Annotated in this window: 54 protein-coding genes, 1 tRNA gene and 10 pseudogenes (2 of these 65 only partly in view); 18 read left to right on the plus strand and 47 right to left on the minus strand. The window is 35.2% G+C overall.

The window, feature by feature from the left end; all coding sequences use genetic code 11:
- The 16 genes from ileS to EGX70_RS05200 all read right to left on the minus strand — a co-directional run.
- Positions 1 to 2,245: the 5' portion of an isoleucine--tRNA ligase gene (ileS, locus tag EGX70_RS05125; protein WP_000768155.1), read on the minus strand. Its footprint begins 548 nt before the window's first position; 2,245 of the gene's 2,793 nt are visible here — the first part of the coding sequence; its start codon is at positions 2,243 to 2,245; the stop codon falls past the left edge of the window.
- A gap of 283 nt (positions 2,246 to 2,528) precedes the next feature.
- Positions 2,529 to 3,299, minus strand: a complete 771-nt coding sequence (locus EGX70_RS05130) for a DivIVA domain-containing protein (RefSeq protein ID WP_001131467.1) — start codon at positions 3,297 to 3,299, stop codon at positions 2,529 to 2,531.
- 9 nt (positions 3,300 to 3,308) lie between these two features.
- A complete protein-coding gene (locus tag EGX70_RS05135; RefSeq protein WP_000171110.1) occupies positions 3,309 to 4,097 on the minus strand; it encodes an RNA-binding protein in 789 nt (262 codons plus the stop codon).
- A 1-nt stretch (position 4,098) separates the two neighbouring features.
- A complete protein-coding gene (locus EGX70_RS05140; RefSeq protein WP_000604717.1) occupies positions 4,099 to 4,353 on the minus strand; it encodes a YggT family protein in 255 nt (84 codons plus the stop codon).
- 2 nt (positions 4,354 to 4,355) lie between these two features.
- Positions 4,356 to 4,961 carry a cell division protein SepF gene (locus tag EGX70_RS05145; protein ID WP_001185360.1) on the minus strand — a complete coding sequence of 202 codons (606 nt, stop codon included), beginning with the start codon at positions 4,959 to 4,961 and terminating at the stop codon, positions 4,356 to 4,358.
- Positions 4,962 to 4,972: 11 nt separating this feature from the next.
- Positions 4,973 to 5,647, minus strand: coding sequence for a YggS family pyridoxal phosphate-dependent enzyme (locus EGX70_RS05150; RefSeq protein WP_000981487.1), 675 nt, complete (start codon positions 5,645 to 5,647; stop codon positions 4,973 to 4,975).
- A gap of 5 nt (positions 5,648 to 5,652) precedes the next feature.
- Positions 5,653 to 6,933 (minus strand): cell division protein FtsZ, encoded by a 1,281-nt coding sequence (gene ftsZ, locus EGX70_RS05155; protein ID WP_000232007.1) that lies wholly within the window; start codon positions 6,931 to 6,933, stop codon positions 5,653 to 5,655.
- Between the two features lie 21 nt (positions 6,934 to 6,954).
- On the minus strand, positions 6,955 to 8,328 hold the full coding sequence (ftsA, locus tag EGX70_RS05160) for a cell division protein FtsA (protein WP_000113465.1): 1,374 nt from the start codon (positions 8,326 to 8,328) through the stop codon (positions 6,955 to 6,957).
- 270 nt (positions 8,329 to 8,598) lie between these two features.
- The gene (locus EGX70_RS05165) at positions 8,599 to 9,735 is read right to left on the minus strand and encodes a cell division protein FtsQ/DivIB (protein ID WP_001124859.1); all 1,137 of its coding nucleotides are present in this window, start codon (positions 9,733 to 9,735) and stop codon (positions 8,599 to 8,601) included.
- 3 nt (positions 9,736 to 9,738) lie between these two features.
- Complete coding sequence (locus EGX70_RS05170) at positions 9,739 to 10,815, minus strand: UDP-N-acetylglucosamine--N-acetylmuramyl-(pentapeptide) pyrophosphoryl-undecaprenol N-acetylglucosamine transferase (protein WP_123947976.1); 1,077 nt, start codon at positions 10,813 to 10,815, stop codon at positions 9,739 to 9,741.
- Between the two features lie 2 nt (positions 10,816 to 10,817).
- Positions 10,818 to 12,173 carry a UDP-N-acetylmuramoyl-L-alanine--D-glutamate ligase gene (murD, locus tag EGX70_RS05175; RefSeq protein ID WP_123947978.1) on the minus strand — a complete coding sequence of 452 codons (1,356 nt, stop codon included), beginning with the start codon at positions 12,171 to 12,173 and terminating at the stop codon, positions 10,818 to 10,820.
- Positions 12,174 to 12,302: 129 nt separating this feature from the next.
- Complete coding sequence (locus tag EGX70_RS05180; RefSeq protein WP_000499533.1) at positions 12,303 to 12,548, minus strand: DUF3165 family protein; 246 nt, start codon at positions 12,546 to 12,548, stop codon at positions 12,303 to 12,305.
- 44 nt (positions 12,549 to 12,592) lie between these two features.
- Positions 12,593 to 14,434 carry a translational GTPase TypA gene (gene typA, locus EGX70_RS05185; RefSeq protein ID WP_123947980.1) on the minus strand — a complete coding sequence of 614 codons (1,842 nt, stop codon included), beginning with the start codon at positions 14,432 to 14,434 and terminating at the stop codon, positions 12,593 to 12,595.
- A gap of 231 nt (positions 14,435 to 14,665) precedes the next feature.
- The gene (locus tag EGX70_RS05190; RefSeq protein WP_000367664.1) at positions 14,666 to 15,046 is read right to left on the minus strand and encodes a rhodanese-like domain-containing protein; all 381 of its coding nucleotides are present in this window, start codon (positions 15,044 to 15,046) and stop codon (positions 14,666 to 14,668) included.
- Between the two features lie 11 nt (positions 15,047 to 15,057).
- A complete protein-coding gene (locus EGX70_RS05195; RefSeq protein WP_000038547.1) occupies positions 15,058 to 16,026 on the minus strand; it encodes an ROK family glucokinase in 969 nt (322 codons plus the stop codon).
- Complete coding sequence (locus EGX70_RS05200) at positions 16,023 to 16,232, minus strand: YqgQ family protein (RefSeq protein ID WP_123947982.1); 210 nt, start codon at positions 16,230 to 16,232, stop codon at positions 16,023 to 16,025. The genes EGX70_RS05195 and EGX70_RS05200 overlap by 4 nt, the downstream gene beginning before the upstream one ends.
- 154 nt (positions 16,233 to 16,386) lie before the next feature.
- Here EGX70_RS05200 and EGX70_RS05205 point away from each other — a divergent pair, with 154 nt between their 5' ends.
- Complete coding sequence (locus EGX70_RS05205) at positions 16,387 to 16,782, plus strand: prepilin peptidase (protein ID WP_000606045.1); 396 nt, start codon at positions 16,387 to 16,389, stop codon at positions 16,780 to 16,782.
- Here the strand turns inward: EGX70_RS05205 and nth are convergent, their stop codons facing one another.
- From nth to EGX70_RS05225, 4 genes are all read right to left on the minus strand, one after another.
- Positions 16,783 to 17,415: an endonuclease III gene (nth, locus tag EGX70_RS05210; RefSeq protein ID WP_000949176.1), complete on the minus strand. Its 633-nt coding sequence runs from the start codon at positions 17,413 to 17,415 to the stop codon at positions 16,783 to 16,785.
- A 112-nt stretch (positions 17,416 to 17,527) separates the two neighbouring features.
- Positions 17,528 to 18,757 carry an AMP-binding protein gene (locus EGX70_RS05215; RefSeq protein ID WP_123947984.1) on the minus strand — a complete coding sequence of 410 codons (1,230 nt, stop codon included), beginning with the start codon at positions 18,755 to 18,757 and terminating at the stop codon, positions 17,528 to 17,530.
- Positions 18,750 to 19,865 carry a thiolase family protein gene (locus EGX70_RS05220; protein WP_000796105.1) on the minus strand — a complete coding sequence of 372 codons (1,116 nt, stop codon included), beginning with the start codon at positions 19,863 to 19,865 and terminating at the stop codon, positions 18,750 to 18,752. The genes EGX70_RS05215 and EGX70_RS05220 overlap by 8 nt, the downstream gene beginning before the upstream one ends.
- Positions 19,855 to 20,370, minus strand: a complete 516-nt coding sequence (locus EGX70_RS05225) for a hypothetical protein (RefSeq protein ID WP_000732604.1) — start codon at positions 20,368 to 20,370, stop codon at positions 19,855 to 19,857. Before EGX70_RS05225 ends, EGX70_RS05220 begins: the two co-directional genes overlap by 11 nt.
- Positions 20,371 to 20,493: 123 nt before the next feature.
- Between EGX70_RS05225 and bioB the strand changes: the two genes are divergently transcribed.
- Both bioB and EGX70_RS05235 read left to right on the plus strand, forming a co-directional pair.
- Complete coding sequence (bioB, locus tag EGX70_RS05230; RefSeq protein WP_000009965.1) at positions 20,494 to 21,486, plus strand: biotin synthase BioB; 993 nt, start codon at positions 20,494 to 20,496, stop codon at positions 21,484 to 21,486.
- On the plus strand, positions 21,487 to 22,026 hold the full coding sequence (locus tag EGX70_RS05235; RefSeq protein WP_001097572.1) for a biotin transporter BioY: 540 nt from the start codon (positions 21,487 to 21,489) through the stop codon (positions 22,024 to 22,026).
- A gap of 66 nt (positions 22,027 to 22,092) precedes the next feature.
- Here the strand turns inward: EGX70_RS05235 and EGX70_RS05240 are convergent, their stop codons facing one another.
- From EGX70_RS05240 to rsmD, 11 genes are all read right to left on the minus strand, one after another.
- Positions 22,093 to 22,659: an aminodeoxychorismate/anthranilate synthase component II gene (locus EGX70_RS05240; protein ID WP_000925632.1), complete on the minus strand. Its 567-nt coding sequence runs from the start codon at positions 22,657 to 22,659 to the stop codon at positions 22,093 to 22,095.
- 127 nt (positions 22,660 to 22,786) lie between these two features.
- The gene (locus EGX70_RS05245; RefSeq protein ID WP_000841526.1) at positions 22,787 to 24,526 is read right to left on the minus strand and encodes an ABC transporter ATP-binding protein; all 1,740 of its coding nucleotides are present in this window, start codon (positions 24,524 to 24,526) and stop codon (positions 22,787 to 22,789) included.
- Positions 24,516 to 26,261 carry an ABC transporter ATP-binding protein gene (locus EGX70_RS05250; RefSeq protein ID WP_000022471.1) on the minus strand — a complete coding sequence of 582 codons (1,746 nt, stop codon included), beginning with the start codon at positions 26,259 to 26,261 and terminating at the stop codon, positions 24,516 to 24,518. The genes EGX70_RS05245 and EGX70_RS05250 overlap by 11 nt, the downstream gene beginning before the upstream one ends.
- 195 nt (positions 26,262 to 26,456) lie before the next feature.
- A complete protein-coding gene (locus tag EGX70_RS05255; protein ID WP_000919803.1) occupies positions 26,457 to 26,972 on the minus strand; it encodes a VanZ family protein in 516 nt (171 codons plus the stop codon).
- On the minus strand, positions 26,972 to 28,078 hold the full coding sequence (rlmN, locus tag EGX70_RS05260) for a 23S rRNA (adenine(2503)-C(2))-methyltransferase RlmN (RefSeq protein ID WP_000039434.1): 1,107 nt from the start codon (positions 28,076 to 28,078) through the stop codon (positions 26,972 to 26,974). Before rlmN ends, EGX70_RS05255 begins: the two co-directional genes overlap by 1 nt.
- Before the next feature lie 50 nt (positions 28,079 to 28,128).
- A complete protein-coding gene (locus EGX70_RS05265; protein ID WP_001224500.1) occupies positions 28,129 to 28,707 on the minus strand; it encodes a YutD-like domain-containing protein in 579 nt (192 codons plus the stop codon).
- A gap of 68 nt (positions 28,708 to 28,775) precedes the next feature.
- Entirely contained in the window at positions 28,776 to 30,110 is a 1,335-nt protein-coding gene (locus EGX70_RS05270; RefSeq protein WP_000137518.1) for a bifunctional UDP-sugar hydrolase/5'-nucleotidase, read from the minus strand.
- Positions 30,111 to 30,184: 74 nt separating this feature from the next.
- On the minus strand, positions 30,185 to 31,258 hold the full coding sequence (locus EGX70_RS05275) for a SepM family pheromone-processing serine protease (protein ID WP_123947986.1): 1,074 nt from the start codon (positions 31,256 to 31,258) through the stop codon (positions 30,185 to 30,187).
- On the minus strand, positions 31,248 to 31,733 hold the full coding sequence (gene coaD / locus EGX70_RS05280; protein ID WP_000161894.1) for a pantetheine-phosphate adenylyltransferase: 486 nt from the start codon (positions 31,731 to 31,733) through the stop codon (positions 31,248 to 31,250). The genes EGX70_RS05275 and coaD overlap by 11 nt, the downstream gene beginning before the upstream one ends.
- Complete coding sequence (locus EGX70_RS05285) at positions 31,730 to 32,020, minus strand: hypothetical protein (RefSeq protein WP_000384889.1); 291 nt, start codon at positions 32,018 to 32,020, stop codon at positions 31,730 to 31,732. Before EGX70_RS05285 ends, coaD begins: the two co-directional genes overlap by 4 nt.
- Before the next feature lie 11 nt (positions 32,021 to 32,031).
- Positions 32,032 to 32,571, minus strand: a complete 540-nt coding sequence (rsmD, locus tag EGX70_RS05290) for a 16S rRNA (guanine(966)-N(2))-methyltransferase RsmD (RefSeq protein ID WP_001266830.1) — start codon at positions 32,569 to 32,571, stop codon at positions 32,032 to 32,034.
- Positions 32,572 to 32,701: 130 nt separating this feature from the next.
- Here rsmD and EGX70_RS05300 point away from each other — a divergent pair, with 130 nt between their 5' ends.
- Entirely contained in the window at positions 32,702 to 33,151 is a 450-nt protein-coding gene (locus EGX70_RS05300; protein WP_000592261.1) for a hypothetical protein, read from the plus strand.
- Between the two features lie 44 nt (positions 33,152 to 33,195).
- On the opposite strand, the gene asnA is transcribed toward EGX70_RS05300, so the two are convergent.
- The 4 genes from asnA to EGX70_RS05320 form a co-directional block, all read right to left on the minus strand.
- Entirely contained in the window at positions 33,196 to 34,188 is a 993-nt protein-coding gene (gene asnA, locus EGX70_RS05305; RefSeq protein WP_000748015.1) for an aspartate--ammonia ligase, read from the minus strand.
- A gap of 114 nt (positions 34,189 to 34,302) precedes the next feature.
- Positions 34,303 to 35,367 (minus strand): MmcQ/YjbR family DNA-binding protein, encoded by a 1,065-nt coding sequence (locus EGX70_RS05310; RefSeq protein ID WP_000021293.1) that lies wholly within the window; start codon positions 35,365 to 35,367, stop codon positions 34,303 to 34,305.
- A 159-nt stretch (positions 35,368 to 35,526) separates the two neighbouring features.
- Entirely contained in the window at positions 35,527 to 36,429 is a 903-nt protein-coding gene (locus EGX70_RS05315; RefSeq protein ID WP_000492950.1) for a magnesium transporter CorA family protein, read from the minus strand.
- Positions 36,430 to 36,589: 160 nt separating this feature from the next.
- Complete coding sequence (locus tag EGX70_RS05320) at positions 36,590 to 37,549, minus strand: Gfo/Idh/MocA family protein (protein ID WP_000049317.1); 960 nt, start codon at positions 37,547 to 37,549, stop codon at positions 36,590 to 36,592.
- Between the two features lie 416 nt (positions 37,550 to 37,965).
- On the opposite strand from EGX70_RS05320, the gene EGX70_RS05325 reads away from it, so the two are divergent.
- On the plus strand, positions 37,966 to 38,895 hold the full coding sequence (locus EGX70_RS05325; protein ID WP_000064105.1) for a hypothetical protein: 930 nt from the start codon (positions 37,966 to 37,968) through the stop codon (positions 38,893 to 38,895).
- A 235-nt stretch (positions 38,896 to 39,130) separates the two neighbouring features.
- Here EGX70_RS05325 and EGX70_RS05330 read toward each other — a convergent pair whose 3' ends face one another.
- The 6 genes and pseudogenes from EGX70_RS05330 to EGX70_RS05355 all read right to left on the minus strand — a co-directional run bounded on the left by EGX70_RS05330 (position 39,131) and on the right by EGX70_RS05355 (position 44,541).
- The gene (locus EGX70_RS05330) at positions 39,131 to 41,785 is read right to left on the minus strand and encodes a valine--tRNA ligase (protein ID WP_000032210.1); all 2,655 of its coding nucleotides are present in this window, start codon (positions 41,783 to 41,785) and stop codon (positions 39,131 to 39,133) included.
- The gene (locus tag EGX70_RS05335; protein WP_001021309.1) at positions 41,785 to 42,351 is read right to left on the minus strand and encodes an AAA family ATPase; all 567 of its coding nucleotides are present in this window, start codon (positions 42,349 to 42,351) and stop codon (positions 41,785 to 41,787) included. Before EGX70_RS05335 ends, EGX70_RS05330 begins: the two co-directional genes overlap by 1 nt.
- Positions 42,348 to 42,932, minus strand: coding sequence for a GNAT family N-acetyltransferase (locus tag EGX70_RS05340; RefSeq protein ID WP_000590591.1), 585 nt, complete (start codon positions 42,930 to 42,932; stop codon positions 42,348 to 42,350). Before EGX70_RS05340 ends, EGX70_RS05335 begins: the two co-directional genes overlap by 4 nt.
- Positions 42,933 to 43,029: 97 nt before the next feature.
- Positions 43,030 to 43,598: pseudogene (locus EGX70_RS05345) on the minus strand (GNAT family N-acetyltransferase).
- A gap of 268 nt (positions 43,599 to 43,866) precedes the next feature.
- A complete protein-coding gene (locus EGX70_RS05350; protein ID WP_001119101.1) occupies positions 43,867 to 44,178 on the minus strand; it encodes a hypothetical protein in 312 nt (103 codons plus the stop codon).
- 108 nt (positions 44,179 to 44,286) lie between these two features.
- Positions 44,287 to 44,541 (minus strand): DUF1912 family protein, encoded by a 255-nt coding sequence (locus EGX70_RS05355; RefSeq protein WP_000119699.1) that lies wholly within the window; start codon positions 44,539 to 44,541, stop codon positions 44,287 to 44,289.
- Positions 44,542 to 44,851: 310 nt separating this feature from the next.
- On the opposite strand from EGX70_RS05355, the pseudogene EGX70_RS05360 reads away from it, so the two are divergent.
- From EGX70_RS05360 to EGX70_RS05365, 3 genes and pseudogenes are all read left to right on the plus strand, one after another.
- Positions 44,852 to 45,509 (plus strand): annotated as a pseudogene (locus EGX70_RS05360) (class I SAM-dependent methyltransferase); the annotation flags it as partial.
- Positions 45,492 to 45,686, plus strand: coding sequence for a methyltransferase (locus tag EGX70_RS11205; protein WP_223297776.1), 195 nt, complete (start codon positions 45,492 to 45,494; stop codon positions 45,684 to 45,686). The pseudogene EGX70_RS05360 and the gene EGX70_RS11205, both read left to right, overlap by 18 nt.
- A 70-nt stretch (positions 45,687 to 45,756) precedes the next feature.
- Positions 45,757 to 45,827, plus strand: a tRNA-Thr gene (locus tag EGX70_RS05365).
- 75 nt (positions 45,828 to 45,902) lie between these two features.
- On the opposite strand, the gene EGX70_RS05370 is transcribed toward EGX70_RS05365, so the two are convergent.
- Entirely contained in the window at positions 45,903 to 46,433 is a 531-nt protein-coding gene (locus EGX70_RS05370; protein WP_079255217.1) for a tyrosine-type recombinase/integrase, read from the minus strand.
- Here EGX70_RS05370 and EGX70_RS11295 point away from each other — a divergent pair.
- Positions 46,358 to 46,600, plus strand: a pseudogene (locus EGX70_RS11295) (hypothetical protein); the annotation flags it as partial. The gene EGX70_RS05370 and the pseudogene EGX70_RS11295 overlap by 76 nt on opposite strands.
- Positions 46,601 to 46,912: 312 nt before the next feature.
- Here the strand turns inward: EGX70_RS11295 and EGX70_RS05380 are convergent.
- From EGX70_RS05380 to EGX70_RS05390, 3 genes and pseudogenes are all read right to left on the minus strand, one after another.
- Positions 46,913 to 47,284, minus strand: a complete 372-nt coding sequence (locus EGX70_RS05380; protein WP_000727987.1) for a hypothetical protein — start codon at positions 47,282 to 47,284, stop codon at positions 46,913 to 46,915.
- A 2-nt stretch (positions 47,285 to 47,286) separates the two neighbouring features.
- Positions 47,287 to 47,625 (minus strand): annotated as a pseudogene (locus tag EGX70_RS11300) (hypothetical protein).
- Positions 47,622 to 47,915 (minus strand): type II toxin-antitoxin system RelB/DinJ family antitoxin, encoded by a 294-nt coding sequence (locus EGX70_RS05390; protein ID WP_000108711.1) that lies wholly within the window; start codon positions 47,913 to 47,915, stop codon positions 47,622 to 47,624. Before EGX70_RS05390 ends, EGX70_RS11300 begins: the two are co-directional and overlap by 4 nt.
- Positions 47,916 to 47,971: 56 nt before the next feature.
- On the opposite strand from EGX70_RS05390, the pseudogene EGX70_RS05395 reads away from it, so the two are divergent.
- Positions 47,972 to 48,121, plus strand: a pseudogene (locus tag EGX70_RS05395) (IS256 family transposase); the annotation flags it as partial.
- A 505-nt stretch (positions 48,122 to 48,626) separates the two neighbouring features.
- On the opposite strand, the pseudogene EGX70_RS05400 reads toward EGX70_RS05395, so the two are convergent.
- Positions 48,627 to 50,986 (minus strand): annotated as a pseudogene (locus EGX70_RS05400) (alpha-like surface protein).
- Between the two features lie 239 nt (positions 50,987 to 51,225).
- On the opposite strand from EGX70_RS05400, the gene EGX70_RS05405 reads away from it, so the two are divergent.
- Positions 51,226 to 52,419, plus strand: a complete 1,194-nt coding sequence (locus tag EGX70_RS05405; protein WP_000567306.1) for a YSIRK-targeted surface antigen transcriptional regulator — start codon at positions 51,226 to 51,228, stop codon at positions 52,417 to 52,419.
- Positions 52,420 to 52,613: 194 nt separating this feature from the next.
- On the opposite strand, the gene EGX70_RS05410 is transcribed toward EGX70_RS05405, so the two are convergent.
- Positions 52,614 to 53,138: a TetR/AcrR family transcriptional regulator gene (locus tag EGX70_RS05410; protein WP_000237802.1), complete on the minus strand. Its 525-nt coding sequence runs from the start codon at positions 53,136 to 53,138 to the stop codon at positions 52,614 to 52,616.
- A gap of 131 nt (positions 53,139 to 53,269) precedes the next feature.
- Here EGX70_RS05410 and EGX70_RS05415 point away from each other — a divergent pair, with 131 nt between their 5' ends.
- From EGX70_RS05415 to EGX70_RS11220, 7 genes and pseudogenes are all read left to right on the plus strand, one after another.
- Positions 53,270 to 54,133: a cation diffusion facilitator family transporter gene (locus EGX70_RS05415; protein ID WP_000203282.1), complete on the plus strand. Its 864-nt coding sequence runs from the start codon at positions 53,270 to 53,272 to the stop codon at positions 54,131 to 54,133.
- Positions 54,134 to 54,217: 84 nt separating this feature from the next.
- Entirely contained in the window at positions 54,218 to 55,072 is an 855-nt protein-coding gene (locus tag EGX70_RS05420; RefSeq protein ID WP_000132675.1) for an aldo/keto reductase, read from the plus strand.
- A gap of 109 nt (positions 55,073 to 55,181) precedes the next feature.
- Positions 55,182 to 56,209: pseudogene (locus EGX70_RS05425) on the plus strand (zinc-dependent alcohol dehydrogenase family protein).
- Positions 56,210 to 56,224: 15 nt separating this feature from the next.
- Entirely contained in the window at positions 56,225 to 56,614 is a 390-nt protein-coding gene (gene nmlR / locus EGX70_RS05430; protein ID WP_001873959.1) for a stress response transcriptional regulator NmlR, read from the plus strand.
- Between the two features lie 9 nt (positions 56,615 to 56,623).
- Positions 56,624 to 57,020 (plus strand): annotated as a pseudogene (locus tag EGX70_RS11215) (cupin domain-containing protein).
- 27 nt (positions 57,021 to 57,047) lie between these two features.
- Positions 57,048 to 57,365 (plus strand): annotated as a pseudogene (locus EGX70_RS05445) (carboxymuconolactone decarboxylase family protein).
- Positions 57,366 to 57,451: 86 nt separating this feature from the next.
- Positions 57,452 to 57,671: pseudogene (locus tag EGX70_RS11220) on the plus strand (DUF2316 family protein) (it continues 65 nt past the right edge of the window).

Here is a 57,671-nt window from a genome sequence, read left to right on the forward strand (position 1 = left end):
AAATATCATAGAAAACAGTTTGCATACGACGTCGTTCTGGACTGTTAGCCGCTTCAATGTAAACCACATCTTTTGCAAAATCAAGGTAAAATGCTGATAGATCAACTGTTACGAAGTTAACGACAGCTTTATAAATTGCCATAAAATCATAAGCAGCATAAGCTTTGTTGATTGTATCCACAACTTGATTAAATTTAATAGTCATATAACGATCAACGGCACCTAAATTTTCATAGGCTACTGCATCTTGTTTAGGATTAAAATCGGAAGTATTTGCAATCAAGAAACGCAATGTATTCCTGATCTTACGATAAGTTTCTGATGTTTGTTTTAAGATATCCATTGAAATACGAACATCATTACTTGAGTCAACAGAAGTTACCCACAGACGCAAGATTTCCGCACCAAATTGTTTTTCAACATCACTAGGAAGAATTGTATTTCCTAGAGATTTAGACATTTTCTCACCTTTACCATCAAGTACAAAACCTTGAGATAAGACTGCTTTGTATGGAGCGTGACCATTAACAGCAACTGATGTAATTAGTGATGAGTTGAACCAACCACGGTATTGATCAGAACCTTCAAGATAAAGATCTGCTGGATAGGAAAGGTTTTCACGAGCATTCATTACCCCATTCCATGATGAACCAGAATCAAACCAAACATCCATGATGTCTGTTTCTTTCTCAAAGAGACCATTAGGTGAACCTGGATGAGTATAACCTGCTGGTAGAAGGTCCTTAGCATCACGTTGCCACCAAACGATTGAGCCGTATTCAGCAAATAAATCTGCAACGTGATCAGTCACTTCTTTTGTCATGATAGCTGTACCATCTTCTGCATAAAAAATTGGAAGTGGAACACCCCAAGCACGTTGACGTGAGATTACCCAGTCGCCACGGTCACGGATCATGTTATAAAGACGTTTTTTACCCCACTCAGGTTGGAAATTTGTCTTTTCAATTTCATCGAGGATTTCTTGACGGAATTTCGAAACAGAGGCAAACCATTGTGGAACCGCACGCCAAATGATTGGCTTTTTCGTACGCCAGTCAAATGGATATGAGTGGTTGATAACTTCGCTGGCTAAAAGAAGATCTCCCAATTTTTCTTTTACAAGTGGTGTCACTTTGTCATAGAATTGACCTTCAAAATCAGGACCAGCATTTTCCATCATCAAACCACGACTATCTACGGTAACTACAACATCAAGTCCATTAGCAATACCAACGTTATAGTCGTCTTCACCAAAACCAGGAGCCGTGTGGACAATACCTGTACCAGAATCTGTTGTAACATGGTCTCCAAGGATAACCAACTCTTCTACTTCTGTATCCCATGGATGTTCTGTAACAATGTGATTAAGTTCTTTACCAGTGTGATGAGTCACAATTTCAAAGTTTTCCCAGCCAAACTTAGCAGCGAGACTATCTACAAGAACCTCTGCAAGAAGGTATTTACGCTCACTACCTACTGGTGCAACTACAACATACTCCATATCTGGTCCTACTGTTAAACCGCGTGAAGCTGTTACAGTAAATGGTGTTGTCGTCCAAACAACGATATAGGTATCTGTATCAAGAATTCCCTTACCATCTTTAACTTTATTGGCATAGTAGAGTGATGTCGAATCAATATCATGATATTCGATTTCAGCCTCAGCAAGGGCAGACTCTGATGACCATGACCAATACACTGGTTTAGCACCACGATAGATATATCCTTTATCTGCCATAGCACCGAAAACACGTACTTGATCTGCTTCATAATCTGGTGTTAGTGTAATATAAGGATTTTCCCAATCGGCAGAAACGCCCAGACGTTTAAAATCATCACGTTGTTTGTCAACTTGGCTGAGAGCATAATCACGACACATTTCAAGGTATTCAGCCAAGTCCATTTCTTTACGTTTAACCCCTTTTTTAGCTAATACTTGCTCAATTGGGAGTCCATGAGTATCCCAACCAGGCACATAAGGAGCTCGAAAACCTGACATTGATTTTGAACGTACAATAATGTCTTTCGAAATTTTATTTAGTGCATGTCCTACATGAATATTTCCATTAGCATAGGGAGGTCCGTCATGAAGGTGAAAGGCTGGTTTTCCTTCATTCAATGCTTGACGTTTTTTATAAATGTCAGCTTGATCCCATGCTTCTTGCCATTGAGGTTCCTTATTTGGAAGTCCTGCACGCATTGGAAAAGCTGTTTGTCCTAAATTCAAGGTTTCTTTTAATTTCATACTAACTCCTTATCACATAGTAATAGTTATCACAATTTTTAAAATTGCTAAATAAAAAAGCTTTCATCACATAAAGGACGAAAGCTCGTGGTACCACCTTAATTCAGAGCAGAAATAGCTATTTCTTACTCCCTCAACAACCCGTAAGGTGGGTTAAGCCTTCTACCTTACTTAAATAATAGTTCAGGTAGAATGATTGAAAATGATAATTTCAATATTAGGGATTGTAGGGCTCTCACCATCTCCTACTCGCTGATAATATAATATTAAAACCTTGTTTTTCTTAATCTTCAATATTTAATTTAAAAGTTTGAGTTTCACCTAAATTGATCGGTTCTTCCATTTGGAAATTATTAGTATCTAATAAACCTGACTCTTCAAGTTGTTTGTTACTTTCTTCAACACGACGCTGTAATTCTTCCATTTCATCTGGTGAGAATTGACGAGTAGCATCAAATGACTCAGTGTCATCCACCACTGGTAAAGCATCATCTTCATCAAGAACTTTTTCAACAACTTCTTTGAAAGAAGCATCAGAATTTTGAAGATAAATAGCTGTTGGTTTCAACAATTCTTCCCAAGCAGATGAGTTAGCTAATTTTAACTGACCTTCTAATTCAGAAAGTAAGCGTTGGTGGAAAACACGTGATTGACGTTTCAAATCTTCTGTTTCTATAGCAACACGCTTAGCATCATCTGTCGCATCACGAAGGATTTGATTTGCTTTTAATTTAGCCTCATCAATTAAATGTTGAGCATCAAATGTAGCTTTCCCCATTAGGTTAGATGCTTCATCCTGTGCTGAAATTTTCACACGTTCAGCAGTTTCTTGAGCTAAAATAACTGATTGACTTAACGATTCCTTCATTTCGTTGAAGTAAGCGATTTTCTCTTCTAAATCTTTAATGTATTGCTCTTGCTCACGATTACGTCTAATCAAGTCCTCGTAATCGTCAACAACAATCTCTAAAAATTCATTAACTTCTTCTTCGCTATAACCGCGAAATTTTGATGAAAATGTTTTATCTTTAATTTCAAGTGCTGTAAGTGGCATGTTTTCTCCTTAGTTATGTATCATTTTGTCTACTTCTAACTTATATTTTTGATTTTTGGTTAACCCTAGGTTATGGCTCAACGTAAATCGACCATATCCTCTAACACTAATCAAATCCCCCTCTACTAATTGTTCAGAAACTCGATTGACGATTGCATAATTGACCTTGACTTTATCTGCCTCAATCAATTTTGTCGACTGTTTTCGTGAAATCTTTAAAATCGTTGCTAAAATTTTATCAAGACGTAAACTAGAAGCAATGACAGTTAGTTTTTGAATATCTTGTTTGGGAGTTAGAAGTTTGGACAAGGGAACTTCAGCTAATTGTACACTAGCAGTTCCAATTTTTGTAACTGAATGAATAAGGTGATTTGTCATTTGACTATCGACCAAAACCTGGGCATAGCCTTCTTCAACTAGGATATCCCCTAAAATTGATCGCTTTACACCTAAGTAATTCAGTAAAGTTCCCATAATTTTAGCATGGGTAAGGTGATTAAATTTAGCATTATACTTTATTTCAATTAGGCTAAGGTTAAAATCAACCATATCTAACTGATAGTATTCCGGTGCTATTATTACTTTAACATATTCTGTTTGAAAATACTGACCAGAAGTGTAATAATGACTACCTCGCCTCTCTAGAACACTTTCGAGTATTTTAAATTCCCTAGGATTTAGAAATTCAGTGGTAATAAACGAATAGGTGTTTTCGACATATTGAGCTAAATGGTCTATTTTATGGATAAACGCATACTCTTCTGGTCGAAAATGCTGATAAATATCATCTAACGTCATCTTATGTAAAAAGCAAGATTAAAAATCTACTCAACATATTTAGTAAAAAGAATGCTACTATTACTGTAAAATCTAGACCTAAAAATTGTAGATTAAATCTTCTGAGTGGGCGAATAATCGGATCAACAATCTGTACCACTAGTCTACCAATCCATGAATCGTATGCTCCCGGAAACCAAGATAACAAGGCATAGGCTAGTAAGATATAAGAATAGACCCTAATTGTTTTTAATAATATTAATAGTACTAATATCATATTTATCGTCTCTTCATATCAAAATCAAAACTCGTCTCTTGACCAGTCTTTGGAATATTCATCTCCTCAATATCGACCATAACATTGGCTGGTGTTAATAGAAACATTGAACTCCCAACCTTTTGTAATGAACCATATAATACTCTACTTGCACCATCAATATAATCCAAGCAACGTCGTGCTTGCGCATCAAGCATATATTGAAAATCAATCAAGACACATTCATTAACGATAAGTAAATCAACAATTTCTTGTGCATCCTCATACTTACGGGGATACTTCAGAGCAATTGTTACTTGTTCTCTCTGTTGTCGAACTGAGTCTTTATTTTGAATCCTAGGAGTAGTTTGCTGATAAGCATTGTCTCTCTGTACCCTTTGTCTCTCCTGACGATTAGGATCATAGGTAGAAGTTCTCGGACGACTACCAATCATCTCTTCCTCTGCGGAGTTAGTCATATGACTACGCTGAGAAGCTTCCTGTGCTGTAGCTGCTCTGGAATCTCTTTGCACTGAAGTTCTCTCTTGTACTTCGTGTACTTCATTTTCACTTACATCGTCAGTGTCAAAATAAGAAATAATTTTGTCAAATCTATCTTTTAATGCCATATTCCCCTCCATTATTTAAAGAATGAAGTTCCTATCCTTACAAATGTTGATCCATTTTGAATAGCAATATCATAATCTCTACTCATGCCCATGCTTAATTCTGTAAACGGCATTCGTTCTATGTTCCTAGCTTGAAGCCTTTTCCTAAGACTCTCAGTCTCTTCAAAAATTGATGATATTTCCTCTTTAGTTGCTTTTAAAGGAGCCATAGTCATGATGCCGATAAGTTCAATTTTATCGTACCGAGAAATTAAGTTCAGTGCATCATCTATTTGCTCAATAGTAAAACCATGCTTACTGTCTTCTCGTGATATATTAACTTGTAGAAAACATTTAATTGGTTTTTGAGCACGTTTTTGAATCTCAGCTGCTAACTTAACAGAATCTAAAGCATGAAAATAATCAACATAATTAATGACATCTTTAACTTTTCGACGTTGTAAACTACCAATGAGATGCCATGTAAGCTTTTCATCTTTTAATGCTTGATATTTTTCAAGAAATTTATCAACACGATTTTCACCGATATGATTAACACCTGTTCTAATAAGCGCTTCTGTTGTTTGACAGTTAACATATTTTGTTACAGCTACGATATGAACTGATTCAGGAGCGCGACCTGCTTTTAGTGCTAATTTACTAACATTGTCAAAAATCGCTGTTTTATTTTCTTGTAAATTCATCATTTTAATTAACGGTTTTTAAAGAATGGAGGTGTTTCAAGTTCATCATCCATATCATCATTTTCTGAAAACGTTGACATAGACAACTTGCTATCAAGTTCACCTTCTGTCGGACGTGAAATATTATCACGACGAAGGTCCCAATTACCAAAAGCAGAACTTTGTTGCTGATTTTGTGCATGAGGCTGATTTTGTTGAGTTGGCATTTCGCGAGACTCTGTCATATCAAAGTTGCCACGACGATCAAAGTTTGAATTTGAAGTACTTTGACGTTCTGAAGGTGCTTGATTAGTTGGAGCTGATGTTGTAAAACCAGATACTTGATTAGTTTTATCTTTACGTACACCTGTTGCAACAACTGTTACGCGGATTTCGTCTTTCATATCCATGTCAATTGAAGTACCTAACCAAATATTGACACCTTTACCTGCTGCTTGGCTAACAATCTCTGATGCTTCCTCTGCTTCAGTAAGTGTCATATCCATACCGCCGGTAACATTGACAATAACGTCTTCTGCTCCATCAATCGTTGTTTCAAGAAGTGGTGAATAAATTGCTTTTCGAGCAGCTTCAGTAATACGTTCCTCACCAGAACCGATACCAATTCCCATCAGTGCATTACCTTTATTTGCCATAACTGTTTTAACATCTGCAAAGTCAAGGTTAATTAAACCTGGGTTAGTAATCAAATCCGTAATACCTTGAACACCTTGACGTAAAACATTATCTGCTTCACTAAGAGCTTCAAGCAATGGTGTCTTCTTATCTACAATTTCAAGAAGATTATTATTTGAAATGATAAGCAGTGTATCAACTTGTTCTCTTAATTCTTGAATACCTTCGATAGCGAAGTTAGAACGTTTATTACCCTCAAAGCCAAAAGGACGTGTGATGACCGCTACTGTAAGTGCTCCTAAACTCTTTGCAATACGTGCAATAACTGGAGCCGCACCTGTACCAGATCCGCCCCCCATACCTGCTGTGATAAATACCATATCAGCGCCAGTAAGTGCTTCTGTTAAAACTTCTTCACTTTCTTCAGCTGCTTTACGACCAACTTCAGGTTGTCCTCCTGCACCAAGTCCGCGAGTTAATTTTGGACCAAGTTGAATGACAGTTTCAGCTTTTGAGCTACTTAAGGCTTGAATATCAGTATTTGCTGCAATAAACTCAACGCCAGCGACACCTTCGTCAATCATGCGGTTAATAGCGTTACCGCCACCGCCTCCAACACCAATAACTTTAATAACTGCACCTTGTACTGATGCTGTATCAAATGAAAATACCATTTTTATTCCTCACTTATTGTTTTAGTCAAACATACTTCCAAAAATTCCTCTGATGCGCTCACCAATATTAGCTTTAGGCTCAGTAGGCTCTTGAGCGTTTTCTCTTGCTCGGATTGGTTCTAAATTAGAATCTTCCATAGAAGAGGTTAACGGCTCAGAATAAGGCATTGTCGACATTGTATTTGTTTTTTCTTTATAATCAAAGTCGACTGGTTTATGTCTTAGCATTTCGTCGCCAGTTACAGCATGTTGTGCGATAATGTCAACTTCTGACATCATTCCTACATAATCAACGATACTAATAACATTAGCAAACATTGGATTGCGAATACCTACTTGGTTTGGAACGTGCAATTTAACTCTAGTTCCAAAAATTTGTTGAGCAACCTCGACAACTCCTGGCATAATTGCACCACCTCCAACAAGAATAATACCACCAGGTAAATCAAGTAAACGACCTCTACCCAAGTCTTGTTTGACATGTTCTAAAATTTGACGAATACGTCCTGAAATAATTTGCGAAAGATAGCTTTCTGTAATTTCAACAGGTTCCTCGTTACCAACAACATTAACTTGAACTGTATCAGAAGTACTTGCTTCTTCAACATTAGCTTGTCCAAAGTTGAATTTCAATGCTTCGGCGATTTCTACTGTTGTACGTAGCACTTTAGAAATATCTTTGGTAACATAATCGCTACCTTCAGAATAAATATTAGTATATTGCAATTCTTGATTACGCATAGAAGCGACTGTTGTTTGTCCGCCTCCCATATCAATCACAGTTGCACCAAACTCACGTTCACCTTCGTTTAGAACTGATTTTGCTAAGGCTAGAGGGGCGATCACAACATGCTCTACTTTTATACCTGCTCGTTCAACAGTTTTACGAAGATTATGAAGGATAGTTGTTGGTCCAGTATAGATAAGACCACGCATCTCAAGGCGAATCCCCATCATCCCTCTAGGGTCTCTAATCCCTTGGAAACCATCTACAATGAATTCAAGCGGAATCAATGAAATAACTTCTCTTTCAGGAGTAATGCTTTTAGTCAATGCTGATTTAACAACACTTTCGACATCTTCATCCTTAATTTCTTTTGATTCATTAGGAACAGGAATCATTCCTTGAGTTGGTTCAATTTGGAGAAGATTTGCTGGTAATCCAACATTGATTTTGTCAATGGTGATGCCTGCTTTCTCCTCAGCTTGTTTTACCGCCTCTTTGATTGCAGTTGCTGCTGCCTCAATATCAATAATTATACCATCTTTTACACCGGAACTAGGGACGTTGCTAACCCCAATTACATTCATTTCATTTGCAATAAATTCTGCAACTAAAACTTTAATCGAGCTTGTTCCTATATCCAAACCAGTAAAAAAGCCATTTCTAGCCATTCACTCGACCTCGCTATCTTTCCATTCTTTTCTATTCTACATCTGCCAAAAACAGAATTATTCAGAAAATATTATACCATAAAAAAAGCAGAATTGTTACCAAATTACGTTTTTTTATTAAGCAACATCAAATTGAAATATTTCTAACTTATTTAAACCATTCGGAACTTATAACAAACTTAAATTTTTTCAAGAAATCAATTTTTACTAGCAATCTATGACTGACTTGATATATATAAAAAAGACTGATAAATCCAGTCTTTTTTATTGCTAATTAACATTTTGAGGGTTAGGTGCCTGCTCTGTTGCTATCTGTTGTCCTTGTTGATTAGTATTTGAGTTATTTGTTTGTCCTTGACTATTTTCCGCAACCTGACCATTTTGTGTTTGTGTTTTATCAGTTGATTTATTTTTTGTATCTTCTGCTTTAACAGGGGTTGATTCAATGGTATTTGTTGTTGTGTAAACTCCCACTTCCATATCAACAATAGAAGGTTCCTTAAGGTTCTTCTTAATTTGTTTGTAAAAAGGAAGTCTTTCTTTAAATTTAGATAATGGTATTCTAATACTATTTCCATCGTGCATATCTAACAGCAGGAGGTCAGGTGTCGTTTTAGAATCAGCTAAACTTATCACCTGAATCTCACTTATTAAATCAGGGTCTAAAGCCTTTAAATCTTTAATTAATAGCTTAATACTATCTTCCTTATCAAGGTTAATTGTTAAGAAGTGCTTTGGTAGCTCTGAACTATTTACAGGATCAGCCTTTTTTCCAGTTTCCAAGACAGGTTGATATCCTTGCTTTGTATGTGCATATGCAATAATCTTATTTTCTTGAACTTGAATATGAAACTTATTGGGAAATTGATAAGTCATCTGAGCTGTTTTTACCCATACATCTTCTGCAGCTAAACGTTGTTCAATAGCTTTATGTTTAAAAATTAAAGAAAAGAAATAATCGTTTTTTTGAATATTCGTTTTCTCTATCAAAATATCATCAGGTGTATGCTGATTTCCACTAACTGTTATTGTTTTTTGCTTACTAAAAGGAGTTAGTAGGAAAACGGAAACTAAAATGACTAGGAATGCTACTACAAATATAGGTGCAGTTCTAATGCGATTAGTTTTGGCTAAGCTGTTGACTATTTTTTCCTTTTTCTGTTTCTTTTCAATCTTAGGTCTTGAAATCTTTGGAAAATGAAGCTTCTTAATTTTAGTAGTATTTTGAGGTTCTTCAGGAGAAGAAATATTTAATTTACTTCTTTTATCTAAGCGTAATTTTTCGTTAATACGTTTTTGTTCTTCTTCATCTTCTTTGCGTTTTTTTAAAAATTCAAGGTTACGCTTTTGCCATTCCGTTAAGACAACTTCTTCTTTTTCTGGGGTATCTGATTTCTTCTTAGGCATGTTTTATCCTTTTGTTACTTTTGCCATATCATCAATTAATAATTGATAAAATTCATCTTGAGATTTTATTTCAGATGATTGTGACATGTTTTTTTCGTAACTCTCACTGTTAGAAATTAATAAATTTATCTGTTTCTCAAGTGTATTTATGTTTAATTCAGATTCTGGTAACTGCAATGCGTAGCCCTTTTCTTCAAAATAAGCAGCATTCTCTAATTGGTCACCTCGGCTCGCTTCACGTCCAAGAGGGATAATAAGATGAAGTTTTTTCATAGCTACTAATTCAAAAATAGTATTAGAGCCACCTCGTGTAACAACCACATCTGCTAAATTCATTAAAGGCTGATAAAGGTCTGTAACATAATCCACGCGATAAAGGTTCTTCTTCAATCGATTGAGAGAAGAATCGCCTGAAATATTGATAACATTATATTTTTCTTCCAGCTCAGGTGTTTGAGTAATAAAATCATTGAATACTTTTGCACCTGCTGATCCTCCAATAAATAGTAAGGTCTTTAGGTTTGGATCGAAGGCTTCTTTTATACTAGTTAAGTCAGTATTTTCAAACGACTTTTTACAATCCATGACTTTTGTTACAGCACCAATATGCTTAGTTTTGATTAAATCTTTAGATTGTTCAAAAGTCGTATACATAATAGTCGCAAATTTATAAGCAATCTTATTTGCTAACCCCATTGATAAATCTGATTCATGAACAAAAACAGGAACTTTTAATAGGCGTGCAGCTACTACAGGAGGTACTGAAACAAATCCCCCTTTTGGAAATAAGGCTTGGGGTCTAAGTTTAGCAATAATAGCAATCGATTGAAGAACGCCAACCCCTACTTTAAAGACATCTAACATATTTTGCCATGAAAAATAGCGACGTAGTTTCCCAGTAGCTATAGAGTGAAATGTGATATCAAGTCCAGACTGATTAATTTGTTCATGTTCTATGCCATTTTTATCACCAATATAATGTACTTCCCAACCATCTTTGATAAATTTGGGGATTAATATTAGGTTTAGTGTTACATGACCTACCGTACCACCACCTGTAAAAACAATTTTTTTCCCCATAGTTACTCTCCTCTAAGACTTTCGAAAGTATCAATGAATTCATCACCACGGACTTCGAAATTCTTATACATGTCCCATGATGCATTTGCAGGACTTAGCAAGATAACATCGCCCTGTTGTGCCACCTCATAAGCTTTATGTACCGCATCTCTAACATCTAAAGCATCGCTATAAGTTACTCCTGCTTTTTGTGCAGCACGTTTTACTCGAGATGCCGATTCCCCTAAAACAACCATATGTTTAAGTCCAGTGATATCTGGTATCAATTCATCAAACTCATTACCGCGATCAAGACCTCCTGCAATTAGGATAACTTTAGTATTATCAAAGCCAGATAATGCTTTTTGAGTTGCCAATATATTAGTTGACTTGCTGTCGTTATAGAAACTAATACCATGAACCTTACCGAGTGATTGCAAGCGGTGTTTAACACCTCCAAAATTGCTTAAAGTTTCTCTAATAACTTGATTACTGATACCAGCCAGTTTAGCAACCGCAATAGTTGCTAGAGCATTCTCTACGTTATGGCTTCCTGGGACACCAATGTCATCTACTGACATAATATTCTCCCCTTTATAGAAAAGTTGCTTGTCTTGTACGTAAGCACCATCAACTTTTTCCGTAGTAGAGAAAGGAACGATTGTTGCTTTAGTAGTTTTAGCTAACTCTTTAGAAATACCTTGATTAAAATTAAGTACCAAAAAATCAGATGAAGACATTTGATTTTGGATATTCCATTTTGCAGCAACATAATCTTCAAAAGACCCATGATAATCTAAATGAGTTGGCATTAAATTAGTAATTACTGCAATATGAGGACGAAATTCCTTAACTCCCATTAGCTGAAAACTTGATAATTCCATAACTAGAGTATCTTTATCATTCGCAGCCTGAACAACTTCACTAGCAGGAAAGCCGATATTCCCAGCTAACAAACCTCTCTGACCTCCAGCATTTAAGACTTCTGCAATCATCGTTGTCGTTGTCGTTTTCCCGTTAGAGCCTGTAATACCTATTAGCTGAGATTCTGAAACTAAGTATGCTAATTCCACTTCAGTCAAAACAGGGATTTGTTTTTCTAATGCTTTTTTGACCATAGGATTGTTATAAGGTATTCCTGGATTTTTAATCATGTAACAAAAATCCTCATCTAACAATTCTAAAGGATGACTACCACAAACCACTTTAATACCCTCTTCCAACAAAGACTGTGCTGTTGGATTTTCATCAAATGGTTTGCCATCATTAACTGTCACTATTGCTCCTAACTTAGCTAACAAACGTGCAGCAGCTTCTCCAGATCGTGCTAAACCAAGGACTAAAACTTTTTTAATTTCAAATGTTGTTATTGTTTTCATTACTCGTCCCATTCTATCATTATTATCCCTATTATTTTACCTTTAATCAGTGGCTTTTTCAAGGTAAAGGATATGTCTCTAATTTCTCAAAACCAAAGAACTTAGGAGACAAAATCCTAAGTTCATAAGCTATTTCTTCTTTTCTGACAAATTCAATGTTTCTTTAAATGCTGTATATCCTAGAGGAATCATTATAAGCCCAATATACAATTCACCTGGCAATTGAAGGATTTTAATAAAACTCATAACTGCCAAGACAAGTAATAAGGCTACCAAACCTACTAAACCAATAGCGTTCAAAGTATTACGTACTGTTTTTGGTGCCATAAAAAAGTAATACAAGGCAATCAAAAGGGCAACAATTAAGTAAAACATAGAACTCCTTTCTTATTAATCATAAATAAGAAATACTTTGGATATTATTCAGCTGATTTTTTCCTTTTATTAGCTTTGTCACGTGCTGCTTTATTTAAAATTTGTTTACGAAGACGAATAGACTCAGGAGTTACTTCCATGTACTCATCATCTGCTAAAAATTCAAGTGACTCTTCTAAAGTAAGGATACGAGGCGTCTTGATGACTGCAGTTTGATCTTTAGTTGCTGAACGGACATTTGTCATTTGTTTAGCAGTTGTAATATTGACTCCGAGGTCATTATCACGAGAATTCTCACCAACAATCATTCCTTCATAAACTTCTGTACCTGGATTTACAAAGATAGTCCCACGTTCTTCAATACGCATAATTGAATATGTAGTTGCTTTACCATTTTCAATAGAAACCAAGGCACCACGATGACGACCACCAATTTCTCCTTGAACAACCGGTAGATACTGGTCAAAAGTATGATTCATGATACCATATCCACGTGTCATTGAAAGAAACTCTGTTGAATAACCAATCAAACCACGTGCAGGAATCAAGAAAATCAAACGCGTTTGACCATTACCAACCATCTGCATATCAAGCATATCACCTTTACGCTCTGACAAACTTTGGATAATAGCACCCTGATATTCTTCTGGAGTATCAATTTGAACACGCTCAAACGGCTCGCATTGAACACCATCAATTTCTTTGATGATAACTTCTGGACGTGATACTTGAAGTTCATATCCCTCACGACGCATTGTTTCAATAAGGATAGATAAATGTAATTCTCCACGCCCTGAAACCGTCCATTTATCTGGCGAATCTGTTGGGTCAACACGTAAAGAAACGTCTGTTTGTAATTCTGCTAAAAGACGTTCTTCAACCTTACGTGACGTAATCCATTTACCTTCGCGACCTGCAAATGGTGAATTATTCACCAAGAAAGTCATTTGAAGTGTTGGCTCGTCAATACGTAAAACTGGTAGTGGTTCAATAGCATCTGTCGGAGTTACTGTCTCACCAACGAAGATATCTTCCATACCAGAAACAGCGATTAAATCACCCGCTTTAGCCTCTTGGATTTCTTTACGTTCAAGTCCAAAGAAACCAAAAAGTTTTGTTACGCGGAAGTTTTTAGTTGTACCATCAAGTTTTGAAAGAGTAACTTGATCTCCAACTTTGACAGTCCCGCGGAAAACACGTCCAATACCAATACGTCCTACAAAATCATTGTAATCAAGAAGAGAAACTTGGAATTGAAGTGGTTCTTCCGAGTTGTCAACTGGGGCTGGAATGTGATCAATGATAGTATCAAAAATCGGTGCCATTGTTTTTTCTTGATCTGAAGGATCATCTGACATTGAAGATGTTCCATTGATAGCTGAAGCATAAACAACAGGGAAATCTAGTTGATCATCATCAGCACCGAGCTCAATAAATAGTTCAAGAACTTCATCAACAACCTCTGATGGACGAGCTGACGGCTTATCAATTTTATTTACAACAACGATTGGAATTAAGTTTTGTTCAAGAGCTTTCTTCAAAACAAAACGTGTTTGTGGCATTGTTCCTTCGTAGGCATCAACGACTAAAACAACACCATCAACCATTTTCATAATACGCTCAACTTCACCACCAAAGTCCGCGTGACCAGGTGTGTCCATAATATTGATACGAACATCGTTGTATGCTACGGCTGTATTTTTTGCAAGAATGGTGATACCACGTTCTTTTTCGATATCATTTGAATCCATTGCACGTTCTTCAAGCTCTTTACGCTCATCAAGAGTATGTGATTGTTTTAATAATTCATCAACGAGAGTTGTTTTACCGTGGTCAACGTGGGCAATGATCGCAACGTTACGGATATCTGTTCTTAAATTTGTCATGTTTTCCTCTATTTTATAATGTAATTCTGTTAACTTATGAATTATAACACAATTTTTCTTAAAAAACAGAATTTACACAAGTGTAAATGTTTTCATATTAACTGCCTATTTGTGATAAGAAAACCTTTCATCATTTCATTATTTATGCCATTTATTTTCTACTTTTTTCAATTTAATTCATTTCTACAAAAAGTGAAGAGAGTTATTAATAGTAACTCTCTCCTTAGTATATTACTTAACTCTACCCGTCCAGTAATTGAAACCGTCCTTTAACACGTAAAGTTGATTAAAACCTTCTTTTCTGAGTAACAAAACAATCCTTGGAATAGATTGACCACGGCTTGCGTCATATAAGAGGACAGGTTTATCTTTGCGCAAAGCCGATAAGGCAACTTTAAATTGACTTGCTGGAATGTTACGTGCTCCGAGAATATGCTTTCTATGAAAAGCACCAGCTTCTCGGATATCAATTAACTGTCCTCGTGACATTTCTTTTTGAAAAGACTCGTTATCTAAAAATTTAGCTGCCCTACGAACCCTCCAATAATTCCAAGATGCCCAAGCAACAAAAGCCAGAAGAATAACAATAATTAAAATAACAGACATATCCATACCTTATCTCCTTAACTTGCTTGTTGATTGGCTAAGCTTGCTGCACCAATAATACCAGCATCATTACCTAGTTCAGCAATCTTAATTTTAGTTGACTTTTTAACTTGTGGGAAAGCAAATGTGACAAAGTATTTCTCAACGCGACTACGTAAAAATTCACCTGCTGCTGAGACACCGCCACCAATAACCACAGAATCAGGGTTTAAAATATTTGAAATATTAGCTGCTGCCAGTCCAAGGTAACGTGATACACGTTCAACAACAGAATTAGCAAATTTATCCCCATCTTCTGCTGCTATAAAAATATCTTTACTTGTAACAGTATCACCGTTGTCAATCGCTGCTTTAATGGCAGACGAACCCTCATATTGTTCTGCGAGTTGACGTGCTACTCTAACAACACCTGTCGCTGATGCAACTGTCTCAAGGCAGCCTTTGTTACCACATGTGCACGTAAATCCATTTTCTGGATCAACAATCATATGCCCAATTTCTCCACCTGCTCCTGCAACACCATGGATGAGGTTACCATCTGCGATAACACCTCCACCTACTCCTGTTCCGAGGGTTACGAAAACAACGTCGGGATTATTGGCACCAGCACCTACCCAGCGTTCACCAAGTGCTGCAACATTAGCATCGTTATCAATAAAAAATGGAATTCCAACTTCTTTTTCAATAACTGAACCTACTTCTTGAGTATCAGCCCAATTTAGATTAAAAGCACCTGTTACTGTTTTACTAGTTCTATCAACAGCTCCTGGAGAACCCATACCGATACCGAGAAAGTCATCTTTTGTTAATCCATAGAGGCTCAAACGATGTTTGAGAGATTCAACGATATCAGAAACGATATGTCTTCCGTTTTCTAAAGTATTGGTCTCAATTGCCCATTTTTCTTGTACTTCTCCCTCAAGCGTCAAGATACCAAATTTAATGGTCGTTCCTCCGAGGTCAATTCCCAATAATTTCTTACTCATTTTTTAATTTCCTTCTCCAATTCTAGTCTGTGCTCTCTTCTTAAAATCAGTTCTGCTTTTAAATAATCATCTCTACTTATCAGACCATTATCGTAGAGACGTTGCAATTCAATCTTCATAACTTCGATATCATAAAGACGTTTACCAATATAAACATAAATACCAAATTTTTTCCAAAGATTCTGCACATCGAATAAAACTTTCATATATGAATTTTAACAGAAAACCATTCAATTTTCAAGAAAATCCGCAACCGCTTGCTAATTGTCATTATGACGTTAGACTGACTATCTATAATAGAAATCGTAATCTCTTTTCTACCATTTTTCGAATATAAATATAAACTATAAAAAGGATTTTATGATTATGTCTACCATCTATTTTATTTCTTTATGCATGAGTTTTATCTTAAGTTATTATGATATAAAATACCAAGAGTATCCTATTTTTCTATGGATATTATTCACCATTTCAACGATAATTCTCACACCGATTACAAAAGTTTCTATTGTTTTGTGTTTATTTGGGATTTTAGCTGAAGTGGTTGATATTAATATCGGAAGTGGAGATTTCCTTTATTTAGCCACAATTGGCTTATCTTTACCTCTTCATCAAATGCTTTTTATTATTCAAATAGGTGCTTGGTTAGGAATTATTTATTGTTTAGTTATGAGAAAAATGAAAAAAACGATAGCTTTTCTACCGTTTTTAAGTATCGCTTATATAATCGTCACCAGTTACTCTCTTTTATTCTAATCACTTTAAATTATCAGGAAAGTGATAAAGTTGTGGGTACTGGTCGCATTTTGGATTTTTAGGATGACAAATTGCACGACCAAAATAAATCATGGATTGATGAGCAGCTAGCCACTCTTCTGGTGGTAAAACCTCCATGACTCGTTTCTCAATTTCCAGTGGAGAAGCCGACTGTTTGCAAATCTGGTGGTGTTTACAAATCCGAGTGACATGAGTATCTACGGCAAAAGCCGGAATACCAAATCCAACACTCATGACCACATTAGCCGTTTTCCTTCCAACGCCAGCCAAACTTTCTAGCTCTTGACGAGTTCGGGGGACTTTTCCATCAAAATGCTCTATCAATTGTTTAGCGCATTGATTTAAGAATCGAGCTTTATTACGGTAAAGCCCAATTTTAGAAATATAGGGTTCAATCTCTTTGGGATCAGCTTGTGCCAAAACTAAAGGATTTGGAAAGCGTTCAAAAAGGGCGGGTGTAACTTTATTAACAGCCGCATCAGTTGTTTGAGCTGATAGCATTACAGCTACCAAAAGCTCAAAGACATTAGTAAAGTCTAAGCTAGGTTTAGCATCTGGAAATAACTTAATAATCTCACGGATAATATATCGTGATTTTGCTTTTGATAACATTTTATTCCTTATCTTTCTTTTTTATCATTATATCACGATATCTTTCAAAATAAAGAATATCAGAACTGAGGTTTGCAATCCATTAACCCTATTTTATTTTTTTAGTAAAAGCTCATGCTAACTGTCTTTTGAGTTGTTGATAATCAATTTTTCCAGATGGCATCAAAGGAATTTTAGATACAATATGATAATGCTTAAACCCATACTTCTTTTCAAAATGTTCCGATAACCACTTCAAACACTCTTGTTGCATCTGATTTTCAATTAAAACAATACAGCAATGTGACTCTTGTCCATGACTTTGACTCTCTTTTGTAAATGCTACTGCATCCTTGATATAAGGGCATGTTTTTAATTTTTCGATTAATCTAGGTAAATAGAGCTTAATGCCCGATTGATTGCACCAATCACCACCACGGCCAAATAGATATAATTTGCCATCTATCAGTTCACCATAATCACCAGCACAATATTCACTTGAAAGGCCACAGATACTATACGGTGTTTTTACAAAAATTCTTCCCTCTTTAATCCTAACAGCTACATTTGGAACGATTTCTCCAACATACTGTGGCTTATCTCGGATATCACGACCATCGTACCATGACACATAATTGAGCTCACTAGCACCATAGAAGATTTTCACTGACACTTTAGGATGCTTTCTATATAAACCTTCCAGTAATGAGTCAGAGACATATTGCGAAGAGGTAATAATAGTTTTATTGTCTAACGCAGTCTCCTTGCTATATTGTTCCACTAACTTGAGATAACTAGGGAGCAGATATAGATGCGTTACACCAGTTTTTTCCCATAAAGTCTGCCAGTATTTTACAGAATTTTTCTGTGTGACAACAAGTGTTCCCCCCAGTAATAAAAGGGATAGCGCTAAATTTAAGTTACCAGTAAATGAAAAATCACCTTGAATAAACAGTTTGCTATTGGAAGTGACCGAAAAATAAGCATTCTGAATGCTAAAAAAATCAGACCACGAAGTGAAGCTCCTCCACAATAGTTTAGCATCAGCTGTAGTCCCAGAAGAAAGAACACCAAAATCAGCTAGTTGAGGAGCATACTGCACTTCTTTTTCTAATCGACTTATTTCATTATGAGTAAGGTTAGGTTTACAAATAATAGGAAGAGCTTTTTTACATAACTTTGAAACAAATCTTACTAATTGGTTAAGCAGAGAGTGTGTGCTAATCACATGTTTCCTATTGTCTTGTGACGCCATATCTTGTCTTACTAAGTTATAAAATTCTCCATAACTGACCTGTAAATCACCATCAAATAACTTTTTATCGCTATTGGTTTTAACTATCGTTTTCAATGATTCAAGCATTCTTAACTCCTAAGTACTCTATTGATATGGCCATTCCGACTCCTCCTGCCCCTGCAATGGCAGTTAGACCCATAGGTTTATTTTTATATTTTAATGCCTGCATAAGATGAAGGATATTAATAATTCCTGAGCAGGCATAAGGGTGTCCGTAAGCTAATGCCCCTCCAAAAATATTGAATTTTTCTCTCTCTTCAGGATAATAATGATTAAATAGAGCATCAATCGCTGCAAATGGTTCATTCCATTCAATTGCATCATAATCCGATATTTTAGTATGAGTTTCTGTTAATAGTTTTTCCGTAGCCGTGTGAACCAATTCTGGACTAAGCTTGGGATCTCCTGCTACTTCTACAATGTGAACAATCCGGAATTCTGTTTTCTGACTCTGAAGCGTTAGAAATGCAGCAGCATCGTGCATTAAACAAACATTTCCAATAGTGAGCAAAGGTGAATTTTCCATCAATCTTGGTAATTTTTGAAAAAATGTTTCTTTTAGTTTTCTAACGCCTTGATCTCGCATCCCTTCCATTGGTAAGATTACCTCTTCTAAATAGCCACCTTGTTTAGCTGTTAAGGCGCGTTTATGGCTCAAGAATGCCAATTTATCTAACATTTCTCTTCTAAAACCATATTTTTGACAGACTCTCTGGGCCCCTTCTAACATTACAGTTTCAGCATAAGAGTCAGGAGAAAACTGAGCAACTGTATATTCTCCGTTACGATTATCTTCTTTAGCATAACGTCTCATAGGTTGAAGAGAACTACTTTCAATCCCCCCAACAAGAACTTTTTCATTAATACCGGTACTGATTTTTAGATAACCAAAAAACAAGGCAGAACTTGATGAAGCACACTGCATATCAATCGTTTGTACTGGAATATAGGATTCATAATCAGAAAAAAGAGTCATCAAACGACCAATATTGCCCCCAGTACCAACTGTGTTCCCACAAATAATACTATCAATGTTAGATTCTGATTCTATTTTTTTTATTTGATTTAAAAGGTGTGCTCCTAAAAGTTCTGGACGGTAATGTTTAAATTGCTTCCCTTTTATACCGATAGGTGTTCGTAGCCCAAAACCAATATAAACATCTCTATTCTTCATATGTTCCCCTCACACATAATATTTGATGCTGAAAAATAATCACTGTGTTATCCACTACTTGCACTGAGAATTCTTGATTCACCCTTACTGGAGATAAAAAAGTCAAATGAATCTCCTTTATTTTTCCTTTTCTAACTTCCATTATTTTTTCCAATAATAGAGCCGCAGGCACAATAGCTGCTTCCCCTTGGTGAAAAGGATTTTTATCTCGCACTAAGCTAGTGAATTTTTGACACTCTTCTATTGAAATAAGACTAACCTTCTCTTCCCTTGCAGGACAGTCACTGGATGCTAGTGACATTGGCTTAAGTTTTGGTAAATTAAGCATCCTCAAATGGTAAATCCATTGCTGATCAGTTACCGTTACCTCAAGGATTCGCTTAGAAATCCATTTAATATTATCAGATGAGCCATCCTCTCTTTGATACAAACTAAGTTCAACAATTACAAAATTAAGCGGCAAATCTCGGCACATAGCTATCGCTTTTTTAAATAGTTTTTTCATCTTATCTCCCGTCAAAATATAAGACCAGTATATCATAATTTTTATATTGTTAACTTATTATATAGACTAAGTTTACAATATAGTTTTTTTATGCTATTATTAATTTCGTTAAAGGAGATTATCATGTCATTTCAAACAAATTATATCCATTTGGCTGACGAAATATTATCTGGAAAGACTAGCATTTCTTATGAACAAGCGCTGGAAATTCTAAATAGCGATGAGAACTGGTGGGAAATCTACGCTGCTGCCTTATACCTTAAGAATCAAGTTAGCCGAAATAATATTCGCCTTAACGTTTTATTAAGTGCTAAGCAAGGACTTTGTGCAGAAAATTGTGGTTACTGTTCTCAATCTAAAGAAAGCACTGCTGACATTGATAAATTTGGTCTGCTTCCTCAAAATGTCATTCTAAAACAGGCTATTGTCGCTCATCAAAATGGTGCTAGCGTCTTTTGTATTGCGATGAGTGGAACTAAGCCTAGCAAGAGAGAAATTGAGCAGTTATGTCAAGTCATCCCTGAAATCAAAAAAAGCCTCCCTCTAGAAATATGCCTTACCGCTGGTTTTTTGGATAGAGAACAACTTCATCAGCTAAAACAAGCAGGAATTGACCGTATCAATCATAATCTCAACACCCCCGAAGAAAACTACCCCAACATTGCAACGACGCATAGCTTCAAAGATCGTTGTGATACTTTAGAAAGAATTCACAATGAAGACATTGATGTTTGTTCTGGATTCATTTGTGGTATGGGAGAGAGTGATGAGGGGCTCATCACATTAGCTTTCAGACTAAAAGAGCTGAACCCCTATTCTATCCCTGTCAATTTTTTACTTGCTGTTGAAGGAACACCTCTTGGAAAATATAACTATTTGACTCCCATTAAATGCTTAAAAATTATGGCCATGTTGCGTTTTGTTTTTCCTTTCAAGGAATTAAGATTAAGCGCTGGACGAGAGGTCCATTTTGAGAATTTTGAATCATTAGTCACCTTACTTGTTGACTCAACTTTTTTGGGAAATTACCTAACAGAGGGCGGTCGCAATCAACATACCGATATTGAATTCTTGGAAAAATTACAACTAAATCATACTAAAAAGGAATTAATTTAAATGAATACAAGAACAACTACCTATATTGCACTCATGGTTGCACTACTCATTGTTTTAGGTTTTATCCCAGGGATCCCATTAGGTTTCATTCCAGTCCCAATTGTCTTACAAAATCTTGGTGTTATGCTGGCAGGTGCTCTGCTTGGTAGTAGGAAAGGTTTCCTAGCTGTGGCTATTTTCTTGCTCTTAGTTGCTATTGGTGCACCATTTTTACCAGGAGGACGGTCAGGTCTCGTAACGCTGTTTGGGCCAACAGCAGGCTATCTGCTGACTTATCCATTTGCAGCTTTTTTTATCGGCCTAGGGCTTGAGAAAGTGAAAACAACAAAACTCTGGGTTCAATTCCTTATTATTTGGATATTTGGCGTACTATTGATTGATATTTGTGGTAGCATCGTTCTTTCCTTTCAAACTTCTCTCCCCTTAACTAAATCACTATTTTCTAACCTTATTTTTATTCCTGGGGATACCTTAAAAGCATCCATTTGCTTGATTATTTATCGTAAATTTGCAAACAGATTAACTCATCTATACAACTAAATAAAAGACAGTACCTTAGGTACTGTCTTTTATTTATAGAGAGTCATTATCCTACACTAACACATTTTAGTCATTAATTAACGTCAAAAAGTTTTCAATCATTTTCATTCCATCAATACTCCCGATTGACTCAGGATGAAACTGCATCGCATATACCTTTAAGCTGGGGCAATGGAATGCCATGATTTCATTATCCTCATTTGATCGTGCAATAACAGCAATATTCTCTGGTAAATCAGTCACTACCAATGAGTGATAACGCATAACTTGGGTTGGACTATCAATTCCCTTAAACAAACTAGTATGGTCGTTTATTGTTACCCAACTTTGTTTACCATGCATAACGTGATTTGCTAAATTTAATCGCCCACCCAAGCACTCAGCAAGCGCTTGATGCCCCAAACAGATACCTAGAATAGGTTTCTTTCCTATAAACTGATTGATTAATTCTAACATTTTCCCAGCATCCTTTGGGTGTCCTGGTCCAGGTGATAAGACGATGGCTTCTGCGCTCTCAGCTAATAAAAAAAGGTTAGGATCATCATTTTTTATGACGAATATCTCTTTATAGACACTTAAATATTGCTTTAAATTATAGGTAAAAGAATCGTAATTATCTACCAATAGTAACATTTTATAGACCTTTCCTTGTACTTTGACCTCATTATACACTAATTGTAAAATATAAAAAAGGCTTAGAGGAATAACTATTCCAACCTCTAAGCCTCACAGATTATGCCTTTTGAATAGCCTAAATTTTCTAGACCTCCATCATGCCGGCTTGTAATTGGTACATACGATAATAAGTCCCTTTTTGGTCTAATAAAGACTCGTGATTCCCACTTTCAATTATCTTTCCTCTATCAAGAACATAGATACAATTAGCATCTTGAATGGTTGATAAGCGGTGAGCAATGGCAATTGTTGTTCGACCTTGACGCATTTTTGCTAACGAATCTTGTACAATCTGCTCTGTTTCCGAATCAATATTTGCTGTCGCCTCATCTAAGATTAAAATTTTAGGTTTACTAGCCACAGTTCTGGCAAACGCTAATAGTTGGCGTTGTCCAGTTGAAAAACTTGACCCACGTTCTGAAACAGCTGAATCGTACTTATCTGGCAACTTCTGAATAAATTGATCAGCATCAACAAACTCTGCTGCGTCCTGTACCTCTTGATCGGTGATGTCTTGGTACATTTTGATATTAGATTTAATAGTGCCATGATATAAAAAGGGGTCTTGTAAGACGAGTCCAATATTCTTTCGCAATTGTTCTTGTGAGTAATCCCTAATATCCTTCCCATCTAATAAAACTTGTCCAGATTGAAATTCGTAAAACCTCATAAAGACATTAATAATAGATGATTTTCCAGAACCTGTCGCTCCTACAAAAGCAATAGTTTCACCTTTTTTAACACTAAAAGAAACATTATCAAGGATTTGTTTTTTTCCATCATATGAGAATGATACATTTTTAAATTCGATATTTCCTTCTCTCACAAAAGCTTCTGTATTTTTTTGGCTTGGTTCAAAACCTGTTTCATCAATCAGATCAAACACACGCCCTGCTGATACCATTGATGTTTGTAAGGTTGAAAAATTTTGCGTTACTTCAATTAAAGGGTCAAAGAGACGATTAACGTACTGAATAAAAGCATACATTAATCCTGCCGTAAGACCTCCTTTAACTCCTGTAAATCCAAAATAAGACATAAGAACAGCATATGCTAGGAGTTTTAAAAGAGACATCGCCGGTCTTAAGAAGAGACTATCAAGAGCCATAGAACGATTGGCATACACAACATGCTCTTTGTTAATTTCCTCAAATTCAGTCTTCAAGCGCTCTTCTTGACCAAAAGCCTGTACAATGCGAATTCCTTCAATACTTTCTGATAATTTACTATTGATATCACTAAGTAAACTTCTCGTTTTAGCAATGACAGTGACTGATTTTTTCCGATAGACATTCACTAATATAAAGATAACAGGTAACAAAAGAGCGACGAGTCCTGTTAGTTTAATGTCTAGCATCAACATAGTGTACAGAGTAACTGTAAAAATAAATATCGCCGAGATAAAACTTGATAAAATACCCGAAAACATATCAGATATTGCTTCAGTATCATTAGTAATACGTGACACAATAGATCCTGCCGGTGTCCTATCAAAATAAGACATGCCTAGCCTTTCCATATTAGCAAAAGCATCTCTACGAATATCTCTAACAATACTATAAGAAACACGCGCAAAAAAGAGATTCCCAAAATATTGAATTAAGGTCTGCAAGACATACATTGAATAATATCCCACTAAAATAAGAACTGCTGTTTGATTAACATTTGTCAGATAGTGATCAATAAAATGTGAAGCAATTAAAGGAATAATATTTTTAACAACAGTCGTCAACAATAAGAGAGATAGAGCTAATACTGTAAACCATTTATAAGGGCGTAAATAGGAGATTAATCTCTTAAAGACTTGCCATTGATTAGACTTCATCAAATGCTTCCTCCATTTCTAATTGCTGTGAGGCATACGTTTCAGCATACCAACCACCTTTATTTAGCAACTCTTGATGCTGACCTCGCTCGATGACTCTGCCGTCTTGCATAACTAAGATAAGGTCTGCGTGCACAACAGCTGATAAACGATGTGCTGAAATAATAGTCGATTTCCCTTGACGATTCGTTTTAAGATTCTCAATAATGGCATGTTCCGTTTTAGCGTCCACTGCTGATAGAGAATCATCCAAAATAAGAATATCTGGATCTAAAATCATGGCACGACTCATCGCAATCCTTTGTTTTTGTCCACCAGATAATGAGACTCCTTTTTCTCCAATTAGAGTCTCAAATCCTGCTGGCATCTGTTCAATGTCATCGTAAACATGAGCCAATTTAGTTGCTTTTTTGACAGCATTGATAGATAGAGTTGGATTTCCAAAGCGAACATTTTCTAAAATACTGGTAGCAAATAAAAACTGATCTTGAGGAACATAACCGATTAGTTGACGTAAGTCAGACAATCGATAGTCACGTATATCATGTTTATTTAAAGTAATTTTCCCCTGAGTCACATCATGTTCACGTAGCAATAACTTAATAAGACTTGTCTTCCCTGATCCCGTTTGACCTACCAAACCTAAGGTTTGACCTTTTTCTAAGGTGAAATGAATATCGGCTAAGGTTTCTTCATTGTCGTATCTAAAGAAATCAATATCATATCTTAATGTTCCATTGACAACAGGTTTGATAGGATTTAAAGGATCAGTTATATCCGATTCTTGCTCAAGTAGACTATTAATACGGTTATAAGAAACACTACCACGCTGTACCATATTGAACAAGAAACCAATCGCCATCAAGGGCCATACCAACATATCTAAATACGTCACAAATGTTACCAAGTCACCAACAGTAACTTGACCTTTTGAAATCATAAAAGCTCCCATAGCCAATGTTAATACGTAGGAGGCACCTATAAAAAGAAGAACTAAAGGATCAAACATGACATCATAAGTCATGGTCCGCATGTTCTTCACGAAAGTCATCTGATTAACCTCTTGAAAAGAAGCAATTTCTTGTTCTTGATAACCAAATGATTTAGTCACTTTGACGCCAGAGACACTTTCTTGCACTTTATTATTTAATTCTGAAAAGGCTGCCTGAGATTCTTTGAAGGTTTCATGGGTTTTTCGCCCCAATTTACTAGTTGCTAAGGCCATTAAGGGCAAAGGGATAACCGCAATTAATGTCATTTGCCACGAAATAGTAAAGAACATGGTGATAAGCGTTACTAATGCTGTGATAGAGGCATCCACTGCTGACATAACTCCTCCTCCTGCAAGACGTGTTAGAGAATTGATGTCGTTGGTCGCGTGCGCCATTAAATCACCTGTACGATATTTCTGATAAAAAGAAGGAGACATTTTTGTAAAATGTTCAAATAAACGGTATCTGACAACTTGACCCAATTTGTAAGAAGTCCCTAAAATATACATACGCCAAATATAACGCAGCCCATACATAGCTAAAGCTGACAAAACCAAACCTAATAAATTCCAGAGTAATTGTGGTCTTGTTAATTTTCCAGTTGTAATAGCATCAATAACTGATCCCATGATTTTAGGAGGGATAAGATTTAACACCGCAACCAAACTTAATGACAAAATCCCAATAAGATAGCGCTTCTTTTCTTCCTTAAAAAACCACCACAAATTTTTTATAATAGACATATTTTTCCTTTCTCAAAGATTGAAAAACATCATAATTAAGTCAGAAGACCAAATCAATCAGAAGACATGAAAAGTGTTTTAAAATTCTCATTTAACAACTCTCTATTATGCCTCTATAAGCTTACTTTCGTCAACTAAAGTGATTCTTTTTAAATAGTAAAAGGCTTGAACAATGTCATAGCCTTTACATTATTTTCATTTTCTAATAGTTAGAAGCCAACCTTTTATATTTCGATAAGTCCATAGGGCGAAAGGGCCGCCTAAGGTATTTGTCCATAGATCGTCGATTTCAAAAACCCGATTAGCATCTATTAAAATATCTAAAACAACTTGAGTACACTCTATGAAAAGAGACATCAAGAAAGCAAGTAATATAACGCTTTTATATTTCCGTAAACTTGGCTTTAGGGATAGTAACCCTATAATGAGAGGAAACAGCAGTAAAATATTCACTACATTTTGACCAATAACCCAAAAAATCTCTTTAAAGCTAGTTAGCTGATCTAAACTACGAAAAGAATTAAATGGTACTAAAAGAGCTACAATTCTTCCGAAGCGCTGAACATTCGGAGTTGATACCCCCTCAATCATAATTTGAGGCCCAAAACACATCCTGACAATAATAAGACAATAGATAATCACTAACATCCAAACGAAACGACGACTAATCTTTGTCAATTCCCCATCTTCAGTAAGTAATCTTTTAAGCATTACTGCCCTACCTTCGCTTTTTGACGATCGCGTTTCATTGTGTTTGAACGTAATTGTCCGCAAGCTGCATCAATGTCCGTACCATGTTCTTGACGAACAACACAATTAACTCCATTTTTCTTCAAAACGTCATAGAATGCTTCCACACGCTCTTTAGGACTACGACTATACTGGTCATGTTCTGAGACAGGATTGTAAGGAATTAAATTGACATAAGATAATTTGCGAATCTTTTTCGTTAAATCTGCTAACTCTTGAGCATTTTCTGGGGTATCGTTGACACCATTTAACATAATATACTCAAATGTTACACGACGGTTAGTCGTCTCAATATAATATTCAATAGCCGCAAACAACTTTTCAAGAGGGAAAGAACGATTAATACGCATGATACTTGATCGTAATTCATTATTTGGAGCATGAAGAGATACTGCTAAGTTAACTTGTACACCTTCATTTGCAAATTCACGAATTTTATGTGCTAAACCTGAAGTAGACACTGTAATGTGACGTGCACCAATAGCTAATCCATTATCATCGTTAACTGTACGCAAGAATTTTAATACATTGGTATAGTTATCAAAGGGTTCACCTATTCCCATGACCACAATGTGACTAACGCGCTCACCTTGTCCACGTTCATCAAAATATTTTTGAACAAGCATAATTTGAGCAGTGATTTCGCCATTGTTAAGATCACGTTGTTTCTTTATTAAACCACTTGCACAGAAAGTGCAACCAATGTTACAACCAACTTGAGTCGTTACACATACTGATAAACCATAATGTTGACGCATCAAAACCGTCTCAATCAGCATGCCATCAGGTAATTCAAAAAGGTATTTAACAGTTCCATCAGCAGATTCTTGAACAATACGTTGTTTTAGAGGATTGACAACAAAATTCTCATTCAAAAGTGCAATAAAATCTTTGGAAATGTTAGTCATTTCATCGAAGCTTTGCACACGCTTTTTATAGAGCCAGTCCCAGATTTGTGAAGCACGGAATTTCTTTTCTCCATGTTCAATAGCCCAAGCTATTAGTTCATCGCGAGTTAAGCTATAAATAGAGGGTTTATAGTCGGGTGTATCAGTTTTTTTAGACATAATATTTTCTTTCTTCATGGTGGAATAAACGATTACAGTTTATCCTTTTCTTATTTTTTCTTACGAATAACAAAATGCTGCTTTGCAGAGGTCATTTCCTTATCTTGCTCTTCTTTAATATGACGTTCTTGACGGCGTTTTGTGTCTTTACGCTTTTTACTTGTAAAATGAGCATTGGCATTTGACTGGGAACGATTATTTCTAGTTTGTGACTTTGATGATTGTGATTTGGATCTTGACTTACGACGCTTATGAGGTCTTTCATCATCAAATTTAATATCTCTAGGATTTGGATTCTCCAACACAAAATAAGCACAACCAAAGTTACAATACTCTTTAATATAATCTTCTAAACGTGAAATCCGGCTATTTTTTCTAATCGTACTAGCATCTTTGTAAAAGCCTCTTAGCCTCAACTGCTCGTTACCCCAATCGCCAACGATAAAATCATATTTTAATAAAATCTCAGAAAAACGTTGTCCAAAGACAGTCACATCAAAAGCTGATTTTTCATTAATAACAAGTTGAAATTCAATATCATCACTTTTAACGATATTTTCAAAGTGAATAAACTGTGGGCCAGGATACTTATTATAGTTAAGCATCTCTGGTGTCACTTCTTTTCGCATAATACTCCTTTCTCTAAAATCATTGAGAGAAACGACTAGCTTCTACTCTTTATTTATCTATTTTTCATTTATAGTGTCATATTTATTAAATAATCTGCTACCACATCTCTGAGTAATTCAGGAAAAAGCAAGTCTACTTTTTTTGTTTTTAAACACTCAAAATACGATGCAAAATAATACTGATCAACGATTACAAGAATCACTTCTTCTTTGGCATCAATATCTTTCTCATTATACACTATTTTTCCATTTTTGTAATCAAATCCCGAATGTAAAACTTCTCCAAAGTACTTGCCACGAAAGCCCATACCATGAATCTTTTGTTGCGCTAAAAATTGACCTTGTTGATAAATAGTTTCATAAATCTCTAAAAGTTCTTGACTACTCACTGTCAATTTAGCGAGACGCATTTTATGAGGTAATGATTCATGCAGATTTTTCCTCGAAAAGTCTTTTTCAAATGGCTGAACAATTAAGCCAGAATTGATAATAGCAACATCTGCACCTGCGTAAAACAGCATCGCATCCATGACTAGTTGACACGATTCTTCTAATGATAATGGTGCTGGAAAGGATATTAAACTTTCTTTTCTAAGCTGTTCTTTACCTTCTGACTCAATCTCCTTAGCCCAGTCACTGTCCGAAGGATAACCAGTTAGTTGTTTTGTATCATATGTTGAGATTAAAATATCTTTTAGTGTATGATTATCAAAAGTTATATCAATACTCCCAACAAAGCGACCATATTTACCAGCTGCTGCAAGATATGTACCGGTAATTAGCTCCCCTTCCTCAAATAAATGGTGTGTATGTGCACCTATAATAAGGTCAATTTCTGAAAATTCTTGAGCAATCCTTGTATCAAAACGAATACCTAAATGACTCATCAAAATACGACAATTTGCCTCTTTTATCTCATTTATTTGTAAATGGCATTTAAGACAGTCAATTGGATCTTCTATCGTCCACCCATTAGGTTCATAGGTTTTATAATAAGGAAAAGTATAAGCTAAAAAAGCAAGCTTAGTTCCTTGCTGTGTCTCATAAATAATGTAAGGTTTTGCCCAACTCGGTTCGATTATGTTATCTTTTAGATTACCAACAATAACCGTAAAATCTGAATCTTTGTAGACTTGGTCCAAGTCTTTTTTGGATAAACCAACTCCTTCATTATTACCAATAGTAGCAAGCTCAATACCCAGTTCATTCATCAATTGGACATTAGCCTTGCCCGAGCTTGCTTCTGTCAAAGGATGGCTTTTATCAATATTATCCCCCAAGTCAAGTGAAATCGTCTCTATTGGCTGCGCTTGATTGTCATGAAAAAATCGTTTTACCTTAGGAAAATTCTCAAAATGAGAGTGCAGATCATTTAAATGTAGTATTCTTATAAGCTCTGTCATACTATCATTTTAGCACTTTGATAGTTAAATGTCGCAAAACAAAAAAGCCGAGCAGACGCCCGAACTCTTTGAGTTTATTTTGTTTTTTTCAAATAATCAATAGCTTGCTGAACATTTTGAACTGGTACAATTTTCATCTTCGTACCTAATCGCTTAGCTGCTGCTTTTGCCTCTTGATAATTCGTCTGAACCTTTGTTTTGCCTTTTTTAGCATTTTTATCGATCGGATTATTAGGAACAAAGAAAATATCCATTCCTTTTTTAGCCGCTGAAACAACTTTCAAACCTGCTCCACCAATATCGCCAACATGCCCATTTTGCTCAATAGTACCAGTACCTGCAATCTTACGTCCTTTACGTAAATCTTCTTTAACCAATTGGTCGTAAATCGCTAAAGTAAACATTAAACCTGCACTTGGTCCTCCAACACCTTCAGTATTAAAGTCCACAGGAACATCAGATGATACTTCTGTATGGTCTGTCAAACCGATACCAATACCATTTTTACCGTTTGATAGTTTAATAACTTTACCAACCGATTCTTTCTTTTTACCTTGACTTGTGTATTGTACCTTTACTTTATCACCTAGATGAAGAGCTGCAACATATTTGATAAGTTGAGAAGAATTTTTGAAACTTTTGCCATTAACTCCTGTGACTGTATCAGCTAAATGTAATCTATCTTTAAATGTCGAATTTTTAGCTAAGTTAAGCACATAAACTCCTTTATAAGTAAGAGATACTTGCTTATTAGCTAACTTTAAAGCTTGATAGACGGACTCATTTTGAGAAGTCTCCATGTAGAATTGATTAATTCTGAGATAATCGTCATTACTAAAGCCACCTGTTGTCTCCTCTTTACTAGATAATTCTGTAAAAGGAGTTAACCAAGCATAAAGAACCTGAGCTGGCGTTGCTTGACTGACAGAAACCGCTACAAAATTGTACGAACCCTTAGCTTTATCAGCCTTTTTATTCACTTTCAATACCGAACGGATATCATAAGCTCCACCTGGCATTTCCAAATAATAAGGTAGCCTCACCACAAGGCTTGCTAATACTAACAATAAAAAAGCAAAACCTATAATCCACCATTTAAGCAGACCTAGTAAACTTTTATGTTTTCCTTTTGGATCTTTATTCTTCACTCATTTTCTCCACTTCTCTAACAACACTCTTTGGAACAAAAGGCTTCACAGAAGCCTTAAAATATATCAATTCACGGATGCGACTAGATGATATCGGACTCAAAGATGGCGACGTTGATAAATAAACTGTCTCAATATCATCTGCCAACTGTTTATTAAAAAACTCCAAATTGGCTTCATAATCAAAATCCTGGCTATTACGCAGACCTCGAACAAAATATTTTGCTCCCACTTCCCTTGCTAAGTCAACAGCTAGTCTATCTTGCGCCACTAAAACTGAAACATTCTTAAACTGACGGATAGCTTCTTCTAACATTTTTTTACGGCACTCAATCGAAAAGTAACCTTGCTTCTCAAGGTTATAAAATAACCCAATGTAAACATGATCAAATAGATAGCTGGCGCGCTCAATAATATCTAAATGTCCATTAGTAACAGGATCAAATGAACCTGTAAATAAAGCTTTCTTTGTCATTCGTCGTCATCTCCACAATAATACAACCATAAAAAGACTACCACAGGAATCAGGCGAACAATGTCTATTGCCTCAAAACCGTTAGCTATCCAATTGATAAGGTTTGGCAAAAAAGTAATCATTGCCATTAATAGATACAATGGATTTTTTGTTCTTGATAATGAACAAACTCCTTCATCATTTTTGAAGTGATAATGTTTTAGCAACTCTTCTAAATAGTGAAGGCGCAACAACAAATAAATCAATATGACTAAGATGAGAATAATCATCACTAACTTGTAATCCATACCAAAGCCTCCTAACGAACGTAGACCGTTACTTTAGAAATGCCATAAATTTTCTGTTTCCATATCCCAAAAGAAGCAATTTCTTCAGGTAAATCAACTGATTTGTCCGTTTCACAAACAATCATGATATCATCGCCTAATAAACCCTTGCTATCCATGATTTGGATTTGCTTTACAATTTCTTCCTTAGCATATGGCGGGTCCAACAAGACCAAATCAAATTGTCCCGTTAATTGTTCTAAAGCACGGTTGGCTTCCATTTTTAATAATTGAAATTGCTCCGGACTCTTAGTCATTGCAATATTTTCTTGAATAACGACCTGCGCACGCCTGTCTTTTTCAACTAGGACAGCTTGGTCCATTCCCCTTGAGATCGCCTCAATAGCTAAGCTACCACTGCCAGAAAAAAGGTCTAAAACACGACCACCTTCAAAAAAAGGACCAATCATATTAAAAATAGCGCCTTTAACCTTGTCAGTTGTTGGACGAGTTGTTTTTCCATCAAGCGTTTTTAAAGGACGCCCTCCAAATGTTCCTGCTACTACTCTCATAACCACTATTATAACAAAAAATAAGGTAGAGTTATCAAAAAAATTGCTTATAACAAACAGAGAAGATAGTACCTCTTTTCCTTCTTTTTTGATATGATAAGCTAGCAGTAAGAGAAACGAGGTTCCCATAATGATTAAAAAATTATTATTAAGTTTAATAGCCATATTATGCCTTACAACGCTAAAATCAAACTTAAGTAGCGCTGACACCATGACTATTTCTCAACAACAATACCAACACATGATAACAAATAGTGACTTAATCGCCATCACAGATAAGGCGTTAGTAAGCAAAAGTCAACAATCTGAAGCGACTATTTTTATAGGACGTCAAACTTGCCAATATTGTAGAGCTTTCTTACCAAAATTATTAAAATCTAAAGCCACACTTCATTCAAAAATTTACTACCTTGATAGTCAAAAATACAAAGGGAAACGATTGAAGAGTTTTTTCAAAAAGCATCATATTACCACTGTTCCAAATTTAGCACATTATCAACGAGGAAAAATGACTAAATATCTTGTTCAAGGAAGCCAAGCTACACCTCAACAAATCCAAACTTTCTTAAGCCAAAAATAAACTTATTGTTAAAATCAGCCAAACAAAACTGCTTGGCTGATTTTTTATAATATATTTTCAAAGGTGTCTCTGACTTCTTTTGGCCAGACACTTGACTGTACTTCTCCAATATGTTTTTTACGAAGCAAGAACATAGCTAATCGTGATTGACCAATTCCCCCACCAATAGTCAAAGGGAAGAAACCACGTAATAGCGTCTTATGCCACTCAAACTCTAAACGACCTTCATCACCGGTGAGAACAACTTGACGTTTAAGAGCATCTTCATCAACTCGAATTCCCATTGATGATAGTTCAAAGGCAGTTCCAAGCTGTTCGTTCCATACTAAAATATCACCATTGAGACCTTTAAAACCATTTTCTGATGGTGTTGTCCAGTCATCATAGTCCGGTGCACGACCATCATGTGGTTTACCATCTGCTAACTCTCCACCAATACCAATCAAAAAGACTGCGCCATACTCCTTAGCGATGGCATTTTCACGCTCTTTAGGGCTTAAGTCTGGGTATTTTTCTACCAATTCTTCTGTATGAATAAAGGTAATACGCTTTGGTAAAATGGATTCAATATCAAAACGAGCTTCCACGGCAAGCTCTGTTAGGCGGATAGCTTTGTAGATTTTTTCCACAGTTTCTTTTAGGTAGTCCAAATTACGTCTACCATCAGGAATGACCTTCTCCCAGTCCCACTGATCTACGTAAACTGAGTGTGTTGGATCAAGAGAATCTTCATCTGGACGAAGAGCTTTCATATGAACGAAAAGACCTTCTCCCTCATTAAACCCAAATCTTGCCAAAGTATGACGTTTCCATTTAGCCAATGAGTGAACGACTTCAAATTCAGCTTCAGGTATATTAAGGACTTTCACCGATACAGGATGTTCAATACCAGATAAATTATCTTGCATACCATCCCCGACCTGACTAAGAATAGGTCCTTGCACTTCGACGATTTCTAACTTATCAATCAAATATTGTGTAAAAGTATTTTTGACAAAAGAAATCTCCTGTTGCTGATGAATAAAGCTTTTCTTCATATGTTCCTCCTTAAATTATAAAATGTTAGAGCTATTATACTCCTTCAAGTAACAAAATGGAAGAGGAATTGTAGAATTATTCTGACTTTTTTACAAGTTTTTTTCTGAAAGTCATTACTCTAGAATTGTTTTTGCCATGACTTGTCGCAATTCCTTGGTCATTCGCCGTGGTCCTCTCACAGTCTTAACGCCGTGTTCTGCTAAAAATGCCACAGGATAGGTAGAATCTTCAAATTGCCTTATCAGTTTGAGTCGCATATAAGCTTTGACATCTCTTGCTCCTAAGTAAGTACTTGTTTTAAGGTCACGTTCTATTACTTGACAGACATAGCGCAAAGCACGAATAGGTGCTGTAATATAAATAAACACATAATCTCCCACCGCAATCTTTCCTTTTTGAGTCCAATCAATCAATTGATGCTCTGCAAACTCCTTATCAATATCGTAAAATTTAGGATTAGCAGGAATAATCCAAAACTCTGGCTCAGAATTTGATTTTTTATTGGGAGAAACAAGCTTACGACTATCTGATACCAATTTAAAAATTTCTATATCAGACAAAGTATTGTCTAAAACGATAGATACCCAAGTCTTTTTAGACATATGATAAGAAGGATAAACACCTTCTTTTTGTAAGAGTATTTCCATATCTTGAGGATTGACTTTAATATTCAAAACTTCAACCTCTTCTTCTGACAGTTGAGCTGGAACATTTTCTAGTTTTCCCATCTTCAATGGAAAAAGCAGAGCATACCATTTACCTGATACACGATAGGAAGCATATTGTGGGTGCTTCGCAAATGGATAATCAACTGAATCTTCAAAAGTTTTAGCTATCTTCTCCGCTAAACGATTACTTTGATCTTTGGTAAATAATAAGTCCTTACAACAAGAATCTGAAATATCACCTAATATAGCCATATAAGCCGATCGTACTTCGCCAACAAACGAACCATTATAATTTGCTGCTCGAAGCGGTAAATATTCTTCTTCAAGTGCCAAATCAATAACCTTACCAGCTATCTTTCCATCCAATGAAATCGTGATAATAGCTTTAAAGTCATTATCCATAAATGTTTGACAATAGATATACTCTTGGTCAGATTTGATAAATCCAAACTCCTCAAGCGATGAAAAAATAAAACGTTTTTTCCGGAAAAAATCTGATTCTATTGACATAGTAACCTCTCTATTCACTGTACATTATCCTCTATTATGTCGTTTTAAGAGCTAGAAATCAAGCTCAAAGTCAAAGATGAATTCTAGTTTCTTTGTACAAAAAAAGCATGTTGCCATGCTTAAAACTAAACTAATTGATAGTACCCTCTTATTAATTCTCTATTTATGTTTGGGATGATTATCCTCTTTATGGACATAAATGTACATAACAATAGAGAGCATAATAGTAATGATAGTCGTAATTAAAATAATCAATACCCAGACAGCATCAACACTATCAAAAGGCAACTTAACATTCATTCCATAAAAACTGGTAACCATAGCAATAATGGAAATACCAATGGAAATAATTGTTAAAGTAGTTACATTGTCGTTAAGGTTATTGCTGAGGACATTATTATAAGAAGAAGAAAGTTCTTGGAAAACCTGTGAATTTAAGGAACACATGTTAGATAATTGTCTTGCTTCAATAATAGCATCTTGAAGTTGCATCTTTTCATTTCTAGTGTTCTCTTTATCTTGCTCAATGTTTTGTAAATCGGTCAGCATTTCAAAATTTTGCTTAGTTCCCATCATTAAGTGTACTGTTCCACTTTGTAAATTTGCCAGCCTTGCCAAGTTCGATTTGTTTGGTCTTTTACGCAAATCATTGATTAGTTTATCTCTTTCTTCAGAAATAGTATCTAAAACATCAAAATATTGCTTTGAGAAAGCAGTCACTAATGATAATAAGAGGTGTTTCGGAGAATCTACCTTTTCAACACGATTAAGTGCTTTTTTTACAAGGTTAATATTTTTATGATTAGCTAATACAAACAAGCCATCTTCTTTCAAAAATAGAGTCACTGGTATCACTCTCGGCACATGACGAACATCATCAACGTGACCTTGCGTATCCAGAAGCTGGTAAACAAGTGTCAAATGCTCCTCAATATCACGTACGAAAGAAGACTCATTTTCATCACGTGCATAAGCCAGCAATTCTGAAGGTAAAAATTTCTCCTCTTGTAAGGATAGATCGTCAACATTAATTATCTCAAATCCAAAATCGCTCGAAAACATAGAAGCACCTCACTCTAAACTTGTCTACATTATGAAACAAAAATCGAGAAAAAACAAGTAGAAAACCCTTTTAAATCTAATTAACCTTATGAGAGCAAAACAAAAAAGGAGTACTAAAATAACATCTAGTACTCCTTATTAATATGCTAGATAGCCAGCATCATTTCCCCCATGAACGGTATAAGTCTTCTATAATCTTAACACCTGACAGCGTCAACTGAGGCGTCATGATATGACTTACCCTTTGCCCTTCTAAAATCATTTGACTAACATGATAAGCTTCTTTCTCAAAATCACTAACCATGTCAACTTGAATCGTTCGCGCACTAGTATCATTTCTCACCAATTTTGCATGAGTGGTTTTCCAAAAATGTGGAATGATTAGACGACCTTCAGTTCCGTAAATAATCATTTCATGCGGTAAATTTAGACGTGTTGTCAAGAAGATATCTACGAGGACCCCATTTGATAATTGCAAGAGTAGTTTGGATTGACTATCGCTTTGACCTTTTGGAAAAGTCGCAGTCCCACTAGCATGAGTTATAGTCGCATCAAATAGATATTGTAAATAAGACAGGGCATAGGGCGCCATAAAATGCACTGTTCCTCCACCTAACTCAAGTTCTCTAAACCATGTTACATGGTCAATGTTTGGGTAGGCTGTTGTAGATGATATGGAGATCACTTCTCCTATTTCACCAGAGGCAAGTAATTTTTTAATCACTTGTGTCATCGGAATAAATACCGATTTTTGTGCTTCCATCAAAAACAGATTACAACTTTCTGCCAAAGCGAATAATTCATTCGCTTGGTCGTAAGTCAATGTGAAAGGCTTCTCTACCAACACATGCTTTCCCGCTAACAGAGCTGCTTTAGCAACTTTATAATGGTCTTGATTAATTGTTGCCACATAAATCACATCAATTGACTCATCTGCTAACATATCCTCTAACTTATCGTAAGCCTTTGGGAGATGATATTTGTTGGCAAAAGCTTGCGCAGACTCAAGAGTTCGACTCGATACAGCCACAACTTCACCATTTCCTGCTAAGCGGACTCCTTCAATAAAACGGGGCGCCACCTTTGCCGTTGACACAACACCATACCTTACCTTTGACATAAAAACTCCTTTGACATAAATATTTAGGCATATTATAGCATATGTGATAGGAAAAAGAGAGTGAGAAAAAATAAGCTTTTTAACATAACAAATTTTCAACTACAGCATCATAAATCAAATACTTTAATAATTTTCTAAATTTAAGTATATCCTCCAAAATCAATATATTGTGTTTTAAAAACAACTCAGACACAATATATTGATTGATTTATTTAAGTTATAGTGTATACTATTAAATGAAAAAGGTTGTAGACGGCAATCCACAACCTTTTTTAACCACAAACGAATCAGATTTGACTTTCTGACACTATTCTAAAAAAATTTCAAATAAAACTATACCAGTTTTTTAAAAATAAGTAAAGTCACTTTCTACATCGTTTAACAGCTTTAAATAAATTATTAAAGGAGAAGTATTATTGTCAAATGAAAAACTTATCAATAAAAATCATAGTCAATTAGATTTTGTAAATATACCAATAAATAAAGATGTGAAACTTTTTTTAGATCCTACTAAATTACATTCTAAAAATTTAAGTTCAGTATTTGAAAACGCTGCGCTAAAACTCCATTCATTTTTTTTAGAAGCCTACCGGCTTTATACAGAATTTGGGGAAAATGAAGTTCGTAATATACTTTGCTTTTCATCAGAATGTAATTTTATTCACTTAGGATATTCTAAAAGTAAATCTAGAGGAAAGGGAGTTTCTGAAAAAATGCTTTTTAATTTTTTTAAAAAAATAAGCGGATTTACTCCTTCAGAAAGGAAAAATTTACTTCATCCCACTTCAATAGCTATATTTGTTCCAAAATTTGCTGAAGATAGAACTTCTGATTTCCTTGTAAGCCTTTTAAAAAAAGAAATTGTAGAATATTCACTTGAACAGGCTAAACTACATCAGCTAAGAATTGAATATTCTAAATATGACTTTGGTCATTACTGGGATGATATATCACTAAGTTGGAAAACAATAAAACATTTTTACATAAAAGCTAATGATAGGCCTATTTTACTAATTCCAAAGTGTCTCGTTTCAAAAAAATATAAATTCTCTACATCACATTTCGTCAAAACTATAATATTCCCAAATAAAAAAAACTTAGAAAAGTATCAAGGAATAAATGGATATGATAAAAGTAATAGACCTAAACCAGCAACTCAGAAACAACTTATTGAGCACGAAATACGTTCACCTTATCTAAACTGCCCAGATAAGTGGAAAACTTACGCCATGGAGCAGCTATTACAAAATCACAATTGGTATAATGAATATTTCCTAAATATGAATAATTTTGCTGATAACCATATTATACCTGATGACGAACTTGATAGTTTAACCAATAACTAAATATTTAATACTGAGAATAGTGTCCTTCTCTCAATTGAGAGAAGTTTTTTTATTATTACTATTTTTTATAACACCTTACCAAAACATCCTTTAAAATTACTATCTTCATTAGGTATACTCTTTAAGGAATACTTTTCCTTTGATCTATTTTATGTACACTTGTTAACGTTATTACTATCAAATCCCCCACTATCTTATTCTACTATACTAAAAATACAGCCTCTCGGCTGCATTCTCAATCATTATTTAATTTTTTCATCTCTTCAATACGTGCTATAGTTGCGTCGTATTTAGTTTGGTAGTCGGTCTGTTTGTCTTTTTCTTTTTGGACGACTTCTGGTTTAGCGTTAGCTACAAAGCGCTCGTTGCTGAGTTTTTTGCCGACCATATTTAGTTCTTTTTGCCATTTAGCAAGTTCTTTTTCAAGTCGTGCCAACTCTTCTTCAACGTTAAGGAGGTCAGCAAGTGGGAGGAAAATTTCTGCACCTGTGATAATGCTAGTCATGGCAAGTTCTGGGGCAGTAATCGCTGAGCTGATTTCAAGCGTCTCTGGGTTTGTGAAGCGTTTGATGTAGTTACTATTGTCTTTGAAGAAGCTTTCGAGTTCGCTGTCACTTGTCTTAACCAAGATAGTGATTGGTTTAGATGGAGCAACATTGACCTCTGCTCTGCTATTTCGCACTGAACGAATCAAATCTTTCAAGCTTTCAACGCCTTTGTGAGCTGTCTGATTTTCAAATGTCGCGTTAACTTGTGGATAACTTGCAAGGACAATTGATCCTTCTGCGTATTGTCCAAAAATTTCTTCTGTCACAAATGGCATGATTGGATGAAGAAGACGCAAGATTTGATCTAAGGTATAAAGAAGAACAGAACGTGTAACAACTTTCTCCTCTTCATTGTCACTATAAAGAACCTCTTTTGTTAACTCAACGTACCAATTAGCAAATTCTTCCCAGATAAAGTTGTAAAGGATGTGACCAGCAACACCAAATTCAAACTTGTCAAAGTTTTCAGTAACTTTACCCACAGTCTCATTTAAATTGTGGAGAATCCAACGGTCTGTTACATTTCCAACTTGACTATTAACAACTTTTTCCACATTTTCTCTGGCTTGATCCAACGTTAAACCTTCGTTATTCATAAGGATATAGCGTGAAATGTTCCAAATCTTATTAATGAAATTCCACGAAGCATCCATTTTTTCGTATGAAAAACGCACATCTTGACCAGGGGCTGAACCATTTGAGAGGAACCAACGAAGGGCATCCGCACCATATTTCTCAATGACATCCATCGGATCAATCCCGTTGCCAAGTGATTTAGACATTTTACGTCCTTCTTCATCACGGATGAGTCCATGAATAAGAACATTTGAGAATGGTTGGCGTCCTGTAAATTCAAGAGATTGGAAAATCATGCGCGATACCCAGAAGAAGATGATATCGTATCCAGTTACCAAGGTTGATGTTGGGAAGTAGCGTTTGAAGTCAGCTGCTTCGGTGTCTGGCCATCCCATTGTTGAAAACGGCCATAAAGCAGAACTAAACCATGTGTCTAGAACGTCTTCATCCTGTGTCCATCCGTCACCCTCTGGGGCATCTTCTCCAACATACATCTCACCATTGACGTTGTACCATGCAGGAATTTGGTGTCCCCACCATAATTGACGAGAGATAACCCAGTCATGGACATTTTCCATCCAACTCATAAAAGTATCGTTAAATCGTGGTGGATAAAACTCTACCTTATCTTCTGTATCTTGGTTGGCAATGGCATTCTTAGCCAATTGATCCATCTTGACGAACCATTGAGTAGATAAACGTGGTTCAACCACAACGCCTGTTCGTTCTGAATGACCAACAGAATGAGTCATTTTTTCAATTTTTACTAAGTTTCCTAACGATTCTAATTTAGCGACTACTGCCTTACGAGCTTCGAAACGATCCATACCATTAAATTCATCCGCAAGTTCATTCATAGTACCATCATCGTTCATAACGTTAACTTGTGGTAAGTTGTGGCGTTGACCTACAGCAAAGTCATTAGGGTCGTGAGCCGGCGTAATCTTAACCACACCTGTTCCAAATTCTGGATCAGCGTGTTCATCAGCGATGATTGGAATAGGTTTATTGATGATAGGAAGGATAACATTTTGGCCAATCAAATCTTTGTAACGTGGATCTTCTGGATTTACCGCTACAGCCACATCTCCAAACATAGTCTCAGGACGAGTTGTTGCTACTTCTAGGGCGCGTGAGCCATCTTCCAGCATATAATTCATATGATAGAAAGCACCCTCAACATCCTTGTGAATAACTTCAATATCTGAAAGGGCTGTACGAGCTGCTGGATCCCAATTAATGATGAACTCCCCACGATAGATCCAACCTTTATTGTACAAATCAACAAAGACTTTTCTTACCGCTTTTGAAAGTCCCTCATCAAGGGTAAAACGCTCACGACTATAATCAACCGAAAGACCCATTTTCCCCCACTGAGATTTAATAGTTGCTGCATACTCGTCTTTCCATTCCCAAACTTTATCTAGGAATTTTTCACGACCAAGATCATAACGTGAAATACCTTGCTCACGAAGGCGCTCCTCAACCTTAGCTTGAGTAGCTATACCAGCGTGGTCCATACCTGGAAGCCAGAGTGTATCAAAGCCCTGCATACGCTTTTGACGAATAATGATATCTTGTAGAGTTGTATCCCAAGCGTGACCCAAGTGCAATTTACCCGTAACGTTTGGTGGTGGAATCACGATAGAATAAGGCTTAGCCTCAGTATCCCCTGATGGCTTGAAAACATCTTGGTCAAGCCAAGTTTGATAACGGCCTTCCTCAACCTCGGCAGGATTGTATTTTGGTGATAGTTCTTTTGACATTAGTTTTTCTCCTTGATTTGGTTTATTTTTTGAATAATAAGATATGCTGTTTCAGTAGCAGTTAAACAAGTATTATTGATTTTATGATAATATGTAAGTGCTTCTGGGGCTACTTCAGGATTAAAGATAGCGTAATCCATGGTTGAACAAATATCGTTCTCTGACCATTTGATATCACGTTTTGAAGGCTTATGCTTGAGGCGATTTTCTGTGCGATTCCGTTTGAGACGCTCACTTAGCTCTGTTTCTAATTCTACAAATAATACCTCTTGGTTGTGAGATTGAAAAACTGTTTGAATCTTTTCTAGAAATACTACATCTCTTGAATCATTGAAATCAATTACAATAGTAAAAATCATTTCTTGACCAGTCTTAGCAAACGTTTCAAAAAATTTAAAGCGAATAGACTCCGTTAGAGCAATACTATCTGGAGACCATGGCATGAAGCGTAAAACAAAATCTATAGAATCATGGTTATGGAATAAGGTCATGCCTGTCTGTTTTGCGATTTCCTGACCAATTGTCATTTTCCCAGAAGCTTGTGCTCCGATGATAATAATATTCATCTTCTTTGTTTCTCCCACTCGCTTCGCAGTAAACCAAAGCGCATATCGCCACAACGTTGCCCCTGGGCATCTCTTCGATCACGAATATTAGCCTCTAAAGTAAAACCTAATTTGCGCGCAACCGCCTGACTTTGCTTATTATAGTCATAGCATCCCAGCTCAATCTTATGTAGTCCTAGCAGTGTGAAACCTATCTCCACAAGGGCTGAAGCTGCTTCTGGCACAATGCCTTGTCCCCAATAATCAGGGTGGAGCAGGTAGCCAATTTCAAAAATGTCGTCTTCGTGGCGATGGTTAAAATCTACTGAACCAATTACCTTATCATCGCCTTTTAGAGTAATAGCATAACCAGAGGGTAACTTTTCTTTTTCAAGATTAGTTGGATAAATCTCTTGAATATAGGTTATCTCTTCTTCCAAGCTTTTAACAGCCGGAAAACCTGCTGGATAACTCACCTCATCAAGTTTGACAAATTCAAATATCTCCTTAGCATCTTCTAACTTGCGTTGACGCAACAACAGACGATTCGTTTCCACAACAGGTAGCTGGTTATCTACGATTTCTCCAAGTATCTTAATCATTTGTCTCCTCCATATCTACGATATTATTGATGACTTAGCTAAGTGCCCTGTACAGCCAAATTAGTCTATCTAGTAACTTCTATGAAAAGTAGAATAATTACTCCCACTCACTCCTCAGCAAACCATATATCAAATTGACACAGCGATTGCCTTGATTATCCTTACGAGCACGAATGGTAGCTTCAAGGGTGAATCCTAGTTTTTCTGCCACGCGCCGGCTTTGCTTATTGTAATCATAGCAGCGGATTTCGATTTTGTGGAGATTGAGGAGGGTAAAACCGACTTCAATCAAAGCGGCGACAGCTTCTGTCATGTAGCCATGACCCCAGTAGTCAGGATGAAGCAGATAGCAAATCTCGAAAACATCGTCTTCATGGCGATGGTTAAAGGCGCAAGATCCGATAATCCGATCACTTCTTTAACGGTAATACCATAACCAGATGGTAATTTTGCCTTTTCCAGATTTTGATAGTAGCGATTTTCAAAATAATCGTACTCATCTTCTAAAGAAGCTATTGGGCTGAGTCCTGCTGGATAGGCAACCTCTTCCAAGCAAACGTAATCAAACATGGCTGGGACATCCCCCACCGTTCGCTGACGCAAGATAAGCCGATCCGTTTCTAGTTTTGGTAATGCTTTGCCATCGAAATCTTCTAGAATCTGCATATACTTCAATCTCCTCACTCCTAAATACAAAAAATCCCTGTCAATTCTGACAGGGACGAATTTCGTATTACGATTTCCGCGGTACCACCCAAATTCGGATAATAACATCCGCAACTCGTTTTGTTTCAATTATTGGACTTAGCAACAAGCTTTGACATTTGTGCGGATTTCTCAGTATGACCGCTTCCTGTGACAAATGGGATTTCAAAACACCTCTAAGTTAATTTTATTCTAGCAAAATAAGACTACTTTCGCAAGGTGAATCAAATCATTTTGCAAAAACAGCACCATTATCAACTAACTGTTTAATAGCTGCTGGACCAATACCTTTTAGTGCTAAAACATCTGCTTCACTTACTTTCGCAAACGCTTCAAGGCTGACAAGGCCAGCTTCTTTTAAAACATCTTGTTTATTAGCAGTTAAACCTTCTAAAAGATCGACTACCTTTGGCGCTTCAGGAGCCTTTTTTTTCGGTGATGCGACTTCTTGTAAAGTTTGAGATAGTCGAACATCCTTCCAATTGATCCCTTTAGCTTTCAAAAGCTCTCTTTTTTTATTCGGTTTAATACGCTTTGCCATTGTATAATGCTTTCTCCTCATTTATGAAATCTATCATAGTATCTAAAAACTACTATAACAATGTATCATAGAAATGCCTATTTGACAAGCTTTCTAGCGATAAACCTTTTAATAATGACGTTGTCCAAAAAGACCATCAGGCAAATCATGGAAAGATTTTTGGTTATGATAGTTATTAAATTTCCCTTGCAAAAAGCGATAAGCGTCTAACTTACTCTCATAACGAATATACGCATCTGCTGCTCGCTCATCCTTATCTTCCTCTAAAACTTTCTTTGCACTGTCCATTGCCATTTGGTTGATACTTATTTGCGATTGTAACCACTCTTCAAAGTCTTTTAAAAATTCTTGTTCGTATGACATGATATTCCTCTTTTTTAGTTTTTTTCATTATAACATATAAATTAAATACTCAAAAAATCATTATATCAAAAATAAATTATGATTTTTCTGACAGATATAAAAACAACTAGTTTTATCTAAGGAAGACCTTTTGAGATGTATGGTTCTCTATGCCATTCTAGTTTTGGCATCACACCCCTAGTTAAAAGAAAACGCTCTCTAAAATTCATCACTTATACCATTCAATCACTATTACTCCTTGTTATCTTAGCACCTATGTGTTATAGTTAAGAAAAAATGATATTACTATTAAAAGAAAGAGGTGATCTTATTGTCACATAAAGAAATTGGACATCAATTCTTAGCACGACTAGGAAAAAACGCTTAAGACCAGGAGGTGTCCAAGCAACGAATTGGCTTATCAAAAAAGGACACTTTAGTGCTGACAGTCGTGTTCTAGAAGTAGCTTGTAATCAATGTACCAGTTCCATCGACATCGCTAAAGCATTTTCCTGTCACATTACAGCGCTTGATCTAGATAGTAAAGTAATAGAAAAGGCCAAAGAACATATCAAAAAGGCCCAATTAGAAGAATTTATTGAAGTTATTCGGGGAAATGAACTCAGACTGCCCTTTCCTGATAATAGTTTATCGTTATCAACGAAGCAATGTTAACGATGCTTAACAATTCAGCTAAGGAGAAGGTCATAAAAGAGTACTTACGTGTCCTAAAACCTGGTGGACGTTTACTCACACATGATGTTTCTTATCAAGATGAAGACACTGCCAATCTGATCGATCAACTTAGACATACTATAAATGTTAACGTTGCTCCTCTAAAAATAGATGATTGGAAAAATTTATTCTTACAAAATGGTTTTTCAAGTTCAGAATATCAATTTGGAAAAATGAGTCTCATGTCCCCATTAGGAATGATTAAAGATGAAGGTTTATTCAATACCATTAAAATCATCAGCCGAGGACTGAAAAATGAACGATGCCCTCATCCAAAATTAATAAATGTTTTGGAAGGAAAACTTGAAATTATCCTTGGTGTTCAGAAACATATCCTTGAAAAAGATAGCCTTATTAGCCTCTCTCCAGAAGAAACACACCATTTAAGAGCTATTGAAAATAGTAAATTTCTCCAAATAGAATTAGACTAAAAAAACGACTATTTTTCTAAGTAAAGAAATACTTGATTTCGTCAAAATCTTATAGTATCATAGAAAAGTAGCCGCTATAGTTAAATGGTATAATAGAGCAATGGTAATGCTCAGTTCCGAGTTCAATTCTCGGTGGTGGCAGAAAATATATGAGTGAAACCTTATTATAATAGGGTTTCTTTTATTTTTGTTCTTAATTTGTTCTTGATAGTCATTTTAAAAACTACCTTTATTATTAAGAATTTTTAAAAGCTGATTATTTTCCTTTTCTTCCACTTCCAGAAGCAAATGACCATATCTTTCTATTAATTGTTTGATATCTTTATGCCCCATTAATTTTGCAACCGCCCAAATATCTACTCCGTTAGCCAACAAATAACTTCCATAAGTATGTCTAGCACCTGTTGATGACATCTTAGATTCTATTTCTAATTTTTCCAATGAGCTTGCCAAGAATTTGTTAACAGCATCATTTGATATCATACCAAACCTATAGTCATAAAAAATCAATTGATCTGTATTTTTTATATGCAAACCTTTCAGCATTCTTTCTTGTTGAAATTTTAGTTCAAGCAATAACTCTTTTAAATCATGACTTACTGAAACTCTCCTTATTGAAGTCCTTGTTTTAGGCTTTGTAAAGTCATTTTTTATTGAAGAATATCTTCGATATGTATAAATACTATTTCTTTCAAAATCAATATCATCCCAAGTTACTCTATAAAATTGTTTACGAAAATAAACTATTCAAAGAAATAACCATTGATTTAGAAATTTCAAAGGAATGTTTAGAAATACGACTTTTCCATCTACTTAAAGATTATTCCAATTTGAACAATAAAGAAATAAGTACGATCGTTAGTAACTTTCAAAGAAATAAAAATCAAACCATGAATTTAGCTCTTTATGATATCAAACATAATATTATTTCTGAATACGAGCAAATAACTCCAAATAATCTGGAAAAAGCAACTCATCAATTAAATAAAAGCTATCTCATTTCCTCGCTTGATTTCATTGAATTAACAGATAACACTTTCCAAGAAAAACTAAGACAGAGTAACCCCATCTTCTTTTTGGTTCTTACTTTGATTTCGGTAAAAATACTTTTTATTGCTGGGATACAAATTATTTAACTAAAAATTAGGTGCTAAGTAAAATTAAGACTTTGCATTTTGAAGTTCATTTTTTAAATAAAAAAATAAGTTAGGAAAATAGTCCTAACTTTATTCTTTATCTCTTAATGCTTTTTCTAAAGCCTTGCTACCTTCTTTATAATATGTCTCCTTACCAGAAGCATTATAATAAAAGTTTCCTAAATCAACATTCAATTTACCATCACTTTTAACATCATATAAAACAGTATACTTAGCAGACCCACCTTTAAGTACAAAACTTTTACTTTTAGTATCAATATTAGTTACTACAAAGTTTCCTTCATTATGATAAATTCCTGATTCATCATTAATTTCTAAAACTAACGTTTTTTCACCATCATATACTTTATAATACTTTACATTTAACGAATTAGTCGAACAAGCAACTAAAAATACTGTAGATATAGCTAAAATCATCAATCCTAATAATTTCTTTTTCATAACTAAACTTCCTTTGCTATGAGAAAATCTTTTAACCTCTCAACATCTCTATCGCTTAACTTACCTATAATTTTAATATTGAACCCTTTATTCTCAACATCATAATATTGAATAGTATCTATCCAAGAACGCCTATTTAAATTTGCTTTTGCCTAATCAATAACTTCTAAATACTGACTTCTTATATTGTCAGACTTATTTTCATATTTAGTAGTAAATCTTAAAGTTTTTATTACTTCATCATTAAATTTGACTACTACAGCAGGACGAACCTTTGAACCTGTACCATCAGAATATTCAATACGTGAAACTAATACAGAATATACCTCAATATCACTCATTTAAAATATTCCTCATATTCTGAAAAATCTTCATCTCCAAAAAACGCATTTACACTTTCTGGATCACTAGCCTTAACTCGTATTCCTTTTAATTTTGTTTCTACCAAATTTTGAAATTCTTCATCAGAAACAGATGATTGATTTTTTATTTCAAAAGGAATACTTTGAGTTTTAACAGACTGAATCAAAAACATTTTTACTGCTGTACTCATATCCAACCCTAAGGATTGAAAAAGTTCTGTAGCATCATCTTTTAATTGATCATCTACTCTTACTGCTACTGTTGACATAATATCACCTCAAATCATTTTTGTATAACCATTGTATCACTAACTGCAATACAACGCAAACAAAAAAGGAAATCGTATTTCCCAGTGAAGAGACCCTAGAACACTGTCTAGTCACACTATTTAATGATTACAACTTCAAGCAAGAACAACGAGTCCACAAAGGTTTTTGTCATTGTACAGACACACTTGAAAGCCTATTTGATTAACAATCCCAGCTTTGCCAGTGTGTTTACACAACATTATTGACACACTCCTTTTATTTTTATAAATTCCCCTTAAATACATTTAATTACTTGAAAAGACAAACAGTCATTTTAGAAAATTTTGCATCTAACCTTACATTTGATTACACCTAAAAATTTTAAATCAACAAAAGAGAGCCTAGGATTAACATCTTAGGCTCTAATGATACACTTCATTTACAAATTTCAACTAAATAGGATCATTTCTTCAGTTTTATAGTAAGCGTCCAATAACAAGGTATATTGGATGCTTACGGAATAGGGAAGAAAATGGAAGATACCTCGTTATTGGACGCTTACACAAAATCAAAAGCCTATCGAAATTAATAATCTCGATAGGCTTTTTCAAGAATTAAACTCGAAAAATTGAAACACATTAATTAAGTTTGTTGGAGAGAGATACATAACTTTATTAATGTGTTCACACCAATAAATGGTGAAATGTTTAGTGACATTTTAGGTCAAAAGATTAATCCTCTTTTTTCTTAGAAACAGATAATAAACCAACTGATGATATAATTGTCAAAGCTGCAACATTAAAGAATGGAGTTGCATTCTCACCTGTTGCTGGTAGTTTATTTCCTTTACCATTGACTTGCTGATCTTTACCTGCTGGATCATTCTTATCGGCATCTGTACGTGGATCGACAACCTTAACAGTCACATCTACAGTATCTTTTGAACCATCTGGGTAAGTCACAACAACTTTTGCTGGTTTGTCTCCCGGTGTTGCCGTATCAACTGGAGTTTCAAAGGCTACTGTTGTACCTTTCGGAAGATCTGGTAAGTTACCAATAGAATCTTCTGCCTTCGGTGTTTCTCCTACTTTGACTTGCTGATCTTTACCTGCTGGATCATTCTTATCGGCATCTGTACGTGGATCGACAACCTTAACAGTCACATCTACAGTATCTTTTGAACCATCTGGGTAAGTCACAACAACTTTGCTGGTTTGTCTCCCGGTGTTGCCGTATCAACTGGAGTTTCAAAGGCTACTGTTGTACCTTTCGGAAGATCTGATAAGTTACCAATAGAATCTTCTGCCTTCGGTGTTTCTCCTACTTTGACTTGCTGATCTTTACCTGCTGGATCATTCTTATCGGCATCTGTACGTGGATCGACAACCTTAACAGTCACATCTACAGTATCTTTTGAACCATCTGGGTAAGTCACAACAACTTTTGCTGGTTTGTCTCCCGGTGTTGCCGTATCAACTGGAGTTTCAAAGGCTACTGTTGTACCTTTCGGAAGATCTGATAAGTTACCAATAGAATCTTCTGCCTTCGGTGTTTCTCCTACTTTGACTTGCTGATCTTTACCTGCTGGATCATTCTTATCGGCATCTGTACGTGGATCGACAACCTTAACAGTCACATCTACAGTATCTTTTGAACCATCTGGGTAAGTCACAACAACTTTTGCTGGTTTGTCTCCCGGTGTTGCCGTATCAACTGGAGTTTCAAAGGCTACTGTTGTACCTTTCGGAAGATCTGATAAGTTACCAATAGAATCTTCTGCCTTCGGTGTTTCTCCTACTTTGACCGTTTGGTCCTTACCTTTTGGTTCGTTGCTATCCTTAAGCGGAAGAACATTGATGGTAACTGTCTTAGGTTCTGCTTGATTACCTGCTTTATCTTTTGCAGTAAAGGTAATTGCGCCCTTATCTGCTAAAGTAGCTTTCATAATTGTCACTTCCATGACTTTCTTATTAGATTCTTTAGTAAGATACTTAATTTTAACACGAGCTCCAATGATATCATTTTCATACTTAGCTTTAAGATCATCTAAACCTAGTTCAACTTCATTTTCGTCTTCAACTGTAACCGTAAAGGTAATATCTTCATCCACTTTAACAGTCTGTTGCTCTGGAGTGACGGTTAATGTTGGAGCTGTATTATCAGTTTTTTTCGATGTAACGGTTACTTTAACATTCACATCATCAACAGTACCATCTGGATAGTGAACTTCAACAATTCCGTCTTTTTCACCTGATGTTGAGGTGTCTGGTTTATGACCATTTTTCCAGTTATACGTTGAATTTGATGGCAATTCATCTGTATTTGCAATGCTATCTTTTGCATCTAATTCCGCGTGTTGTTCAACAGTCCTATGCTTAGCCTCTGGCGAATACTTAATTTTATCTGGTAGCGATACAACTAACAATTTCTCTATTTCATTGACTTCATTAATTTTATTATCAATATCTATTTGTGTTTTTGGATTATTATCAATATCTTTTTTTAATTTTTCTAATCCAGTTAAGACTTCATCACGACTCCCATCACTCCACTTAGGATCATTTGCATTATTTATTACTTCATCTATCCTATTTCTTAAAGCTGTAGAATCATATATAGTTAAATTCACACTAACTATATCAATTTGTCCATCAGCTTTTTTATGTGGATTTCCAGTTTCATCAAGTATATTAAAAGTAATAGTTGCTGAACCAGTTGTTGTAATTTCACTCGGATTACTATAATATTTAGCACCTTGTTTGATATAATAATTTGCTGAATAGCTTGATGGATTTAATACAATGAGGTTTTGAGGATCGATCAATCCATTCTTTACATCATATAAATCTATGTAAGCATTTCCGTTTTGTATATTTTTAGTGATGCTTGTATTTAAGGTCGCTGCACTCCCTGGAATTGTAGATGCAGCAACTATTGACTCTTCAAAAATATTAAGATTACCTTGTGTAACCCCACTCAAAAAACTAAGACCAATTAGTACAGAAGCTGCACCAAACTTGAACTTCTTAATTGAAAACCGTTGTTTCGTCTGTGAAGTATCATAACTGTTATTTTTAGACCTTCTAAACATAATATTCTCCTTTACTCTGTATAACTCTATACAGAGTAAATTATAGGCTTAAACAATAAATATTAGAATATCTATACTTTTTTATCTAATCTAATCTGCTTTTTTTTTTATATATAATTTGACTTTTTCGATTTTTTAAATCATATTTGGTTAAAATACCGACTACCTAATTATTCTGTTGACTTTAAAGAAATCTTCTCTAAAATAGATAACATATTAAATCAAAGGTGGTAACTCATATGATTGATTCTTTATTGTTGAAATCATTACACAGTCTTCTAGGTCTAACTATTACTGTTTGTGATCAAAATTTTTCTGTTATCAGAGAGTATAAATCCGATAAAACTATTTCACTTTTTTACAATCATTACCTTATTTTAAGTAACTTTAGTAAAACTCAACATGATTTTTTATTTCATTATGGCTCTTTAGGAGAACTTTTTCTTGTCCACCATATTCAACAATATTATATTATCATCGGTCCCTGGCGTAGCAATGTTATTGACCCTTTACTTCTTAAGAAAAAGCTGACTGAAACACAAATCAATGCTAGTGAACAAGACTACTTTATTGATAGACTATCCCAATTACCTTTCTTCTCACTTAGTCAAATCCGAGAATTACTAATAGTAACCAATTATTGTCTAACTGGGGTTGTGAAAGATAAATTATCAGAGCCCTTACATTACTACACGAAAGGGTGGAGCAACTCCTTTGATCTAGATAAAATTAAGCAATTTTCTAAACAGAATATGAGTTCTTACAAATATCAGTATCATTTTGAAAATAATATTCTAAAAGCTGTTAAATCAGGTAGTGAATTTCTTTTGAAAGAAACAGTGGAACAATTTAGCAATTCTATCGTACCTATAATCAGTGGAGATGAATTGCGATCTGAAAAAAACTACTCCATCATGATTTATGATCGTCTCTCACAGGCTACCATCCAAGCAGGACTTGATATCGAAACAGCTTATCGAGCACGAGATCGTTTTATAAAAGAAAACGAGTCAACTATAAGTCTAAATGAAGTTTTAAAATTACGTGATACTGCTATCTTATTCTATACTCAACAAGTTCATTCTTTAAAAAAACATCTCGAAACCCCTCATTCTCAAACTATTGTCGCAGTGATTCGATATCTTGAAAATAATCTAAATCGCTTTATTAAAACAGAAGAAATAGCTAAAGAATGTCACATGAGTGAATCGAAGTTACGAAAACTATTTAAGCAAGAAAAACACATCACTATTCAACAATATTTTCTAAACTTAAAAATCGAAGCTGCTAAGCAATTACTAGATGAAAATAAGAAAGTAGAAGAAGTTTCCAATTTACTTGGATTTTCCACTTCTTCTAATTTTTCAAGGACATTTAAAAAAATAGTGGGAATTAGCCCACTAGAATATAAGCAAAAGCCTAAGACAATATAGTAATCGAAAAATATTCATTTTGCTTATGGTGACATCAACAATCCCAAAGAAACTCTTTCATCAAGGGGACTTTTTTATCTCCCGAATTATACTCATTTAATCTAATAACTTCAACTCGCTATATTAGACAATCAATCCATTCATCACCTCTGATAACGCTAATGAAATAAGAGAATCTCCCAACTCTCTATAATTTACCTCTCTACCATAGTTAAATAATATTTTAGTAAATCTTCAACAGTCATTTTCTGTCTTTGATGAAGCCACCACTTTAAGGTCTCGATAAAACTGGATAAAAGAAATTGTTTTAAGAAATCTTCAGGAATGTCCACCTTTGTAATATACTCCTCACGCAATCTAGGGTAAACATCGTGTTCTAATTCACTTCTAAAGCGTAATAAAAAATAGGGATCGTCAGATAATAATAACGTAGCGATACTATCTTGATTTTGTTCAAAATGTTTTAAGATATGAACTAAATACTCTTCAAACGTAACATCTCTACCCTGCTTAAATAAGTGGTGAAAAAGGTCTTCACAGAGCTCCTTGAGTAACACTTCTTTGCTTTCATAGTGAGAGTAAAAAGTTGATCTTCCTACATTTGCAAGTCCGATTACATCTTGAACCGTTATTTTAGAATAATCATTTTCCTGTAGCAAGCTTATAAAAGCATTATAAATCGCTACTTTTGTTTTCTGAATTTGTCTATCTTTTACCATATAGGACACTTTCTAAGTTTTGTTCAGTATTGAACAAGTGTTCTTTTTTGTTTCTAGCAATTCTCTTTTATCTCCTAGATAATAGAAGAAAGAATCACACTACAATACCAGTATAACAAAAGGAGAAAAATATGACATCAAACAAAAAAGTGGCTATCGCTTTTATATTAAATATCAGCTTTTCCGTCCTTGAATTCATCTTTGGAAGTCTATTCTTCTCAGGAGCTATCTTAGCCGATGCTGTTCATGATTTTGGTGATGCAATAGCTATTGGCATCTCAGCTACTTTAGAAAAAAAATCTAAGAAAGATGAAGATACGATATTTTCATTAGGTTATAAACGTTTTAGCCTTTTAGGAGCTCTTATCACAAGTCTAATTCTTATAAGTGGATCTATCTTAGTCATGATAGAAAATATTCCAAAATTGTGGCATCCTACTCCTGTTAATTATCACGGCATGTTTATTCTAGCTGTCATCGCTATTATCATTAATGGTCTAGCTAGTTTTATTCTCCATTCTGGTCAAAGTAAACATGAGGAAATATTAAGCCTTCATTTTTTGGAAGATATTCTAGGGTGGTTAGCTATTATTGTTATATCTCTTATCTTAAATTGGAAACCGTTGTATATCCTTGATCCATTATTATCAGTTGCCATATCTACTTTCATCTTATCTAAAGCACTTCCTAAATTACTATCAACCCTGAAACTTTTTTTAGATGGTGTTCCAGATTCCATAGATTACGCTGCATTACATGATGAACTTAAGGGACTTTCGCAAGTAAGATCTATCAATCAACTCAATATCTGGTCAATGGATGGTATTGATAATCGAGCAATCATTCACTGTTGCTTAAATCAATTGATATCTGAAAAAGATTGTAAAAGAGCTATTCGAACGATTTGCCAACATTATAAGATAAACGATGTTACTGTTGAAATCGATTATTCTTTAAGAGAACATCAAAATCATTGCAAACCATTAAAAAACTAACCTGAGTGTTAGTTTTTTCCTTGACTTGGAGTTAACTCTAAGTGTTAAGATTAGGTCAATACTAATGAAAGAAGGAAAATAAAGATGACAGATACAATGATATTAAATGACAATCATAAAATACCAACTTTAGGTTTAGGTACGTGGATGATAGATAATGATAGGGTAGCTCAAGTTGTTAAAGATGCTATCGAATTAGGCTACCGCCATATTGATACTGCACAAGCATACAACAATGAAAAAGGGGGCGGTGTAGGGATTAAAGAATCTGGTATTACACGTGAATCTTTATTTGTTACGACTAAAATTGCCGCTGAACATAAAGATTATGAAAGTGCTACAAAATCAATTGATCGATCACTAGAAGCTTTAGGGCTTGATTATATTGATTTAATGATTATTCATAGTCCACAGCCTTGGAAGGAATGGCGTGAAACAGATAAACATTTTGACCAAGGAAATTTAGAAGCTTGGAGAGCTTTAGAGGATGCTCAAAAATCTGGTAAGGTAAAATCCATCGGTGTCTCAAACTTTTTAGAAAAAGACTTAGAAAATATCTTAAAAAATGGTTATGTTAAACCTGCTGTCAATCAAATCTTAGCTCACATCGGAAATACACCTTTCGACTTGATTGATTACTGTCAAAGTAAAGGTATTCAAGTTGAAGCTTATTCACCAATTGCACATGGACAAGCATTGAAATCTGATGGTATTCAAAAAATGGCTGAAAAATATGGGGTTAGTGTTGCTCAATTATGTATTCAATATTTACTACAATTAAACCTGATCGTTTTACCAAAGGCTTCTAGTAAAGAACATTTACAGTCTAATCTAGACTTTGACTTTGTAATTAGTGACGAAGATATGTCGATATTAAAATCACTTATGTTTGACGATTATGGGGAATTTTCTAACTTCCCTGTTTTTAGTGGAAAATGAAACCATATGCGGATTTTTACAGATGTTTAATTTTCAAAATTTTTAAGTTTTTCTTGACTTGAAGTTAACTCTAAGAGTTATAATGAAGTTATAGAAAAGAGGTAAGGTTATGAAAGTAGCTACATTTATTGAACCTGGCAAAATGGTTATAACTGATACACCAAAACCAGTCATTGAACAAGAGACAGATGCTGTTATCAAAATTGTTAGAGCCTGTGTTTGTGGTTCAGACTTGTGGTGGTATCGTGGTATTTCAAAACGTGAAAGTGGTTCTTTTGCAGGTCATGAGACTATTGGTATCGTTGAGGAAGTTGGTACTAAAGTAACTGACGTGTCAAAAGGTGATTTTGTTATTGTTCCCTTTACACATGGCTGTGGCCAATGTCCGTCTTGTAAGGCTGGATTTGATGGAAATTGTACAAATCATCAAGCTGAAAAAAATGTAGATACCAAGGTCAATATCTACGTTATACTAATGCAAACTGGGCATTGGTTAAAATTCCTGGTCAACCTTCTGACTATGATAATGAGACACTTAACTCTCTTCTCACCTTATCAGATGTAATGGCAACTGGTTATCATGCTGCAGAAGTTAAAGAAGGTGATACGGTAGTTGTCATGGGAGATGGTGCTGTTGGACTCTGTGGTGTTATTGCTGCTAAAATGTTAGGTGCTAACCGTATCATTGCAATGAGTCGTCACAAAGATAGGCAGGAACTAGCATTGACTTTTGGTGCAACGGATATTGTCGAAGAACGGGGTGACGAAGCCGTTAAACGTGTTTTAGATTTAACCAATCAAGCAGGTGCCGATGCTATTTTAGAATGCGTTGGTACAGAGCAGTCTGTTGATACAGCTACCCAAATTGCTAGGCCTGGTGCTGTCATAGGACGTGTTGGTATCCCACAAAATCCAGACATGAATACCAATAATTTATTCTGGAAAAATATCGGCCTTAGAGGTGGCATTGCTTCTGTAACAACATTTGATAAGTCTGTCCTTTTAGATGCTGTTCTAACTCATAAAATTAACCCAGGCTTAGTTTTTACAAAATCCTTTGTATTAGATGATATTCAAAAGGCTTATGAAGCAATGGATAAACGTGACGCTATCAAATCCTTAGTGATTGTTGACTGAATATCGATGTTAAAAATGCATATCAAAGAAGTTAGTAAAAAGACTGGCATTACGTCAGATACCATTAGGTATTATGAGAGAATTAATCTTATTCCCCCTATTCATCGGAGTGAATCAGGAATTCGTGAGTTCACACAAAACGATATTGATATTTTAGAATTTGTCCGCTATTTTAGAGGCGCAGGTGTTTCCGTTGAAAGTCTCATTGATTATATTCATTTGGTTGAAAAAGGCGATTCCACAATCCCAGCTAGGCTAGAAATTTTAAAAGATAAACGCAACAACCTTGAAGATAGGCTTCAAGGCCTCCAAGAAGCACTTAATCGTCTAAATCACAAAATAGACAATTATCAAAAAGTTCTTGTTCCTAGAGAACAAGAACTTTTTGATCCAACAACGAAATGAGGAAATCTTATGCAAGAAACAACTAAGTCTATCTTTCCTAAGGGTGAAAAAAATCCATATGGTGAATTCTTTATTAGGCAATCCTATCTCGCAGCATTAGCAAAATCTCCAGATGGGAATGTTTCAGTTGGAAATGTAACCTTTGAATCTGGCTGTCGTAATAATTGGCATGTTCATTTGGACGGTTATCAAATCCTCCTCGTTACAGAAGGTTCAGGTTGGTACCAAGAAGAGAATAAAAAAGGCAGTTTCATTAGAACCAGGTAACGTGATTGTAACTGATAAAGGCGTTAAACATTGGCATGGTGCTAAAAAAGATTCTGAATTTGCACATATTGCGATTACAGCTGGTAAGAGTGAGTTTTATGAAGCTGTTAGTGATGAAGAATATTCAAGACTAGGTTAAATTCAAGTAAGGAGGAATCAATCCATTATGAAAGAAAAACAAACAGCCGGACGTCGTCAATTAGAAGAATTTGCACCTGAATTTGCCAGATATAATGATGATATTTTATTTGGTGAGGTTTGGGCAAAAGAGGATCATTTAACAGATAAAACACGTTCTATTATTACTATATCTGCCTTAATTAGCTGAGGAAATCTTGAACAGTTAGAGCATCATCTTCAATTTGCCAAACAAAACGGAGTTACTAAAGAAGAAATTGCTGACATTATCACTCACCTTGCTTTTTATGTTGGATGGCCAAAAGCTTGGTCAGCCTTTAATAAAGCTAAGGAAATTTGGATATAAAATAATAGACATAGCAAGGGAGATACTTTCCCAAAAGCCAAAAAGAAAGATCAACCAATTATTAAACCAACTATTAGGAGAATGATATGCTTACTATTCAAGAAATAAAAGATACAACCTTTGAATTACAAGAAAATTTTAGAAGGTTAAATTATCCTATTAAACAAGTTGCTAAAGACTTGCAACTTAATATCAGTGAAGTTGAATCTCTTTTAAGTCTTGATGTTACTTATCCTGGAGATGTTTAGATGCTGAGAGATTATCTAGAAGATATGTTGAAAAAAGAGGGTAAAGAAGTTTATCCAT

The organism is Streptococcus sp. FDAARGOS_522 (assembly GCF_003812445.1).
GTDB classification, from domain to species: Bacteria; Bacillota; Bacilli; order Lactobacillales; family Streptococcaceae; genus Streptococcus; species Streptococcus agalactiae.

Coding starts and splice junctions, on each gene's coding strand:
- rlmN (WP_000039434.1), bottom strand. CDS start 28,078: ATGTCTAAAAAAACTGATACACCCGACTATAAACCCTCTATTTATAGC.
- EGX70_RS05410 (WP_000237802.1), bottom strand. CDS start 53,138: ATGGTAAAAGATAGACAAATTCAGAAAACAAAAGTAGCGATTTATAAT.
- EGX70_RS05330 (WP_000032210.1), bottom strand. CDS start 41,785: ATGTCAAAAGAACTATCACCAAAATACAATCCTGCCGAGGTTGAGGAA.
- EGX70_RS05320 (WP_000049317.1), bottom strand. CDS start 37,549: ATGTCAAAGGTAAGGTATGGTGTTGTGTCAACGGCAAAGGTGGCGCCC.
- EGX70_RS05285 (WP_000384889.1), bottom strand. CDS start 32,020: ATGGATTACAAGTTAGTGATGATTATTCTCATCTTAGTCATATTGATT.
- nmlR (WP_001873959.1), top strand. CDS start 56,225: ATGCATATCAAAGAAGTTAGTAAAAAGACTGGCATTACGTCAGATACC.
- typA (WP_123947980.1), bottom strand. CDS start 14,434: ATGACAAATTTAAGAACAGATATCCGTAACGTTGCGATCATTGCCCAC.
- ftsA (WP_000113465.1), bottom strand. CDS start 8,328: ATGGCTAGAAATGGCTTTTTTACTGGTTTGGATATAGGAACAAGCTCG.
- EGX70_RS05220 (WP_000796105.1), bottom strand. CDS start 19,865: ATGAAGAATAGAGATGTTTATATTGGTTTTGGGCTACGAACACCTATC.
- EGX70_RS05310 (WP_000021293.1), bottom strand. CDS start 35,367: ATGTCAATAGAATCAGATTTTTTCCGGAAAAAACGTTTTATTTTTTCA.
- EGX70_RS05405 (WP_000567306.1), top strand. CDS start 51,226: ATGATTGATTCTTTATTGTTGAAATCATTACACAGTCTTCTAGGTCTA.
- EGX70_RS05215 (WP_123947984.1), bottom strand. CDS start 18,757: ATGCTTGAATCATTGAAAACGATAGTTAAAACCAATAGCGATAAAAAG.
- EGX70_RS05130 (WP_001131467.1), bottom strand. CDS start 3,299: ATGCCACTTACAGCACTTGAAATTAAAGATAAAACATTTTCATCAAAA.
- EGX70_RS05180 (WP_000499533.1), bottom strand. CDS start 12,548: ATGTTTTACTTAATTGTTGCCCTTTTGATTGCCTTGTATTACTTTTTT.
- EGX70_RS05415 (WP_000203282.1), top strand. CDS start 53,270: ATGACATCAAACAAAAAAGTGGCTATCGCTTTTATATTAAATATCAGC.
- EGX70_RS05245 (WP_000841526.1), bottom strand. CDS start 24,526: ATGAAGTCTAATCAATGGCAAGTCTTTAAGAGATTAATCTCCTATTTA.
- murD (WP_123947978.1), bottom strand. CDS start 12,173: ATGAAAACAATAACAACATTTGAAATTAAAAAAGTTTTAGTCCTTGGT.
- EGX70_RS05315 (WP_000492950.1), bottom strand. CDS start 36,429: ATGTTTTCGAGCGATTTTGGATTTGAGATAATTAATGTTGACGATCTA.
- EGX70_RS05190 (WP_000367664.1), bottom strand. CDS start 15,046: ATGGATATGTCTGTTATTTTAATTATTGTTATTCTTCTGGCTTTTGTT.
- nth (WP_000949176.1), bottom strand. CDS start 17,415: ATGTTATCAAAAGCAAAATCACGATATATTATCCGTGAGATTATTAAG.
- EGX70_RS05265 (WP_001224500.1), bottom strand. CDS start 28,707: ATGCGAAAAGAAGTGACACCAGAGATGCTTAACTATAATAAGTATCCT.
- EGX70_RS05250 (WP_000022471.1), bottom strand. CDS start 26,261: ATGTCTATTATAAAAAATTTGTGGTGGTTTTTTAAGGAAGAAAAGAAG.
- ftsZ (WP_000232007.1), bottom strand. CDS start 6,933: ATGGTATTTTCATTTGATACAGCATCAGTACAAGGTGCAGTTATTAAA.
- EGX70_RS05380 (WP_000727987.1), bottom strand. CDS start 47,284: ATGAAAAAGAAATTATTAGGATTGATGATTTTAGCTATATCTACAGTA.
- EGX70_RS05225 (WP_000732604.1), bottom strand. CDS start 20,370: ATGAAAAAACTATTTAAAAAAGCGATAGCTATGTGCCGAGATTTGCCG.
- EGX70_RS05340 (WP_000590591.1), bottom strand. CDS start 42,932: ATGATTAAGATACTTGGAGAAATCGTAGATAACCAGCTACCTGTTGTG.
- bioB (WP_000009965.1), top strand. CDS start 20,494: ATGTCATTTCAAACAAATTATATCCATTTGGCTGACGAAATATTATCT.
- EGX70_RS05240 (WP_000925632.1), bottom strand. CDS start 22,659: ATGTTACTATTGGTAGATAATTACGATTCTTTTACCTATAATTTAAAG.
- EGX70_RS05165 (WP_001124859.1), bottom strand. CDS start 9,735: ATGCCTAAGAAGAAATCAGATACCCCAGAAAAAGAAGAAGTTGTCTTA.
- EGX70_RS05355 (WP_000119699.1), bottom strand. CDS start 44,541: ATGTCATACGAACAAGAATTTTTAAAAGACTTTGAAGAGTGGTTACAA.
- coaD (WP_000161894.1), bottom strand. CDS start 31,733: ATGACAAAGAAAGCTTTATTTACAGGTTCATTTGATCCTGTTACTAAT.
- asnA (WP_000748015.1), bottom strand. CDS start 34,188: ATGAAGAAAAGCTTTATTCATCAGCAACAGGAGATTTCTTTTGTCAAA.
- EGX70_RS05350 (WP_001119101.1), bottom strand. CDS start 44,178: ATGGCAAAGCGTATTAAACCGAATAAAAAAAGAGAGCTTTTGAAAGCT.
- EGX70_RS05255 (WP_000919803.1), bottom strand. CDS start 26,972: ATGCTTAAAAGATTACTTACTGAAGATGGGGAATTGACAAAGATTAGT.
- EGX70_RS05200 (WP_123947982.1), bottom strand. CDS start 16,232: ATGAAAGTTTTATTCGATGTGCAGAATCTTTGGAAAAAATTTGGTATT.
- EGX70_RS05335 (WP_001021309.1), bottom strand. CDS start 42,351: ATGAATATTATTATCATCGGAGCACAAGCTTCTGGGAAAATGACAATT.
- EGX70_RS05205 (WP_000606045.1), top strand. CDS start 16,387: ATGATTATGTCTACCATCTATTTTATTTCTTTATGCATGAGTTTTATC.
- EGX70_RS05300 (WP_000592261.1), top strand. CDS start 32,702: ATGATTAAAAAATTATTATTAAGTTTAATAGCCATATTATGCCTTACA.
- EGX70_RS05270 (WP_000137518.1), bottom strand. CDS start 30,110: ATGACAGAGCTTATAAGAATACTACATTTAAATGATCTGCACTCTCAT.
- EGX70_RS05145 (WP_001185360.1), bottom strand. CDS start 4,961: ATGGCATTAAAAGATAGATTTGACAAAATTATTTCTTATTTTGACACT.
- EGX70_RS05135 (WP_000171110.1), bottom strand. CDS start 4,097: ATGACGTTAGATGATATTTATCAGCATTTTCGACCAGAAGAGTATGCG.
- EGX70_RS05170 (WP_123947976.1), bottom strand. CDS start 10,815: ATGGGGAAAAAAATTGTTTTTACAGGTGGTGGTACGGTAGGTCATGTA.
- EGX70_RS05390 (WP_000108711.1), bottom strand. CDS start 47,915: ATGTCAACAGTAGCAGTAAGAGTAGATGATCAATTAAAAGATGATGCT.
- EGX70_RS05195 (WP_000038547.1), bottom strand. CDS start 16,026: ATGAGTAAGAAATTATTGGGAATTGACCTCGGAGGAACGACCATTAAA.
- rsmD (WP_001266830.1), bottom strand. CDS start 32,571: ATGAGAGTAGTAGCAGGAACATTTGGAGGGCGTCCTTTAAAAACGCTT.
- EGX70_RS05150 (WP_000981487.1), bottom strand. CDS start 5,647: ATGATGAATTTACAAGAAAATAAAACAGCGATTTTTGACAATGTTAGT.
- EGX70_RS05140 (WP_000604717.1), bottom strand. CDS start 4,353: ATGATATTAGTACTATTAATATTATTAAAAACAATTAGGGTCTATTCT.
- EGX70_RS05235 (WP_001097572.1), top strand. CDS start 21,487: ATGAATACAAGAACAACTACCTATATTGCACTCATGGTTGCACTACTC.
- EGX70_RS05420 (WP_000132675.1), top strand. CDS start 54,218: ATGACAGATACAATGATATTAAATGACAATCATAAAATACCAACTTTA.